The 56,717-nt window shown below is 74.2% G+C and carries 54 protein-coding genes and 1 riboswitch (1 of these 55 running past the window's edge); of the genes, 31 read left to right on the plus strand and 23 right to left on the minus strand.

Annotated features, from left to right (window positions below; genetic code table 11):
* Positions 1-260: 260 nt before the first annotated feature.
* Entirely contained in the window at positions 261-938 is a 678-nt protein-coding gene (locus LBW97_RS18550; protein ID WP_224500853.1) for an alpha-ketoglutarate-dependent dioxygenase AlkB, read from the minus strand.
* 54 nt (positions 939-992) lie between these two features.
* Entirely contained in the window at positions 993-3,215 is a 2,223-nt protein-coding gene (locus LBW97_RS18555; protein ID WP_224500854.1) for a RecQ family ATP-dependent DNA helicase, read from the minus strand.
* Between the two features lie 80 nt (positions 3,216-3,295).
* On the opposite strand from LBW97_RS18555, the gene LBW97_RS18560 reads away from it, so the two are divergent.
* Positions 3,296-4,141 (plus strand): PHP domain-containing protein, encoded by an 846-nt coding sequence (locus tag LBW97_RS18560; RefSeq protein ID WP_224500855.1) that lies wholly within the window; start codon positions 3,296-3,298, stop codon positions 4,139-4,141.
* Positions 4,142-4,144: 3 nt separating this feature from the next.
* Here LBW97_RS18560 and LBW97_RS18565 read toward each other — a convergent pair whose 3' ends face one another.
* Positions 4,145-5,308, minus strand: coding sequence for a benzoate/H(+) symporter BenE family transporter (locus LBW97_RS18565; RefSeq protein ID WP_224500856.1), 1,164 nt, complete (start codon positions 5,306-5,308; stop codon positions 4,145-4,147).
* Between the two features lie 47 nt (positions 5,309-5,355).
* On the opposite strand from LBW97_RS18565, the gene LBW97_RS18570 reads away from it, so the two are divergent.
* Positions 5,356-5,871: a GNAT family N-acetyltransferase gene (locus LBW97_RS18570; RefSeq protein WP_224500857.1), complete on the plus strand. Its 516-nt coding sequence runs from the start codon at positions 5,356-5,358 to the stop codon at positions 5,869-5,871.
* A gap of 2 nt (positions 5,872-5,873) precedes the next feature.
* Here the strand turns inward: LBW97_RS18570 and LBW97_RS18575 are convergent, their stop codons facing one another.
* Complete coding sequence (locus LBW97_RS18575) at positions 5,874-7,568, minus strand: signal peptidase I (RefSeq protein WP_224500858.1); 1,695 nt, start codon at positions 7,566-7,568, stop codon at positions 5,874-5,876.
* A 66-nt stretch (positions 7,569-7,634) separates the two neighbouring features.
* A complete protein-coding gene (locus tag LBW97_RS18580) occupies positions 7,635-8,033 on the minus strand; it encodes a hypothetical protein (protein ID WP_224500859.1) in 399 nt (132 codons plus the stop codon).
* A 316-nt stretch (positions 8,034-8,349) separates the two neighbouring features.
* Between LBW97_RS18580 and LBW97_RS18585 the strand changes: the two genes are divergently transcribed.
* Together LBW97_RS18585 and LBW97_RS18590 are read left to right on the plus strand one after the other, a co-directional pair.
* Complete coding sequence (locus LBW97_RS18585) at positions 8,350-9,594, plus strand: Cache 3/Cache 2 fusion domain-containing protein (RefSeq protein ID WP_224500860.1); 1,245 nt, start codon at positions 8,350-8,352, stop codon at positions 9,592-9,594.
* A gap of 49 nt (positions 9,595-9,643) precedes the next feature.
* Positions 9,644-10,759, plus strand: a complete 1,116-nt coding sequence (locus LBW97_RS18590) for a PP2C family protein-serine/threonine phosphatase (protein ID WP_224500861.1) — start codon at positions 9,644-9,646, stop codon at positions 10,757-10,759.
* A 28-nt stretch (positions 10,760-10,787) separates the two neighbouring features.
* Here LBW97_RS18590 and LBW97_RS18595 read toward each other — a convergent pair whose 3' ends face one another.
* Together LBW97_RS18595 and LBW97_RS18600 are read right to left on the minus strand one after the other, a co-directional pair.
* Positions 10,788-12,467 (minus strand): SpoIIE family protein phosphatase, encoded by a 1,680-nt coding sequence (locus LBW97_RS18595; RefSeq protein ID WP_224500862.1) that lies wholly within the window; start codon positions 12,465-12,467, stop codon positions 10,788-10,790.
* A gap of 216 nt (positions 12,468-12,683) precedes the next feature.
* Positions 12,684-13,106, minus strand: a complete 423-nt coding sequence (locus LBW97_RS18600) for an organic hydroperoxide resistance protein (protein WP_224500863.1) — start codon at positions 13,104-13,106, stop codon at positions 12,684-12,686.
* Positions 13,107-13,205: 99 nt separating this feature from the next.
* Between LBW97_RS18600 and LBW97_RS18605 the strand changes: the two genes are divergently transcribed.
* On the plus strand, positions 13,206-13,775 hold the full coding sequence (locus LBW97_RS18605) for a TetR/AcrR family transcriptional regulator (protein WP_224500864.1): 570 nt from the start codon (positions 13,206-13,208) through the stop codon (positions 13,773-13,775).
* A 79-nt stretch (positions 13,776-13,854) separates the two neighbouring features.
* Here LBW97_RS18605 and rpsD read toward each other — a convergent pair whose 3' ends face one another.
* Positions 13,855-14,457, minus strand: a complete 603-nt coding sequence (gene rpsD / locus LBW97_RS18610) for a 30S ribosomal protein S4 (protein ID WP_224500865.1) — start codon at positions 14,455-14,457, stop codon at positions 13,855-13,857.
* A 62-nt stretch (positions 14,458-14,519) separates the two neighbouring features.
* Between rpsD and LBW97_RS18615 the strand changes: the two genes are divergently transcribed.
* From LBW97_RS18615 to LBW97_RS18640, 6 genes are all read left to right on the plus strand, one after another.
* Entirely contained in the window at positions 14,520-15,275 is a 756-nt protein-coding gene (locus LBW97_RS18615) for a DUF2470 domain-containing protein (RefSeq protein WP_224500866.1), read from the plus strand.
* A gap of 47 nt (positions 15,276-15,322) precedes the next feature.
* On the plus strand, positions 15,323-15,724 hold the full coding sequence (locus LBW97_RS18620; RefSeq protein ID WP_224500867.1) for a DUF4345 domain-containing protein: 402 nt from the start codon (positions 15,323-15,325) through the stop codon (positions 15,722-15,724).
* An 80-nt stretch (positions 15,725-15,804) separates the two neighbouring features.
* Positions 15,805-17,301, plus strand: a complete 1,497-nt coding sequence (locus LBW97_RS18625) for a uracil-xanthine permease family protein (RefSeq protein WP_224500868.1) — start codon at positions 15,805-15,807, stop codon at positions 17,299-17,301.
* A 214-nt stretch (positions 17,302-17,515) separates the two neighbouring features.
* On the plus strand, positions 17,516-17,926 hold the full coding sequence (locus LBW97_RS18630; protein WP_224500869.1) for a hypothetical protein: 411 nt from the start codon (positions 17,516-17,518) through the stop codon (positions 17,924-17,926).
* 116 nt (positions 17,927-18,042) lie between these two features.
* The gene (locus tag LBW97_RS18635) at positions 18,043-19,227 is read left to right on the plus strand and encodes an EAL domain-containing protein (RefSeq protein WP_224500870.1); all 1,185 of its coding nucleotides are present in this window, start codon (positions 18,043-18,045) and stop codon (positions 19,225-19,227) included.
* Positions 19,228-19,286: 59 nt separating this feature from the next.
* On the plus strand, positions 19,287-20,216 hold the full coding sequence (locus LBW97_RS18640; RefSeq protein ID WP_224500871.1) for an oxidoreductase: 930 nt from the start codon (positions 19,287-19,289) through the stop codon (positions 20,214-20,216).
* Between the two features lie 70 nt (positions 20,217-20,286).
* On the opposite strand, the gene LBW97_RS18645 is transcribed toward LBW97_RS18640, so the two are convergent.
* From LBW97_RS18645 to LBW97_RS18655, 3 genes are all read right to left on the minus strand, one after another.
* Positions 20,287-20,838 (minus strand): hypothetical protein, encoded by a 552-nt coding sequence (locus tag LBW97_RS18645; RefSeq protein ID WP_224500872.1) that lies wholly within the window; start codon positions 20,836-20,838, stop codon positions 20,287-20,289.
* Positions 20,838-21,971: a serine hydrolase gene (locus LBW97_RS18650; protein WP_224500873.1), complete on the minus strand. Its 1,134-nt coding sequence runs from the start codon at positions 21,969-21,971 to the stop codon at positions 20,838-20,840. The genes LBW97_RS18645 and LBW97_RS18650 overlap by 1 nt, the downstream gene beginning before the upstream one ends.
* Positions 21,972-22,051: 80 nt before the next feature.
* On the minus strand, positions 22,052-22,390 hold the full coding sequence (locus LBW97_RS18655; protein WP_224500874.1) for an iron chaperone: 339 nt from the start codon (positions 22,388-22,390) through the stop codon (positions 22,052-22,054).
* A 74-nt stretch (positions 22,391-22,464) separates the two neighbouring features.
* Between LBW97_RS18655 and LBW97_RS18660 the strand changes: the two genes are divergently transcribed.
* From LBW97_RS18660 to LBW97_RS20520, 3 genes are all read left to right on the plus strand, one after another.
* Positions 22,465-23,106 (plus strand): NAD(P)-dependent oxidoreductase, encoded by a 642-nt coding sequence (locus LBW97_RS18660; protein WP_224500875.1) that lies wholly within the window; start codon positions 22,465-22,467, stop codon positions 23,104-23,106.
* Between the two features lie 16 nt (positions 23,107-23,122).
* Entirely contained in the window at positions 23,123-23,599 is a 477-nt protein-coding gene (locus LBW97_RS18665) for a hypothetical protein (protein ID WP_224500876.1), read from the plus strand.
* Positions 23,600-23,695: 96 nt separating this feature from the next.
* The gene (locus LBW97_RS20520; RefSeq protein WP_224500877.1) at positions 23,696-24,931 is read left to right on the plus strand and encodes an EAL domain-containing protein; all 1,236 of its coding nucleotides are present in this window, start codon (positions 23,696-23,698) and stop codon (positions 24,929-24,931) included.
* An 11-nt stretch (positions 24,932-24,942) separates the two neighbouring features.
* On the opposite strand, the gene LBW97_RS18675 is transcribed toward LBW97_RS20520, so the two are convergent.
* The 3 genes from LBW97_RS18675 to LBW97_RS18685 all read right to left on the minus strand — a co-directional run bounded on the left by LBW97_RS18675 (position 24,943) and on the right by LBW97_RS18685 (position 29,078).
* Positions 24,943-25,854 carry a sensor domain-containing diguanylate cyclase gene (locus LBW97_RS18675; RefSeq protein ID WP_224500878.1) on the minus strand — a complete coding sequence of 304 codons (912 nt, stop codon included), beginning with the start codon at positions 25,852-25,854 and terminating at the stop codon, positions 24,943-24,945.
* Positions 25,855-25,996: 142 nt separating this feature from the next.
* The gene (locus LBW97_RS18680) at positions 25,997-27,079 is read right to left on the minus strand and encodes an alkene reductase (protein WP_224501057.1); all 1,083 of its coding nucleotides are present in this window, start codon (positions 27,077-27,079) and stop codon (positions 25,997-25,999) included.
* Between the two features lie 124 nt (positions 27,080-27,203).
* On the minus strand, positions 27,204-29,078 hold the full coding sequence (locus LBW97_RS18685; protein WP_308010509.1) for an ABC transporter ATP-binding protein: 1,875 nt from the start codon (positions 29,076-29,078) through the stop codon (positions 27,204-27,206).
* A 68-nt stretch (positions 29,079-29,146) separates the two neighbouring features.
* Here LBW97_RS18685 and LBW97_RS18690 point away from each other — a divergent pair, with 68 nt between their 5' ends.
* The 3 genes from LBW97_RS18690 to LBW97_RS20135 are packed head-to-tail and all read left to right on the plus strand — an operon-like array spanning position 29,147 to position 30,119.
* A complete protein-coding gene (locus tag LBW97_RS18690) occupies positions 29,147-29,563 on the plus strand; it encodes a MarR family winged helix-turn-helix transcriptional regulator (RefSeq protein WP_224500879.1) in 417 nt (138 codons plus the stop codon).
* A gap of 27 nt (positions 29,564-29,590) precedes the next feature.
* Complete coding sequence (locus LBW97_RS18695) at positions 29,591-29,938, plus strand: hypothetical protein (RefSeq protein ID WP_224500880.1); 348 nt, start codon at positions 29,591-29,593, stop codon at positions 29,936-29,938.
* A gap of 49 nt (positions 29,939-29,987) precedes the next feature.
* Positions 29,988-30,119: a hypothetical protein gene (locus LBW97_RS20135; RefSeq protein ID WP_255601562.1), complete on the plus strand. Its 132-nt coding sequence runs from the start codon at positions 29,988-29,990 to the stop codon at positions 30,117-30,119.
* A gap of 6 nt (positions 30,120-30,125) precedes the next feature.
* Here the strand turns inward: LBW97_RS20135 and LBW97_RS18700 are convergent, their stop codons facing one another.
* A complete protein-coding gene (locus tag LBW97_RS18700) occupies positions 30,126-30,629 on the minus strand; it encodes a DUF1992 domain-containing protein (protein ID WP_224500881.1) in 504 nt (167 codons plus the stop codon).
* Positions 30,630-30,847: 218 nt separating this feature from the next.
* Between LBW97_RS18700 and LBW97_RS18705 the strand changes: the two genes are divergently transcribed.
* The 4 genes from LBW97_RS18705 (at position 30,848) to LBW97_RS20525 (ending at position 35,715) form a co-directional block, all read left to right on the plus strand.
* Positions 30,848-32,326 (plus strand): SulP family inorganic anion transporter, encoded by a 1,479-nt coding sequence (locus LBW97_RS18705; protein ID WP_224500882.1) that lies wholly within the window; start codon positions 30,848-30,850, stop codon positions 32,324-32,326.
* Positions 32,326-32,706: a MerR family transcriptional regulator gene (locus tag LBW97_RS18710; protein ID WP_224500883.1), complete on the plus strand. Its 381-nt coding sequence runs from the start codon at positions 32,326-32,328 to the stop codon at positions 32,704-32,706. Before LBW97_RS18705 ends, LBW97_RS18710 begins: the two co-directional genes overlap by 1 nt.
* 87 nt (positions 32,707-32,793) lie before the next feature.
* A complete protein-coding gene (locus LBW97_RS18715) occupies positions 32,794-33,807 on the plus strand; it encodes an ATP-dependent DNA ligase (protein WP_224500884.1) in 1,014 nt (337 codons plus the stop codon).
* Positions 33,808-33,873: 66 nt separating this feature from the next.
* A complete protein-coding gene (locus LBW97_RS20525; protein WP_224500885.1) occupies positions 33,874-35,715 on the plus strand; it encodes a sensor domain-containing diguanylate cyclase in 1,842 nt (613 codons plus the stop codon).
* A gap of 13 nt (positions 35,716-35,728) precedes the next feature.
* On the opposite strand, the gene LBW97_RS18725 is transcribed toward LBW97_RS20525, so the two are convergent.
* Positions 35,729-36,721, minus strand: a complete 993-nt coding sequence (locus LBW97_RS18725; protein ID WP_224500886.1) for a sensor histidine kinase — start codon at positions 36,719-36,721, stop codon at positions 35,729-35,731.
* Between the two features lie 151 nt (positions 36,722-36,872).
* Between LBW97_RS18725 and LBW97_RS18730 the strand changes: the two genes are divergently transcribed.
* Positions 36,873-37,358, plus strand: a complete 486-nt coding sequence (locus tag LBW97_RS18730; RefSeq protein WP_224500887.1) for a phosphoribosyltransferase — start codon at positions 36,873-36,875, stop codon at positions 37,356-37,358.
* 209 nt (positions 37,359-37,567) lie between these two features.
* On the opposite strand, the gene LBW97_RS18735 is transcribed toward LBW97_RS18730, so the two are convergent.
* Entirely contained in the window at positions 37,568-38,683 is a 1,116-nt protein-coding gene (locus LBW97_RS18735) for a class I SAM-dependent methyltransferase (RefSeq protein WP_224500888.1), read from the minus strand.
* Between the two features lie 84 nt (positions 38,684-38,767).
* A complete protein-coding gene (gene msrA, locus LBW97_RS18740) occupies positions 38,768-39,427 on the minus strand; it encodes a peptide-methionine (S)-S-oxide reductase MsrA (protein WP_224500889.1) in 660 nt (219 codons plus the stop codon).
* A gap of 69 nt (positions 39,428-39,496) precedes the next feature.
* On the opposite strand from msrA, the gene LBW97_RS18745 reads away from it, so the two are divergent.
* On the plus strand, positions 39,497-40,519 hold the full coding sequence (locus tag LBW97_RS18745) for an NADP-dependent oxidoreductase (RefSeq protein ID WP_224500890.1): 1,023 nt from the start codon (positions 39,497-39,499) through the stop codon (positions 40,517-40,519).
* A complete protein-coding gene (locus LBW97_RS18750) occupies positions 40,516-41,202 on the plus strand; it encodes an alpha/beta hydrolase (RefSeq protein ID WP_224500891.1) in 687 nt (228 codons plus the stop codon). Before LBW97_RS18745 ends, LBW97_RS18750 begins: the two co-directional genes overlap by 4 nt.
* Before the next feature lie 246 nt (positions 41,203-41,448).
* Here LBW97_RS18750 and LBW97_RS18755 read toward each other — a convergent pair whose 3' ends face one another.
* Positions 41,449-42,255 (minus strand): SDR family oxidoreductase, encoded by an 807-nt coding sequence (locus tag LBW97_RS18755; protein ID WP_224500892.1) that lies wholly within the window; start codon positions 42,253-42,255, stop codon positions 41,449-41,451.
* 177 nt (positions 42,256-42,432) lie between these two features.
* Here LBW97_RS18755 and LBW97_RS18760 point away from each other — a divergent pair, with 177 nt between their 5' ends.
* The 5 genes from LBW97_RS18760 (at position 42,433) to LBW97_RS18780 (ending at position 47,241) form a co-directional block, all read left to right on the plus strand.
* The gene (locus tag LBW97_RS18760) at positions 42,433-43,725 is read left to right on the plus strand and encodes an Nramp family divalent metal transporter (RefSeq protein WP_224500893.1); all 1,293 of its coding nucleotides are present in this window, start codon (positions 42,433-42,435) and stop codon (positions 43,723-43,725) included.
* Positions 43,726-43,760: 35 nt separating this feature from the next.
* Positions 43,761-43,864, plus strand: a riboswitch (TPP riboswitch).
* Complete coding sequence (locus tag LBW97_RS18765; protein ID WP_224500894.1) at positions 43,862-44,476, plus strand: ECF transporter S component; 615 nt, start codon at positions 43,862-43,864, stop codon at positions 44,474-44,476. (Overlaps the previous riboswitch by 3 nt.)
* A 44-nt stretch (positions 44,477-44,520) precedes the next feature.
* On the plus strand, positions 44,521-45,924 hold the full coding sequence (locus LBW97_RS18770; RefSeq protein WP_224500895.1) for an ABC transporter ATP-binding protein: 1,404 nt from the start codon (positions 44,521-44,523) through the stop codon (positions 45,922-45,924).
* Positions 45,921-46,685 (plus strand): energy-coupling factor transporter transmembrane protein EcfT, encoded by a 765-nt coding sequence (locus LBW97_RS18775; RefSeq protein WP_224500896.1) that lies wholly within the window; start codon positions 45,921-45,923, stop codon positions 46,683-46,685. Before LBW97_RS18770 ends, LBW97_RS18775 begins: the two co-directional genes overlap by 4 nt.
* A gap of 121 nt (positions 46,686-46,806) precedes the next feature.
* Positions 46,807-47,241 carry an ATP-binding protein gene (locus LBW97_RS18780; RefSeq protein ID WP_224500897.1) on the plus strand — a complete coding sequence of 145 codons (435 nt, stop codon included), beginning with the start codon at positions 46,807-46,809 and terminating at the stop codon, positions 47,239-47,241.
* Between the two features lie 25 nt (positions 47,242-47,266).
* Here LBW97_RS18780 and LBW97_RS18785 read toward each other — a convergent pair whose 3' ends face one another.
* Positions 47,267-49,765 carry a SpoIIE family protein phosphatase gene (locus tag LBW97_RS18785; protein ID WP_224500898.1) on the minus strand — a complete coding sequence of 833 codons (2,499 nt, stop codon included), beginning with the start codon at positions 49,763-49,765 and terminating at the stop codon, positions 47,267-47,269.
* Positions 49,766-51,820: 2,055 nt separating this feature from the next.
* Here LBW97_RS18785 and LBW97_RS18790 point away from each other — a divergent pair.
* Complete coding sequence (locus LBW97_RS18790; RefSeq protein ID WP_224500899.1) at positions 51,821-53,158, plus strand: APC family permease; 1,338 nt, start codon at positions 51,821-51,823, stop codon at positions 53,156-53,158.
* A gap of 69 nt (positions 53,159-53,227) precedes the next feature.
* Here LBW97_RS18790 and LBW97_RS18795 read toward each other — a convergent pair whose 3' ends face one another.
* A complete protein-coding gene (locus tag LBW97_RS18795) occupies positions 53,228-53,917 on the minus strand; it encodes a GAF and ANTAR domain-containing protein (RefSeq protein ID WP_374490286.1) in 690 nt (229 codons plus the stop codon).
* Positions 53,918-54,045: 128 nt separating this feature from the next.
* On the opposite strand from LBW97_RS18795, the gene LBW97_RS18800 reads away from it, so the two are divergent.
* Positions 54,046-54,546 carry an ATP-binding protein gene (locus LBW97_RS18800; RefSeq protein WP_224500901.1) on the plus strand — a complete coding sequence of 167 codons (501 nt, stop codon included), beginning with the start codon at positions 54,046-54,048 and terminating at the stop codon, positions 54,544-54,546.
* 15 nt (positions 54,547-54,561) lie between these two features.
* Here the strand turns inward: LBW97_RS18800 and LBW97_RS18805 are convergent, their stop codons facing one another.
* Together LBW97_RS18805 and LBW97_RS18810 are read right to left on the minus strand one after the other, a co-directional pair.
* Positions 54,562-56,145 carry a GTPase gene (locus tag LBW97_RS18805; protein ID WP_224500902.1) on the minus strand — a complete coding sequence of 528 codons (1,584 nt, stop codon included), beginning with the start codon at positions 56,143-56,145 and terminating at the stop codon, positions 54,562-54,564.
* On the minus strand, positions 56,142-56,717 hold the 3' end of the coding sequence (locus tag LBW97_RS18810; RefSeq protein WP_224500903.1) for a GTPase domain-containing protein. It continues 1,122 nt past the right edge of the window; only the last 576 of its 1,698 coding nucleotides appear in the window; its start codon lies beyond the right edge, outside the window — the gene reads right to left on this strand; the stop codon is at positions 56,142-56,144. The genes LBW97_RS18805 and LBW97_RS18810 overlap by 4 nt, the downstream gene beginning before the upstream one ends.

Below are 56,717 nucleotides of genomic sequence, written 5' to 3' on the forward strand. Positions count from 1 at the left end.
GGTATTACTTGGCACTGACTTTCGGCACGCTGTTGAGTTCTCAAGGAGCGGACGCGCAGAAACTCGACCCTCACGGGCTCCGTCACTGGCTGGATGTCCAACTCTACGCCGCTTCCAGAGCTTCCCCCGTGGGGGGCTCCTCAGTTTCCCTTGCGGGCTTCCGTGGGGCGCAGGGAGAACAGTACACCCCGAAAAGGGGTCTCTGCAGGGGGGGTCCCCCGGGGGTGCCGGCGGGCCGTTGCCCGTGGCAAAAGCGCAGGTCAGGCGACTCCACGCGGTCGGAACTGGACGCTCACCCGAGGTCCGACCGCCTTCGTCGTCTTCGGGATGCAGTGCTCCCAGGTGCGCTGACAGGAGCCGCCCATGACGACCAGGTCGCCGTGGCCCAGGGGGAAGCGCAGGGATTCACCGCCACCGACCGGCCTGAGCAGCAGCGGGCGCGGCGACCCGAAGGACACGATGGCGACCATCGTGTCCGTGGACCGGCCGCGGCCGATGCGGTCGCCGTGCCAGGCGACGCTGTCGCGCCCGTCGCGGTAGAGGCACATGCCGGCGGAGACGAACGGTTCGCCAAGCTCCGGTCCGTAGTGCCGGTTCAGGTCGTCGCGCGCCTCGGTCAGCAGCGCGTGCGGGAGCTGTTCGCTCCCGCCGTACCAGCGCAGCAGCCTGGGGACGGCGACCTCGCGCTCGTACATCTGCCGGCGGTCCTCGCGCCAGCCGATGTCGCCGAGCAGGACCGCGAGCACCTCGTCGGAACCAGTGACCCAGCCGGGCAGGTGGTCCACCCAGGCGCCACGGCCCAGCTGGTGGCGCACGACGGAGCGCAGCGGGCCGAGCGTGGCCTCTTCTGCGAGGTCCCACATGGAGGGCTGACTCGGCCCCGCCCAGAGGCTCGCCGCGAGCGGGCGAGTGGCGAGGGGGGTGGGGTCCTTTCCCATGCGGAGCACGCTACCCGGAGTTTTCGCACATGTGTGCGAAAAGCTGTGGACAAGTCAGGCAGTGAGCGCCAGGGCGAACGGGAGGACGGCCGAGGCGCCCGCCCGGCGCAGCTCCCGGCCGGCGACCGTCATGGTCCAGCGGGAGTCGGCCAGGTCGTCGACGAGCAGCACCGGCCCGGAGATCTCCGCCAGCCGCTCGCGCAGCTCGGGCCCGACGACGATCCGGTCCCACACCGCGGCCAACCGGAAGGCGCTGTTGCCACCGGGCTGCCCGGTCGGCCCGCCGTGCGCGAGGCTCAGCTCCCCGAGATAGGGCAGCCGCCCCATCCGGGCCAGCCCCTGGGCCACACCGCTCACCAGCTGGGGACGGCGCCGCGAGGGGATCGCCACCACCGCACCGGGCCGCTCCGCCCAGTCCCAGGCGGCGAGCACCCGCCCACAGGCACGCAGCAGCTCCTCGTCCGGGGGCACGTCGGAGACCGAGCGGCGGACCGGCACCTCGAAGGCGGCGTCCGGGTCCTCCTCGATGCCGGGAGCCTCGAGGTCGAGCTCCACCACGCCACCGACGCCGTCGTCGCCCAGGAGGGAGCGCAGCCGCTGGCCCCAGCCGAGGTCGGTGAGCCGGGCGACGGCGCGCCCGGTGGCCATCTGCTCGGACTGGTTGATCTTGCCCTTGACGTCCACGCCCAGCCGGTCGGCGCCGGTGGGCCACATCGCCCGGGGGGCGAGCTCCACCCCCGGGCGGTCCAGCGCGGCGGATGCCTTCTCCGCCGCGGCCTCGGGGACGTCGGTGGGGTACCAGGGGCCGGCGCAGACGTCGCACCGGCCGCAGGGCGCGGCGGTGTGGTCGTCGAGCGCGGACTGCAGGAAGGACATGCGGCACTCGGCCTCGTCGACCGGCTTGGCGTAGGTGAGCATCGCCCGCTGCTCGGCCTCGCGGGTGCGGGTGACGCGTGCGTAGCGGTCGGCGTCGTAGACCCAGGGCTGACCGGTGGAGCGCCAGCCGCCCTGCACCCGCTCGACGGCGCCGTCGACGGCGAGCACCTTGAGCAGCAGCTCCAGGCGGGAGCGGCGCACGTCGGCCACCGTCTCCAGGCGGGCCACCGACCACGCCTTGCCGTCTGCCATCGCCGTCAGCACGGCGGCTGCGTGGTCCTCGCGCGGCATCGAGGAGGTGGCGAACCACTGCCAGATGGCGATGTCCTCCGGGCCGGGGAGGAGCAGCACGTCGGCGTGCTCGACGGCTCGGCCGGCACGCCCCACCTGCTGGTAGTAGCTGACCGGCGACGACGGCGCCCCGAGGTGGACCACGAAGCCGAGGTCGGGCTTGTCGAACCCCATGCCGAGCGCCGAGGTGGCGACCAGCGCCTTCACCCGGTTCTCCCGCAGCGCCTCCTCGGCGTCCTTGCGGTCGGCGTCGTCCAGGCGGCCGGTGTACGAGCGGACCTCGTGGCCGGCGTCGCGCAGCAGGTTCGCCGTCTCCTCGGCCGCGGCGACGGTGAGCGTGTAGACGATGCCGCTGCCCGGCAGGTCGCCGATGTGCGAGGCCAACCAGGCCAGCCGGGCCCGGTCCGAGGGCAGCCGGAGCACGCCGAGCCGCAGGGAGTCGCGGGAGAGCGGCCCGCGGACCGTCGTCACCTCGACGCCGCCGGCGCCCAGCTGCTCGGCGACGTCGTCGACCACGCGCTCGTTCGCCGTCGCCGTCGTCGCCAGGACCGGCGTGCCCTGGGGCAGGGTGCCCAGCAGGTCGCGGATGCGGCGGTAGTCGGGGCGGAAGTCGTGGCCCCAGTCGGAGACGCAGTGCGCCTCGTCGACCACGACCAGGCCGCAGCGCTCGACGAGCCCGGGCAGCTGCTCCTCGCGGAAGCGCGGGTTGGTGAGGCGCTCCGGGGAGACGAGGAGGACGTCGACGTCGTCAGCCGCGAGGCGGGCGGCGATGTCGTCCCACTCGGTCATGTTGGCGCTGGAGATCTCCACGGCGCGGATGCCGGCGCGGGAGGCGGCTGCCACCTGGTCGCGCATCAGGGCGAGCAGCGGGCTCACGAGCAGGGTCGGACCCTTGCCCCGGCGCCGGAGGAGCGCCGTCGAGACGAAGTAGACCGCCGACTTGCCCCAGCCGGTGCGCTGCACCACCAGCGCCCGCTGGGATCGCTCGACCAGCGCGGCGACCGCCGCGTCCTGCCCCTCGCGGAAGACGGCGTCGGGCCGGCCGGTGAGCTCCCGCAGGATCTCCAGGGCCTCGTCAGCGATCTCCGACGGCGGAGCAGCGGTGGTCATGGCGACGACAGTAGGCATGCCGACCGACAGGGCGGGTGGCCGCGCGCGACCTGGGGACGGCGGTGGAGAATCCACAGGCGATGGCACAGGAACGGGCACACCAGGGTCAGCTGCCGGCCGACAACCACGTGCACACCCACTGGTCGTGGGACACGCCGGACTCGTCGACCATGCGGAAGGCCTGCGAGCGGGCGATCGCGCAGGGCCTGCCTGCCATCGCCTTCACCGAGCACCTGGACTTCACCGTCTGGCACGCCGAGGACCGGGCCACCGAGCAGGGGCTGGTCGACCGCCATCCGGCCCACCAGCTGCCCATCGACGTCGAGGGCTACTTCGCCGAGATCGCCGAGGTGCGCGACCGCTTCCCCGAGCTGCGCATCTGGTCGGGGATCGAGACCGGCGAGCCGCACCTGTTCGCAGCCAGCATCGCCAAGCACCTCGAGGACTCCCCGGTCGACCGGATCCTGGGCTCGCTGCACTCGCTCTCCGACGACGGCCGGCTGATCGGGGTGGGGCGGCTGCTGCACGTGGACGCCGACGCCACGATGCGCCGCTACCTCGGCGAGATGGTCGGGATGATCGAGAGCAGCGACGTCTTCCAGGTGCTGGCGCACGTGGACTTCCCGCGGCGGTACTGGCCCGGCGGCAGCCACCGGTACGTGGAGAAGGACTACGAGGAGGAGTACCGCGCGGTGTTCCGCGCCCTGGCCGGCAGCGGTCGCGCGCTGGAGATCAACACCAGCAGCCCGCTGGCCTCCGCCGACCAGGTGCGCTGGTTCCGCGAGGAGGGTGGCGAGGCGGTCAGCTTCGGCAGCGACGCCCACGCGCCGGCCGCCGTCGGCCAGAAGTTCGACCTGGCCGTCGCGGTCGCCGAGGCGGCCGGCTTCCGGCCGGGGCGCGACCGCTTCGACTTCTGGCGCCGCTGAGCCTCACTCCGCAGCGGGGGACGGGCGGAGCCACGCCCACAGCGCCAGCCCCACGACCAGGGACCAGAAGGCCGAGCCGACGCCGCCGATCGTGATGCCGCTGACGGCGACCAGCAGGGTGGCGACGACAGGGATGCGGTCCTCGACCCGGGCCAGCGCGGCACCCAGGGACGCGGCCAGCACCGGCCACAACGCCAGACCCGCCGCCGCGGCGACGAGCCCGGCCGGCGCGACCGCGACGAGCGCCGCCGCGGCGGTCGACGCGACCGCGAGCCCGAGGTTCGCCAGCCCCGCGGTCCGCGCGGCGAGGTAGCGGCGCGCCGGATCGGCGTCCGCCTCCGGGCCGGCGGCCAGGGCGGCGCTGATCGCGGCCAGGTTGATCGCGTGACCGCCGAAGGGCGCGCCGAGCGCCGTCCCGACGCCGGTCACCGCCATGGCCGGCCGCCAGGGCGCGCGGAAGCCGTAGGACGCGAGCACCGCCATGCCGGGCACGTTCTGCGAGGCCATCGTGACGATGAACAGCGGCAGCGCGAGCCCGACGACGGCGATCGAGCCGAAGTCCGGCGTCGTCCACTCCAGCCCGGGAACCAGGGCCGCCGCGGCAACCCCGCCGTCGCGCACGGCCAGCCACCCGGTGAGCCCCAGGGTGACGACGAAGGCCGCCGGCACGGCCCAGCGCGGTGACACCCGCAGCAGGACTCCCCAGACCAGCAGCACCGGCACCACCAGCCAGGGGATCTCCAGCGCGGCGCGGACCGGCTGCAGGCAGAGCGGGACCAGGACGCCGGCCAGCATCGCCTGCGCGAGGACCGGCGGGATCGCGGCGATCGCCCGCCCGAGCCCGGGCCAGGCAGCGGTCAGCAGCACCAGCCCGCCGACGACGACGAACGCGGCGACGGCCACCGGCCAGGACGGGGCCGCGGCGCTCGCGAGCAGCGCCGCACCCGGGGTGGACCAGGCGACGGTGATCGGCATGCGCGTCCGCGAGGCCAGCAGGATCGTGCTCAGCCCCGTCGCCACCAGGAGGACCAGCAGACCCGAGGCGGCCTGCGACGGCGAGGCGCCCACGGCCCGCAGGCCGGTGAGGACCACGGCGAACGAGCTGAGGAACCCGACGAGCGCAGTCACCAGCCCCGCGACGGTCGTCGACGACGGGGCGGGAGGCACGGCGCCGGACGCTAGCCGAGCGGCGAGCACGCATACGGTGGGCGCCCGTGACCTCCTCCGTCCGGGCCGCGACCGAGGCCGATGCGGCGGCCTGCGCGGCGATCTACGCGCCGTACGTGACCGACACCGCGATCACCTTCGAGCTCGAGCCGCCGTCCACGGCGCAGATGGCCGAACGGATCGCCGCCGCGCACGCCTGGCTGGTGCTCGAGGACGACGGCGTCGTCGTCGGGTACGCCTACGCCGGGCCCTACAAGGAGCGCGCCGCCTACCGGTGGTCCTGCGAGGTCAGCGTCTACCTGGACGGTGGACGACGACGGCGCGGCGGCGGGCGCGCGCTCTACGAGGCGCTGTTCGCGCGGCTGGCCGAGCGCGGCTTCCGCACCGCCGTCGCCGGCATGACGCTGCCCAACGAGCCGAGCGTCGGGCTGCACACGGCGATGGGGTTCGAGCCGATCGGCACCTATCGGCGGATCGGCTTCAAGCACGGGCGGTGGCGCGACGTCCTGTGGGCGCAGCGGGCACTCGGGTCCTACGACGAGGAGCCGGTGGAGCCGGCCTGAGGTCAGGCCACGCGGCTGCGGAGGCGACCCGGCCGCGGGAGCGGCGTCGTGTAGTCGTCGACGTACGCGGCGCTCGCGCGGGGTGCGGGAACCGGCGGCTTCCCGCGGCGGGCGGGTGACCCGGGGACGACGAACCGGTAGGTCGCGTCCACGTCGCGGACGGCGAAGGTGTCCTCGTCCTCGCCGGCGTGGTGCAGGACGACGGTGTCGAAGCGTTCGGCGACCCGGTGCAGGGACTCGGCGTCGGAGACGTCGATGACGGTGCCGGCCGTGGCGAAGGCGGCGACCGGAACGATCCGGTCGGCGTGGCGGAGCACGAACTCGTCGGCGGCGTCGCCGCGGCGGGACCGGCTGAGCCAGGCGCCGCCGGCCGCGACAGCGACGGCGAGGGCCAGGACGAGGACGGCGAGGCCGCGGGCCAGCCCGATAGGCACGGTGGCGCCGGCGACCGCGAAGGAGCGGGCGACGACCTCACCGGTCGCCACTTCGGTCTCGGTGGTGGTGTTCAGCACGACGTCGGCCTCACCGGCCAACCGGAGGGCGGTCGAGTCGAGGGCGAAAGCCAGCGTCTCCGGCCCCTTCGCCTCGAACCGGTTCCCCTGCACGGTTCCCGAGATCGCCGCGGTGGGCGTGATCCGCAGGATCGCGCCACCCCCGGAGCCGCCCACCTCCGCGTAGTGCTCGTCCAGCACCGACGTGGCGGCGGTCGCGTCGACGGCGACGCTGGCGGTCGCCGCGCCGTCCTGCAACGGGACCACCGGGCCGCTGTTCAGGTAGGCGCTCCAGCCGTCCGGCGCCTCGATGGAGACGTCCAGGCGGACGACGCCCTGGAGGTCCGCGACGCCCGGGCCGCTGACGTCGCTGGCGTAGGAGACGGTCAGGCTGTCGGCGAGCTTCGTCCACACTGTGTCACCGGTCTCGACGACGCCGGACGGATAGGTCGTGCCGCGTGCCGCGGTGCCGGAGTAGGAGAAGGTCCCCCGCTCGGTGACCGCGACGGAGTCGGTGCTCGACTCCGTCGAGGGGACGACGAAGAGCGCCGCGGCCGCGAGAGCGGCCACGAGCGCGACGGACCCGGCGGCCACGGCGACCTGGCGGCCTCTCGCTCGCACGAGCACGGGGATGTCGCCGGAGGTCAGGCGCGGGACCGGCAGCGCCGGAACCGAGAGGGACGGAGCGGAGAAGGAGGGCATCGTGAACGCCGGAGCGCGGCGGCGTCGCGACCGGCGACCCCTGCGCTCCTTGCCGGCCTTGGCCGAACCCACCACCAGAAGGGTGGCGAGGCCCACGACTCCGAGGGTCCACGGCGAGGTGAGCGTGTCGAGGACGTGGCCGCCGTTGGGAATGCGGAGGAACAGCGTGCCGAGGATGTCCTCGTCGGTCGGCCGGTCCTGGTCGAGCCAGGCGTTGTTGTCGCCCTGGGTGACGAAGCCCTCGGCGTCCGCGGACACGATCCGGTGCATGACGATCGTGTTCAGGGACTCGCTCCGGTAGGCGACGACGTCGCCGACCGAGTACGCGGCGGCCTCGCTCAGGACGGCGATGTCCCCGGAGGAGAAGCCCGGCTCCATGCTGGTGCCGTAGGTGGTGACGTACGTCGTGCCGCCCCCCAGCGACTGGGGCCAGAAGAGCCACAGGGTCGCGAGCACCAGCGCGGCTGCGGCGCTGGTGCTCGCGACTCGTGATGCGGCTGTCATGGAGGGGCACCGATCGTGGTTCGGGCGAGGCGGCTCCGAGGAGCCGCCTCGCCCAGACGGAACTGCTTAGTTCGAGGTGACGGTCAGCGAGGTCTTGTCGAACGACGTGATCAGCGGCGGCGTTGTCAGCGTGCAGGTGACGAGGTTGTTGGCCGCCACGTAGCTGCAGGTGGAGGCGCCGTTGGAGATCGGGGTCGGGCTGCCACCCAGGCCGTACAGGGTCATCCGCGACGACATCCCCGTGAGGTCCTCGGTCACGGTGAAGGCCACGCTCTGCAGCCGCGCGCCGTCGGCGGCGGTCGGGGCGTAGGCGATGTTGGTGACCGTCACACCGGAGGTGGTCAGCTCGCCGTAACCGGCGACGTTGTTGTCCACCGTGATGGTGTTGCTGGCGGTGAAGGCGGAGGTCGTGAGGCCGGCAGCGGCAACCGCGACTCCGGCGAGCAGAACGCGCGACTTGCGCATTGCCTGTGTCCTTTTCTCTCAGCGGCCTGGCCCGCCCGGGTGCTGGTCACTCGGGTCATCGGCACTGGCCAGTCGTTCGACAACCAAGTCTTCGGCAACGCCCGCCGCATTCTTAACTCTTGTCCCAAAAGAAACTCGAGTCTCCGAGTCGACATCGAAAAGGCGACGACCTCCACCATTCCCGGAATGGTCTCGGCCGCCTATCGCACGGCGCGCCCGCCCCTGATCTCGGGCCGGGCGACCTACGGTGTTCCGGAACCTCCCCGCCTGCCGGCGGCGCGCGGTGCCCGAGGTCGGACGTAGGAGGAATCAGGTCGTGCGCTCGTCGACGTCGCAGGCACCGGTCGCGCCTGCACTCCCCGCTGCCCCTCCGCGGGCGACCGCGCCCCGGCGGGTCACCGAGCGGGACACGAGCATGGAGGCCGCCGCCCAGCAGGCCGGCGTCCTCGCCCAGGCCTCCCGCGAGGTCTCCGACACCTCCCGCGAGGCAGCCGCGTCGCTCTCCGAGCTGCGGTCGGCCATCGGCGACATCTCGGCGAGCACCAGCCGCGCCTCCGCGGTCGCGATCGAGGCCGTGCGGGACGCGCAGGCGGTCGACGAGCGGATCGCCGCGCTGCAGACGGCGAGTGAGTCGATCACCCAGTTCGTCCGCATGATCACCGCGATCAGCCAGCAGAGCCGCTTCCTGGCGCTGAACGCCTCCGTCGAGGCCACCCGCGCCGGCGAGCTGGGCCGCGGCTTCGCGGTCGTCGCCGACGAGGTGAAGGAGCTCGCCACCCGCACCGCGCAGGCCGCGCAGGACATCGACGCGCAGATCAAGGCCGTGCAGAAGGAGACCGCGCAGGCGGTCGCGGTGATCTCGCGGATCACCGGCACGCTCGGATCGATCGCCGACGCACAGGACTCCATCGCCGCCGCCGTCGAGCAGCAGCGGGCCGCCACCGAGCGGGTGGTGGAGAACGTCGACCGGGCCGCCAGCGGCTCGGCGCGCATCACCGACGCCGTCGCCCAGCTCGCCGAGAGCCAGCGGGTGGTCTACGTCCGGCGGGCACTCGGCATCGCCGAGCAGCAGCTCGCCGAACTGGGCGGCGCCCGGCTCGGCGGGGTCCGCTCGCCGGTGAGCGTGAAGGACCAGGCCACCGGGGCGACGCACACCGCCGAGCTGGCCGACGTCCTCATCGGCGAGGCTCCCCTCGAGCGCAACGACGATCCCCGCCGGCCGACACCGCTGGTCGACGAGGTCGTGCGCCAGGTGGGCGGCAGCTGCACGGTGTTCCAGCGCCTGGACGACCAGGGCAGCATGGTCCGGGCCGCCACGACGGTGCTCAACCCCGCCGGCCGGCGGAACATCGGCACCTACATCGCCCGGACCAACGCCGACGGGACGCCGAACCCGGTGCTCGCCGCGGTCCTCGGCGGAAGGGTCTTCACCGGCGAGGCGACAGTCGCCGGCCGGCAGTACTTCACCGCCTACGCCGGCCTGCACGACGACGCAGGCGCACTGATCGGCATGCTCTACGTCGGCCTGCCCCTGGACTCGATGCCGGGCTCCGCGGGCTGAAGGCCGACTCGCGGCGTCGTCTAGGTTGGGGCCCGGATCGACAGCAGCCATGGGTGCCGGACCGGACGAGGGGAACGTGGTGAACCGGTCGGGGCGGATCGACGCGGCGCTGCCCGCCGTCATCCTGGCGCTGGTCGTGCTGGGCGAGATCGTCAGCGGCCGCGGGCAGACGGTGCTCGGGCTCGTCGTCATGGCGCCGTTGGTGGCGTCCACCGCCCTGAGCCGGCGGGCCACCGTCGCGTATGCGTCGGCGGCGTTCGTCGTCGCCACCGCGCTCGGTCTCTACGAGCAGCAGTACACCTCCGACACCGCGGTCGCCCAGACCGTCCGGATGATCGCCGTGATCCTCTCCGGCGCCATCGCCGTCGGCGCCTGCCAGCTGCGGCTGCGCCACGAGGCGCAGGTCGCCCGGCTCAGCGCGGAGGCCGCGGCCACCCGCGCCGCGGTGCGCACCGGGGAGATGCTGCAGCGGGCGCTGCTCGGGTCACCGCCGCGGGTTCCCGGCATGGAGACCGCCGCCCGCTACCTGCCCGGAGAGCAGGGAGCGCAGGTCGGGGGTGACTGGTACGACGCCTTTCCGCTCGCCGACGGCCGGATCATGCTGGTCATCGGCGACGTCGCCGGCCACGACGCCCCGGCCGCCGCGACGATGGCGCAGACCCGGGGCATGGTCCGGGCGCTGGCCCGCTCCGGGCACAGCTCCCCCGCGGCGCTGCTCGCGGCTCTGGACGACGTCCTCACCGGGCTGGGCCTGGACACGCTGGTGACGGCGACGGTCGCCACCGTGGACGTCCGCGGGAACGGCGCCACGGCCCCGCTGTGCTGGTCCAACGCCGGCCACCTGCCGCCCGTCCTCGTCCGCGCCGACGGCACCGCGGGCCTGATCGAGCGCACGCCCGAGCGGCTCCTGGGAGCGGGGGAGGCCGGAACCCGGCGCACCGAGCACGAGACCGAGCTGCACCGGGGCGACGCCGTGCTCTTCTACACCGACGGCCTGGTGGAGCGCCGGGGCATGACCCTCGACGACGGGATCGCCTGGCTGGTGCGGGCGCTGACCCGGGTCGGGCAGGAGCCGCTGGACCGCGTGTGCGACGGGCTGCTCGGCGCGCTGGGGTCGCGGGGCGACGACGACATCGCCCTGCTGGCGGTGCGACTCCCCCGCTGAGGCCCTCCCGTGGTCCGCCGGACCGGGTTCAGCAGCGGAAGAGGACGAAGGCGACGTCGTCGTCGGGAGCGTCGGCGAGCAGCCGCTCGGTGAGCAGCGCGCCCAGCTGCGCCGGACCCAGGTCCCGCCCCTCGGCGAGCGCCTCCGCGGCGCGGGTGATGCCCTCGTCCAGGGCCTCGTCCCGCCGCTCGATCAGACCGTCGGTGTAGAGCAGCAGCGTGGAGCCGGGCGGCATGTGCAGCTCGCCCTCGGGGCGCTTGCCGCCCTCCACGACGGCCAGGGGGACGGCGCTGCCGCCCTCCAGCTGGCGGACGGTGCCGTCGGCGTGCACGAGCAGGGCCGGTGGGTGGCCCGCGCTGCTGTACCGGATGCTGCCCGTGCGAGGGTCGATGACGGCGCAGAACACGGTGCTCACGGCGGCGCCGGGGACGAGCGCTGCGAACCGGTCCAGGGCCGAGAGGACGTGCGCCGGCGAGCGGCTCTCCAGCAGCAGCGCCCGGCCGGCGCTGCGCAGCTGGCCCATCACCGCCGCGGCGGGCAGGCCACGGCCGACGACGTCGCCCACCACCACGCCGTAGCCGCCGTCGGGCAGGTCGACGACGTCGTACCAGTCGCCGCCGACCTCGAGGGTGCCGGTGGCCGGCTCGTAGTGGACGGCGAAGCCCGCGGGCAGGACGGTCGGGCCGAGCACCGCCCGCTGGAGGGTGACGGCGACGTCGGTGAAGAACTGGGCCCGCGCCCGCTCCGACTCCGCGCGCTCCTCCGCCCGCCGCCGTTCGGTCGCGACCGCCTGCGCGTCGGTGACCGTGGCCGCCACCTGGCCCGCGGCCAGCGACAGGAAGATGCGGTAGTCGTCGTCCAGGGGCAGGTGCGGGCTGACGCCCAGCACCAGCGCGCCCACCGGCTGCAGCGCGCCCGCGGCGGTGAGCGGCAGGACGACGGCGGTGTCGACGTCGGCCTGCCCCACCGGGCTGGCGCCGACGGAGGCCAGGCCGGGGAACCGATCCGCGAGACCCGTCACCGTCTGGATCTCGCCGGTCGCCATCGCCCGGAGCACCGGGTCGGGAACGGACTCGCCAGCCAGGTAGCCCTGCACGCCCACACCCTGCGCCGCGGCCAGCCGGGGTTCGCCGGCGTCACCGGTCAGGTAGACGATCCCGAACGGGCAGTCGCTGCGGGCCTCGGCCAGGATCCCCAGGGCGGTGGACACCGCCTCCGTGGTGTCCCCGTGCGCGGCACGGGGCAGGCTGCCCAGCCGCTGCAGGAGGCCGAGCCGGCGGGCGGCGAGCACGCGGTGCGTCGTCTCGACGACCGTGTCGAGCAGGCCGACCACCCGGCCGCCGGGCTCGACCACCGGGCTGAAGGAGAAGGAGAAGTAGGTCTCCTCCTCCCAGCCGTTGCGGGTCATGACCAGGGGCAGGTCCTCGGAGTACGTGGCCCGGCCGGCCATGACCTCCTCGACCATGGGGTCCAGCGCGGCCCAGATGTCGGACCAGACCTCGCGGGCCGAGTGCCCCAGCGCGGCGGGGTGGCGGGCGCCGAGCATGGGGGCGTAGGCGTCGTTGTAGACCATCACGAGCTCCGGCCCCCACATGAGGAGGAACGGGAAGCGCGAGTTGAGGGCGCTGCTGACGGCGGTCCGGAGCGTCGGGGACCAGTCGGCCTGCGGGCCGAGGGCGGTGGCTCCCCAGTCGTGCTCCAGGATCATCCGCTGCAGCTCGGTCCGGGGCTCGCCCGGGATGAGCTCCTCCAGATGCCTGTTCAGCGCCGTCTCCCCCTGCCGCCCGGGGCACGGCCGCAGCCGACATCTCCGGCGACCACGCGATCGTGCTCCAGGGGATTGTTCCACCCCGGCGTCGCAAGAGTGGATTGGGCACGACCGTTTCTGCTGCGCAGACCCGTGTGGGTGCCCGGCCGGCCGTCGTCAGGCGACGGTGGTCTCCAGCGTCACGGGGACGTTGCCGCGGGTGGCGTTGGAGTACGGGCAGACCTGGTGCGCGGCCTCGACGAGGTGCTCGGCGGCGGCCTGCTCGATCCCGCCCAGCTCGACCGACAGCGTGATCTCCAGACCGAAGCCACCGGCGTCGTTCGGGCCGATGCCGACGTCGGCGGTGACCGAGGAGTCGGTGAACTCGACCTTCTGCGAGCGGGCGACCATCTTCAGCGCGGAGTGGAAGCAGGCCGCGTAGCCCGCGGCGAAGAGCTGCTCGGGATTGCTCGCGCCGCCGGGGCCGCCCATCTCCTTCGGGATCGCCAGGTCGAGGTCGATCAGACCGTCGGAGGAGCGGGTGTGGCCGTTGCGGCCCTCGCCGGTCGCGGTGGCGGTGGCGGTGTAGATCGTGGGCACAGGGACTCCAGAAGAGAGGGAGAACGGTCGTTCTTCCCACTTGACCACAGCAGTCTCGCCGCGGCAAGACAGAACGGTCGTTCTTGCTAGCCTCGGCCCGTGACCACCGCCCTTCGGCCCTCGGCCGCCCGAGAGCGGCTGCTCCGCACGGCGTCGGAGACCTTCTACGCCGAGGGCATTCGCGGGGTCGGGGTGGACCGGGTCATCAGCGGCGCAGGGGTCACCCGCGCCACCTTCTACCGCCACTTCCCGGGCAAGGACGACCTCGTCGTCGCCTACCTGACGGCCGTCCACTCGGCGGTGCGGGAACGGGTGGGCGCCGTTCCGGCCACGGCCGAGCGGGCCGCGGGATGGCTCCGGGCATTCGCCGAGGGCATCGGGGACGAGCTGTGCGGCCGGGCGTTCCGCGGCTGCCCCTTCATCAACGCCGCAGCGGAGTTCCCCGATCCCGAACACCCGGTGCACCGCGCCGTCCTCGCGCACCGGCGCTGGTTGGACGAGACGGTGCGGCGCGCCTTCGCCGTCGCCGGGCACCCGGCACCCTCGGACGCCGCCCGCCGTTTCCTGATGCTGCGCGACGGCGCGATGGTGGCCGGCTACCTGGCCGACCCGCGCACCGCCCGGGCCACACTGATCGCCGCGGTCGAGGACCTGCTGGCCGCCGCCTGACCGGTCCCGCGGCCCGCCGAGTCACACGAACTCGTGGCCATCGGCGCTTGATCGCCACGAGTTCGCATGGTTCGGGCGGTCAGCGGGAGTAGTACTCCACGACCAGCTGCTCCTCGCAGATCACGGGGACCTCCTCGCGGCTCGGCGTCCGCTCGTAGCGGGCGACCAGGTCGGCCAGCCGAACCTCGAGGTACTTCGGCGGCTCGGCGTGCGCACCGGAGGCAGCGACGACGAACGGCTCCTTGGTCTTCGACTTCTCGGCGACCTGGATGAAGTCGCCGGGCCGGAGTCGGTAGGAGGGGCGGTCGACGCGCTTGCCGTTGACCAGCACGTGCTGGTGGGTGACGAACTGCCGGGCCTGGTAGATCGTCCGGGCGAAGCCGGCGCGCAGGACGGTGGCGTCCAGCCGAGACTCGAGGTCCTGGATCAGCGCCTCGCCGGTCTTGCCGCCCGAGCGCTTGGCGCGGTCGAACGCCGCGCGCAGCTGGGTCTCGGAGATGTCGTACTGCGCGCGGAGCCGCTGCTTCTCCTTGAGCCGGGTGGAGTAGTCGCTGTCCTTGCGGCGCTTCCGGCCGTGCTCACCCGGCGGGTACGGACGGCGCTCGAAGTACTGCACGCACTTCGGGGTGAGCGGGATGCCCAGCGCGCGACTGAGCCGGACCTTGGGACGGGGCGTGTTCACAGGACCTCCGAGTTTGGTTAGGCTCACCTTACAACCCCTTCCCGAGGATTCCGAGGTGGTCCATGACGGCCGGCCCGACCCACCCGCCCACCGCCGTCGACCGGCAGCCGCCGGCGGCCGAGCGCGCACGCACTGTCGCCCTGCGCCCGACGTCCGCACTGCACGTCGCCGGCATCGGCACCTGTCCGGTGCTGGCCGCGACCGTGACGGCGGACGGCGAGGTGCTGCTCGTCGTCCCCTCGTCCGGTGGCGTGGTGGACGCTCTGCGCGGCTCGCCGCTGGGCGACGCCCCGGCCCGGCTGACCGTGACGGACCGTTCCCCCCTCCCGCTGGCCCACCCCGTGCGCGGCCTCGTGCAGCTGGCGGGATGGCTGACGCCCGTACCTGCTGCGGACGTCGCCCAGCTGGTGCTCGACTTCGCCGAGACCGCCCCGGTCGAGGCCCTGTTCGAGGTCGGGCTGACCGCGACCCTGGTGCGGATGGATCTGGCCGAGGTGGAGCTCGAGGAGTCGGGGACGTGCGTCGACGTCGACCCGGACGACTTCCGCGACGCGTCGCCGGATCCGGTCAGCCGGGCGGAGATCGACCTGATGGCGGCCACCGGCGGGCCGCTCGGCCGGCTCTGCGGGCGGGTGCAGCACTGGGCGGGACGCCGGGACGACGTCCGGCTGCTGGGGCTGGACCGCTTCGGTGTCCGCTTCCGGGTGCAGAGCCGGCGCGGCTGCTACGACCTGCGGGTGCCCTTCGCGGCGCCGCTGTCCGGGTCCGAAGGCTTCGCCGGCGCCGTCGACGACCTGCTGACCTGCGGTCCCGCCTGACGGAGCTGCGCTGGTCGGGACGCCGACGCTGTGCGACGGTCCTGCCCATGACCTCCTCCGACGGCGGCCGTCGCGGCCTGCAGATCACCCTGGGCGCCCTCTCCGCCATCCCCTTGGCCTCCGGCCTCGGCGGAGCGCTCCTCGGGCCCGCCTCCCTGCCCGGGAACACCGGTCCCCTGCCGCCGGACGTGGAGAACGAGTACCGCTACACGCACGCCGTCTACGCCGCGGTCGCCCCACTGATCTGGTCGGCGATCCCCCGCGTCGAGCGGTCGGGCGGACTGGTGCGCGGCGTCTCGGGCGCGCTCTTCGTGGGCGGCCTGGTCCGCCTGCTGGCCTGGCAGAAGGCGGGCAAGCCGCAGCACGCACTGGTCGCGGGCGCGGCTCTGGAGCTGCTCGGGACACCGGTGCTGGTGGCCTGGCAGCGACGGGTCGCCCGCCGGGCCTGACTCCCGCCTGACGGGTTCACCGGATCGACATCGGCCTCTGGAACGATGCGCGCGACAAACGCGGAGTCGAGGAGGCACCGATGGCGTTCGGCTGGAAGCTGTACGGGGACGGCAGGACCCCGCCGCTGGGTGAGGCGGTGGCCCCGGACGAACGGCTCTCCTGGCCGCGCACGGTAGGCATCGGCGCACAGCACGTCGTCGCCATGTTCGGGGCGACGTTCGTCTTCCCGCTGCTCATGGGCCTGGACGCGAACCTCGCGATCATGATGAGCGGGTTCGCGACGATCCTGTTCCTGCTGGTCGTGCAGGGGAAGGTGCCGAGCTACCTGGGCAGCTCGGCGTCGTTCGTCGGCGGCGTCGTCGCCGTGCGGGCCGCGGGTGGGTCGGACGCCGAGGTGCTGGGCGCGCTGCTGGTGTCCGGCGTCGTCCTGGCGCTGGCCGGCGTGCTGATCCACGTCGCCGGCGTGCGCCTGGTGAACCGCGTGCTGCCGCCGGCGGTGACCGGCGCGGTGGTCATGCTGATCGGCTTCAACCTCGCTCCGGTGGCGACGGCGACGTACTGGCCGCAGGACCAGTGGGTGGCGCTGGCCACGATGGCGTTCGTCATCGTCGCGTCGCTGCTGCTGCGCGGCTTCCTCGCCCGGATCTCGATCCTGCTGGGCCTTGTGTTCGGCTACCTGCTGTCGATCGTGCTCGACCTGACGGCCGGCCCGATCACCTCCGCGCTGCCGGGCGCGAACCTGCGGGACGCCGACGGCAACCCCTGCGAGGGCGGCGCGTACTGCCTGCCGACGCCGTTCGCGCACGACCGCGTCGACTTCAGCGCCGTCGGCGACGCGCCCTGGTTCGGGCTGCCGACCTTCAACGGGCCGAGCTTCTCGTTCAACTTCGCGCTGCTGGTGCTGCCCGCGGTGATCGCGCTGGTGGCGGAGAACGCCGGGCACGTGAAGGCCGTGGCCGAGATGACCCGCCGCGACCTGGACCCGATGATCGGCCGGACGGTCTTCGCCGACGGCGTCGCGACGGTGGTGGCGACGTCGGTCGGCGGCTCCCCCACCACCACGTACGCGGAGAACATCGGCGTGATGGCGGCGACCCGGGTGTACTCGACGGCGGCGTACTACGTGGCCGCGCTGGTGGCGATCCTGCTGGGCCTGGTGCCGAAGTTCGGCGCGCTGATCAACGCGCTGCCGGGCGGCGTCCTCGGCGGGATCACCGTGGTGCTCTACGGGATGATCGGCCTGCTCGGCGCGAAGATCTGGAAGGAGAACCGGGTCGACTTCTCCAACCCGATCAACCTGGTTCCGCTGGCCGCCGGGATCGTCATCGCGGTCGGGAACGCCGGGAACGACGCCCCGTTGCTGCAGATCACCGACGACTTCTCGCTCGGTGGCATCGCGCTGGGAACGATCGTCGCGGTCGCCGGTTGGCACATCGCCCGGGCGCTGGCGCCGGCGGAGATGAAGGCGTCGCTGCTGCGCGAGGGCCCGCACCCGGCCGCCGGCTCGACCTTCGGCTCCGTGCACGGCGAGGAAGTTCTGACGACGCCAGGGGACCGGGACCGCCCGATGCCCTGATCTCTGAACGCACCCGAGGGCCCTCTCGATCATCCGAGGGGGCCCTCGGTGCATCCCGGCCGACGGCTGGGAAACCTGTAGCTTCCGCCCGTGGAGACCGGGCAGGTGCCGTCGAAGTTCGTCGAGCAGATGTACCTCGCCGTCGTCGAGGAGTCCTTGGGTCTGACCGCCGCCCGGGCTGCCGTACGGCCCATCCGCCCGTAGCGTCCGCCTCGTGGACCTCGATCGCGCGCAACCGGTTGCGCCCTCGGAGTTCGTCGAGCAGATGTATCTCGCCGTCGTCGAGGAGCACTGGCTCTGGGAGGTGCCGCTCGGCGTCTCCAACGGGCACGGTGGCTACGAGCACGGCCCCTGGCCCCCGGCCGACTGCTCCCGCCAGCTGCTCGCCTGGTTCGACGCCGGACTCGTCCAGCTCTACGCGGACCCGCCGGACGACGCCCCGCGCCCGCAGAACCTCCGCGAGTGGCGCGTCTGGAACGACGGCCGCTACCGCCTGGTGCCCCACCCCGACATCGCCCGCGCCGTCCTCGCCGACCCCGTGCGCTGGACCGGGACCTCCGACATCGGCTTCCTGCGCCTCTGCCCGAGCGACGCCGGCCTGGGTCCCGACGCGGCCTGGATCTGACGGTCCACCCCCGTGCACCCCTCAGGGGGCAGAATCGGAACGGATCCGGCCGCGCGGCTCCAGGCGGCCCGCCGCGGTGCCGGTGCACCGGCACGACGACCCCCCGGGGAGGGTGGATGAGCGAGTTCGACTCCGAGGCGGAGCGGCAGATCGCTCAGCTGCTGCGCGCCGCCCGCCACAAGCTGGACCTGAGCGTCGCCTTCCTCAGCCGGATCGACGAGCAGTGCCGCACGATGCAGGTCGTGGACTCCGCCCTGCCGGACATCCAGGCCGGGTACACCGGCCCACGGGACAGCGGGTTCTGCCTGGCCGTGGTCGAGGGCCGCCTCCCGCCGGTGATGACCGACGCCCGCGACCACGCCGAGGCCGTGCGCCTGCACCCGGCCGACCTGCCGCAGATCGGCTCGCACGTCAGCGTTCCGGTGGTGCTCAGCGACGGCGAGGTCTACGGCACCTTCTGCGCCTTCGGCCTGACCACCGATCCGGAGGTCAGCGCCCGCGACGTGCTGCTCATGGAGATCCTGGCGGAGGCCGCGGCCCTCGTCGTCGAGCCGCAGTTCCGCCTGGCCCAGCAGCACGACGCGATCAGCGACCGGCTGGCGCCGGTGCTCGCGGCCGGCGGCCCGACCGTCGTCCTGCAGCCGATCGTCAACCTGTGCAGCGGCGGCCGCATCGGCGCCGAGGCCCTCAGCCGCTTCCCCGCCGAGTGGGACCGCACCCCCGACGTCGTCTTCGACGAGGCGCACCGGATCGGCCAGGGCGACCGACTCGAGCTGCTGGCGCTGTCCCGCGCCGCCGCCCTGCTGGACCAGGTCTCGGGCTACGTCTCCATGAACGTCTCACCGCAGACCCTCGTGACGCCGGAGTGCACCCACCTCCTGGCCGGCCTGCCCCTGGACCGGGTGCTGCTGGAGCTCTCCGAGCACGACCCCGTGAACGACTACCCCGCCCTCACCCGCGTGCTCGCCCCGCTGCGGGAGCGGGGCATGCGGCTGGCCATCGACGACGTCGGCGCCGGCTTCTCCTCGCTGCGACACATCGTCATGGCCGCCCCGGACGTCATCAAGCTGGACCGCAGCATCGTCAGCGGGGTCGACCGAGACCCGATCCTCGCCAAGCTGGCCCAGTCGATGGTCGAGTTCACGCACAGCTTCGGGGCGTGCGTCATCGCGGAAGGCGTCGAGACGGCCGAGGAGCACGCGCTGCTGCGCTCCCTCGGCGTCGACGGTGGCCAGGGCTGGTTCTTCGGCCCGCCGGCGCCTGCCAACGCCCTGGCCGACCTGGGTGCCGTGCTCGCCTGACCTCAGCGGCGCCGGGACCCGCGCTGCCGGACGACGGCGGGCGCACCAGACTGGCCGCCATGGCCTGGACCCCGGACGACATCCCTGACCTCGACGGCCGGATCGCGGTGGTCACCGGCGGGAACGGGGGCCTCGGCCTCGTCTGCGTGCACGAGCTGGCCAAGGCCGGTGCGCACGTGGTCATGGCCGCCCGCGACCAGGAGAAGGCCCGCGTCGCCGAGGAGCAGGTCCGCGCCCGCAACCCGCAGGCCTCCACGGAGGTCGTGGCGCTCGACCTCGGCTCGCTCGCCTCGGTGGCCGCTGCCGGGCAGACCATCGCGCAGGCGCACCCGCGCGTCGACCTGCTGATCAACAACGCCGGGCTGATGGCGATGCCGAAGCGGACGACGGACGACGGCTTCGAGATGCAGTTCGGCGTCGATCACCTGGGCCACTTCGCGCTCACCGCGCACCTGCTGCCCGCGCTGCTGCGGGCGGAGCGCGCCCGCGTCGTCACCGTGACCAGCACCGCCCGCTTCGGCGGCGGCCCGGTGAACCCCGCCGATCCGCACTTCTCCCGCGGCTACGGGGCGTGGCGCGCCTACGCCCGCGCCAAGTGGGCCAACTACCACTTCGGGCTGGGCCTGCAGCGCCGGTTCGAGCAGGCGGGGGTGCCGGCCATCAGCAACATCGCCCACCCCGGGCTGTCCAACACCGACCTGCAGTCGCGCACCGTCCGCGAGGGCGGCGGCGGCTGGCTGGGTGCGGCTTCGGAGGTACTGGCCAAGCGCAGCGGCATGCCTGCGGCCCTAGGCGCCCGCCCGCAGCTGCGCGCCGCCACGGACCCGTCGTCCCGCGGCGGCGAGCTCTATGCGCCCCGGTACGCCTCCAACGGCCCCGCCGTCCGGCGGCCGATCCTGCGCCGCTGGGACCTGGACCGGCGGATCGCGGAGCTGTGGGCGATCTCGGAGCGGGAGACCAGCGTCGTCCTGGACGTCCCTCGCGCCTGAGCTCGCCCTGCAATTGCGCGAGCATCCACCCGCGACCGCCTTTCGAGGGTGGATCAGCGCGCAAGGGCGGTCAGAGGCGGCCGGTGGCCTTGAGCTCGACCGCGGTCAGGACCTCCCAGCGGATCGCGGTGCTGCCGGGCCGGATCAGCCGCCAGTAGCGGTCGAAGCGGGCCCGCGTCTGCGCGTCGGTCGACATCGCCCGGGTCTCCGAGCTGAGCTCGGTCCCGCCGCGCGCAGGGGTCAGCCGGAAGTCCATCGCGGCCTTCACCCAGCCCCGCTGCGTGAACCGGCGGAAGGCCTCGGCGTCCAGCTCCGGTCCGCTGTCCCCGCCGGAGAGCTTCCATGCCTCCAGCGCGCCGCCGAAGACCACCGCCGTCGGCTCCTCCGATCCGAGCAGCGGCACCGGCAGCGCGTCGAGGAACGGCCGGTCGTGCAGCTCCCCGGCACCGCCGCCCGAGAGCACCACCGGCAGGAAGCGCGCCGCCGACAGCGTCAGCGTCACCGGCAGCTCGGAGAGCCGGACGGCGTGCAGCGCCGCCCACACCGCGGACGGCGGAGCGGCGATCCAGCGCGCCTGCCGGGTCACGTGCTCCGGCCGCGGGAGGACGTCGTCGAGGTCCATCAGCCGAGCGCGTCGTACACGGCCCGCACGTAGGCCTCGCTGCGCGCCGAACCGATGAGCCCGTCGCCCATCTTGTTCATCATGTAGGTGATCGTCAGGCGCCGGTCGAGGTCCATGACCGCCAGTGAGCCACCCCAGCCGCCCCAGAAGAAGGTCCGGCCGGAAGGCACGTACGGCACGGTCGGCGAGCCGAGGCAGAAGCCCATCCCCCACCGGAACGGCGCGCCCAGCACCAGGTCCACGCCGTCGGCCTGCTGGTCGAAGATCAGCTCGATCGTCTCCGGCGAGAGCAGCCGCACGCCGTTCACCTCGCCGCCCAGCGAGAGCACCCGCAGCACCGACATGACCCCGCGCGCGTTCGAGTGCCCGTTGAGCGCGCCCAGCTCGGCGGCCCGCCACTCGGGCGAGTTCGCCGCCTTCGCCGAGGCGGTCGGCCCGGTGAAGGTCTTCACGCTCACCGACTCGGGGTCCAGCGTCCGCGGGTCGACGTCGGGGCGCGGCGGGGGCACGACCGGCGCGATCCGGGTGATCTCGGACTCGCGGGCGCCGAGCTGGAAGTCCGCGCCCAGCGGCTCGGCGATCTCGGTGGCGATGAATCGCCGCAGGGTCTGGTTGCGGATCCGGCGGATGATCTCGCCGACCAGGTGTCCCTGGTTGTTCGCGTGGTAGCCGGCAGCCGTGCCCGGCTCCCACCACGGGCGCTGCTGCGCCAGCCGCTCGGTGGCCGACTCCCAGTCGTACATGTCGCGGATGGAGAAGGGCTGCTCCCAGCCGGAGACGCCGGAGGTGTGCGAGAGCAGGTGCCGGACCTCGATCTGCTTCTTGCCCTTGGCGCAGAACTCCGGCCAGTAGTCGCCGACCGGCGCGTAGAGGTCCAGCTCACCGCGCTCGACCAGGACCAGCGCGGCCAGCGCCAGCACGCACTTCGTCGTCGACCAGACGTTGACGATCGTGTGCTCCGACCACGGCTGGGTCTTCGCCTCGTCCCGGTAGCCGCCCCACAGGTCGACGACAGTCTCGCCGTCCAGGTCGACGGCGACCGACGCGCCCAGCTCGTCGCCGTCCAGCTGCTGCGCGAGCGCCTCGCGCACCGCGGCGAACCGCTCGTCGCACCGACCGTGGACCTCCGCCATCGACCCCTCCTCGCCGTCGGGCCACCTCGTCGTCGCCCCGTGGCATGAGACCACGGACACACCACCGGCGGCATCCGGTGTCAGGGCCGGCGGGCGACCAGAACCTGCACGACGGCGGCCACCAGGTCCAGGGGCAACGGCCGGTCGTGCGGCAGCCGGAGGGCGTCCTTCGCCGCCCGCCACGGCGCCACCTGCTCGGCCAGTCCGGGCGGCAGCTCCGGCAGCGGGTACAGCGCGATGTGCCGCTTCCACGCCGCCAGGTGCACCAGCGGCTGGCCGTCCAGGAGGAAGGTCGGCATCGCGTAGGAGATCCGCTCCCCCACCTCCGGCACGACGCGATGCACCAGGGCGCGCAGCTCCGCCATCCGCTCGCGCACATCGTCGTCCAGCGTCGCGAGGTAGTCGTCCACCGGGGTCATGGAGGGGAGACTGCCCGGCCGCGGCGATCTCATCGGTGCCGGAATGGCCGTCGTGCCCTGCTGGTTCCCCGGGCATGACACGGATCAGCGTCTTCGGCGGTACGGGATACACGGGCAGCCACCTGGCCACCGAGGCGGCGCGGCGGGGCCACGAGGTCACCGCGTTCAGCCGCTCGGAGCCCGAGCAGCCGGTCGACGGCGTCCGGTACGCCCAGGGCTCGCTGCTCGACGAGGCCACCCGGCGCGCGGCGCTCGAGGCCGCCGACGTCGTCGTGGTCGCGGTCGCCCCGCGCGGTGACATGGCCGGATCCGTGCGCGAGGGCATCCGCGCGCTCGCCACGGAGGCCGAGCAGGCCGGCGTCCGCCTCGGCGTCGTCGGCGGCGCGGGCTCGCTGCACGTGGCCGAGGGCGGCCCCCGGCTCTTCGACACCCCCGACTTCCCGGCCGACTACAAGCCGGAGAGCCTCGAGATGGCCGAGGCGCTCGACGACCTCCGCGCGACGGCGACGCTCGACTGGTTCTACCTCTGCCCGCCCGCTGCGTACGGCGGCTTCGCGCCCGGAGAGCCGCGAGGCACCTACCGGGTGGGCGAGGACCTGCTGCTCACCGACGCCGAGGGCAACTCGTTCATCGGCGGCGCCGACTTCGCCCTGGCCCTGGTCGACGAGATCGAGACGCCGGCGCACCGCCGGGCCCGCTTCACCGTCGCCTACTGAGCCTGCGGCGGACGACGTGTTCGGCTGGCTGAAGCGCCGGAAGGACGACGGGCCCGAGATCCCGGGCATGGTGAACTCCGGACGGCGACAGCGACGCCCGGAGCCCGCGGAGCCCGACCCGGCGGTGCGCACGACGATGCACCACGCGGTGCTCAACGACGCGTGGCTGTTCGACATCACCGACGGCGGATTCGTCGACGGCAGCGACGGCTGGAACCCCCTCGACCCGCGGGAGTGCTCGGGCCAGCTGCTGCGCTGGTTCGACGCCGGGCTCGTCGAGCTGCACCAGGACGCCGATCCCTCCGGCGCCCCGCTCACCGATCCGGCCGCCGACCTCGACTACGAGGCCGCCGACCTGCCCCTCATCCCGCCCGACCGGGCCCGCACCCTGCTCGCCGACCCCGGGCGCTGGACCGACGAGACGGCGGACGGCTTCGCCGTGCCCGTCCCGACCGCACGCGGCAGGGAGCTCCCGCTCGACCGTTGGCCCTGAACCGCTGATGACGGGCGACCCGGCCGGGGGACATGCCCTCCAGGGCCGGCGCCGTCCTGCCGATGGGGAACCGACGTCTCGGCGGAGGGAACCCACGTGAGCAGAGATCGCTCGGCGGCCGAGCAGCAGATCGCCGATCTGCTGCACACCGCGCGCAAGTCGCTGCGGCTCAGCGTCGCCTTCCTGAGCCGGCTGGACGGGACCACGCAGACCCTCGAGGTGGTCGACACCTCGGTGCCGTTCCTCTTCCAGGAGGGCTACCAGCAGCGCCAGGAGGTCACCCTCTGCCAGGCGGTCCTGGACAAGAAGCTCCCGCAGGTGATCCCGAACCTGAAGGACTTCCCCGAGGCGATGAAGCTCCCGGCCGCCCGCATGCCGCGGCTGCGCAGCTACGTCTCGGTGCCGGTGACCCTGAGCGACGGCTCCCTGTACGGCACCTTCTGCGCCGCCGGGCTGACCACCGACAAGGACCTGACCCAGCGCGACAAGGCGCTCATGGACGTGCTGGCCTCCGCCGCCGCGGTGATCATCGAGCCCGAGGTCCGGTCGCAGGAGCGGCGCGACGAGATCTCCGCCCGCCTCGACCCGCTGATGGCCGCCGGCGGTCCCGTCGTCGTGCTGCAGCCGATCGTCTCCCTCGCCACCGGCCGGCGCGTGGGCACCGAGGCGCTCAGCCGGTTCCCCGGCGACTGGGGCATGGCCCCCGACGTCTGCTTCGCCGAGGCGCACAGCATCGGCGAGGGGCACCGGCTCGAGGTGCTCGCCCTCGAGCGCGCCGCCGCGCTGCTGGACCGGGTCGACGGATACGTGTCGATGAACGTCTCCCCCGCCACGCTGCTCACCCGGGAGTGCGGTGAGCTGCTCGCGCGGCTGCCGCTGGAGCGGATCCTGCTGGAGCTCTCCGAGCACGACCAGGTGGCCGACTACCCGGCGCTGCTGGCCGCGCTGGCGCCGCTCCGCGCCGCCGGGCTGCGCCTGGCCATCGACGACGTCGGGGCGGGCTTCTCCTCGCTCCGGCACATCGTCGTCACCGCCCCCGACGTCATCAAGGTCGACCGCAGCATCGTCGCGGGCCTGGACACCGACCCGGTGCTCGCCAAGCTGGTCGCCTCGCTCGTGGAGTTCGCGCACGGCTGCGACGTCCAGGTGGTGGCCGAGGGCGTCGAGACCGCCGCGGAGCACGCCGTGCTGCGGGGCCTGGGCGCGGACTACGGCCAGGGCTGGCACTACGGCCGCCCGGGACCGCCCGAGGCCCTGGAGGTCCTCGAGGCCACGACGGCGCCGACCCTCCCCGCGCCGCGCCGACCCGTCGACGCGACCGTCGAGGTCTGACCGCGCGCGCCTCAGGACGAGCGGGGCTTCCGGCGGCGCTGGTGGCTCTTCGCCCCGTACATCGCCCGGTCCGCCCGGGCGATCACGTCGTCACCGGACTCCCCGGCCTTGCCGATGGCGGCCCCCACGCTGACCCCGATGCGCAGCGCGCCGTCCGGCCCGGGGAACGGCGCGGCCAGCCGGACCCCGACGCGCGTCGACAGCGCCCGGAGCTCCTGCTCGTCACCGGCCGGGCACAGGATGACGAACTCGTCGCCACCGAAGCGCGTCACCAGGTGCCCCGGACCCGCGACCTCGACCAACCGCGCCGCCGCCTCGACCAGCAACCGGTCGCCGGTCGCGTGCCCGTGGACGTCGTTCACGGTCTTGAAGTCGTCGAGGTCGCAGAACAGCAGTCCGCACCCCGGCGCCGCGGATCCTTCCAGCCGGGCGTGCAGCGCCTCGAACAGCGCCGCCCGGTTCGCGACCCCGGTGAGCGCGTCGGTGCGGGTCTGGTGGTGCAGCCGGGCCTCGCGGGCCCGGTCGTCGGTGACGTCGATCCCGACGGACGCGACGGCGTAGGCGCGGCCGTCGTCGTCGTACAGCACGGTGTTGCGCATGGCCACCCGCCGGCGCTCACCACCGGCGGCGATCCAGTCGCCCTCCTGCGGGTGGGCGACGCCCGAGTCGACCGCCGTCCGGACCGCGTGCGCGGCCAGGACGGCCTCCTCGGGCACCACCCACACGTCCCAGAACCGCTGCCCCAGCAGATCGGCGGCGGTCAGCCCGGTGAACCGCTGCAGGGCGGGATTGGTGAAGAGGATCCGCCCGTCGGGACCGACGATGCACAGCAGGGCCTCGACCGCCTCGACGAAGGCGTGGGCCAGGCGTGCGTCCTCCGGAACCGTCGCAGCCGCGGGCCGCACACCGTCCCGGTCGGCCACCGGCCTCACCTCGGTCCTGGCGTCGGTCCGGTTCCTGCGTCCGGACCTCGGGCAGTCATTCTTCGCCAGATCCGCCCGAACCGCGCAGTTTCCTCACGGAGACGGCGATCCGACCTCCAGAAGGTCGGGTCGCCGTCGGCGGTCAGCGGCCGGCGGCGGCCAGGAACGGGTAGTCGGTGTACCCCTCCGGGCCCGAGGCGTAGAAGGTGCTCGCGTCGGGCTGGTTCTCCGGGTGCTCGCCCTGCCAGCGCTCGACCAGGTCGGGGTTGGCGATGAGCGCGCGCCCGACGGCGACGGCCTCGGCGTGCGCGTCGTCGATCAGCCGCACGGCCTCCTCGCGGGTGGTGACCGACCCGAAGCCGCTGTTGGCGATCAGCGGGCCGCCGAAGCGCCGGCGCAGCTCCTGCACCAGCTCGCCGCCAGGTTCCACGTGCAACACGCTCAGGTAGGCCAGGCCCAGCGGGCGGAGCTGGTCGACCAGGGCGCCGTAGGTGGCGAGCACGTCCTCGCGGTCGGTCTCCAGCGCCCCCTGGATGTTGTGCTCGGGGGAGATCCGCAGGCCCACCTTGCCGGCGCCGATCCGCTGGGCCACCGCCGTCACCACCTCGACGACGAAGCGGGCGCGGTTCTCAGGGGTCCCGCCGTAGACGTCGTCGCGCTGGTTGGACGCCGGCGAGAGGAACTCGTGCAGCAGGTAGCCGTTGGCGGAGTGCAGCTCCACGCCGTCGAGGCCCGCGGCGACCGCGCGCTCGGAGGCGGAGACGAAGTCCTCGAGGGTGCTGCGCGCCTCGTCGAGGGTCAGCGCGTGCGGGACCGGGAAGGCCTTCTTCACCCCGCCGCCCACGTGCACCTCGCCGTCGATGGCGATTGCGCTGGGCGCGACGACGCGGGCGCCGGTCAGCTCCGGGTGGGAGACCCGCCCGCCGTGCATGACCTGCATGACGATCCGGCCCCCGCGCTCGTGCACGGCGTCGGCCACCCGCTTCCAGCCCGCGGCCTGCTCCTCGGTCACGATGCCGGGCTGCCCGGCGAAGGCGCGCGACTCCTCGTTCGGGAACGTGCCCTCGGTGATGATCAGCCCGGTACCGGCGCGCTGCTCGTAGTGCTCGACCACGATGTCGCGCGGAATTCCGGCCCGGCCGGAACGCATGCGGGTGAGGGGCGCCATCACGACGCGGTTGGCCAGCTCGAGGTCGCCGAGTCGCACGGGGGAGAACAAGTCCATACGGGGCGCAACCGGCCCGCGCGCCGATTCGATTCCGGGTGCGAGCCTCGTCACGCCCTCGCCGGGATCTGCACAATCGCCCCCATCAGCGGCCTGTGCGGGCGAGTGTGCAGATCTCGCCGGATCAGCCGACGAGCTCGGCGGCCCGTTCCGCGGCGCCGACCAGCCGGGCGTAGCGCCCGCCCAGGGCCAGCAGCTCCTCGTGCGTGCCCTGCTCCACGACCCGCCCGGCGGAGAGGACGGCGATCCGGTCGGCGTCGCGCACCGTGGAGAGCCGGTGGGCGATGGTGATCGTCGTCCGGCCGCGGGCCGCCTCGTCCAGCGCGGCCTGCACCGCACGCTCGGTCTCGTTGTCCAGCGCGCTCGTCGCCTCGTCGAGCACCAGGATCCGCGGGTCGCGCAGCAGCGTGCGAGCGATGGCCAGCCGCTGCTTCTCGCCGCCGGAGAACCGGTGCCCCCGCGCACCGACGACCGTGTCGTAGCCCAGCGGCAGCGCGGTGATCAGCTCGTGGACCTGCGCGCGGCGGGCGGCGTCGGTCATCTCGGCGTCCGTGGCCTCGGGCTTCGCGTGCCGCAGGTTCTCCCGGATCGTGCCGTGCAGCAGGTAGGTCTCCTGGGAGACGACGCCGACGACGCGCGCCAGGTCGGCCAGCGTCATGTCCTTCACGTCGACGCCGTCGATGCTCACCCGGCCCTCGGTCGGGTCGTTCAGCCGGGCCACCAGCGAGGCGAGCGTGCTCTTGCCCGAGCCGGTCTCGCCGACCAGCGCCAACGTCGTCCCGGCGGGGACCGCGAGGTCGATGCCGGCCAGCGCCGGCCGGTTCCCGTCGGGGTAGGTGAAGCCGATGCCCTCGAACCGCACCTCGCCACGGACGTCCGCGGGGTCCACGCGGACCGGGTCGGCGGGGTCGTCGATCTCCACCGGCAGGTCGAGGTACTCGAAGACCCGGCTGAACAGCGCCATGGAGGCGGTGAGCGAGACGCCGATGTCCAGCAGCTGCATCAGCGGGCGGAACAGCGCGCCCTGCAGCGTGGTGAAGGCGACCAGCGTGCCGATCGTCATGCCACCGGACGTCGCGGGCAGGCCCGCGGCGAGGTAGATCAGCGCCGGGATGCCGGCGAAGACGATGCTCATCGTGGCCATGCGCCAGCGGCCGGCGAGCTGGGAGCGGACCTCGAGGGCGACCAGGTCGTCGGAGGTGCCGGCGAACCGCTGCGACTGGGCCGGCCCGGCGCCGAGGGTCTTGCCGAGCAGGACGCCACTCACGCTGAGCCCCTCCTCGACCTGGGAGTGCAGATCGGCCAGGGAGCGCTGCCGCTGGGCGGTGATGGTGCGGCGCATGCGGGCGACCCGGCGGGTGAGCACGATCGCCGGCGGCAGCACGATCAGCGAGAGCAGCGAGAGCCGCCAGCTCAGCACCGCCATGGCGACGACGGTGCCGATGACCGTGGTGGCGTTGGAGGCGAACGACGTCGCGGTCGTGGTGACCACCGACTGCATGCCGCCGATGTCGTTGGTCAGGCGCGACTGCACCTCGCCGCCCCGGGTGCGGGTGAAGAAGCCGAGCGACTGGCGCTGCAGGTGGGTGAAGACCGCCGTGCGCAGGCCGTGCATGACCCGCTGGCCGACCGTGGTGGACAGCCAGGTCTGGGCGACGCCGAAGATCGCCGTCACCACGGTGACGGTGAGCATGCCGCCGACCGCCCACAGCAGCAGCGGCACGTCCTGCTCGGGGATCGCGTCGTCGATGACGAGGCGGATCAGGAACGGAGTGGCCAGCGCGACCGCGGACGACGCCACGATCAGCGCGACGACCACCGCGAGCTGCGCCTTGTAGGGGCGGAACAGTGCGGCCACCCGGCTCCACCGCACGGGGGACCGCTCGAGCTGGGCCTTGTCGGCCGGGTCCGGCTTGCGGCCGATCCTGTCGGCACCACCGCCGCCACCACCGCCACGGCCTCCGCCGCCGCCCATCGGCATCGGGTCGATGTCGACCACCCCCTCGTCGTTATTGCTGAGGTTACCTCACGGTGTGGTAACCGCAGCGAAACCGGTATCCTTCCCCGGTGCGCGACGACGGGACGACGGATCTGGGCGACCTCGTCATGCGCGTCGCCCGGGTGCAGCGGCGACGCTTCCGCGACCTGCTCGAGCCGTGGGACCTCTCCCCCCACCACGCCCGCGCGCTCATGGTCATCTGCGCGGGCGACGGCGTCCGGCTCTCCGACCTCGCCGAGCGGCTGCGCATCGCGCCCCGGTCGGCCACGGAGGTGGCCGACGCCCTGCAGGAGCGCGGGCTGATCGAACGCACCCCCGACCCGGGCGACCGGCGGGCGGTCCTGCTGCGGGCCACCGACGAGGGACGGCGCATCCGCGAGGAGATCTCCGCCGCCCGGACTGCGGACTCCGCCGAGCTCTACGGCCGGCTGCCCGCCGAGGACCAGGAGACCCTGGCCCGGATCCTGCGCGCGCTCGCCGACTGAGCCGCCCTGACCTGTGAGAGTGCGCCCATGACGACACAGCCCGCCGCGCGGTCGCCCCGGGCGCCGCTGGCGATCTCGCTGGCCGTGGTGCTCTTCCTGGCGACGTTCGGCAGCTTCGGCGCGGGGTTCGGGATCATGACCGACTGCACGAACACGTTCAGCTGCACGGAGACCGCCTGCTCGCCGTGCGCCACCGCCGACACCTGGCTGACGGGCGGCTGGATCGCCCAGGGCGTGCTGCTGGCGGCCGGTGCGGTCCTGGCGCTGCTCGCCACCCGGCGGCCGCGGCCCGTGCGGCAGGCGGCGCTGCTCCTGGGGCCGCTCGCTGCGGCGCTGTTCGCCGTCACCACGACCATGGCGACGTCGAGCTTCTGACGCCGGCCCCGTGCTGCGGACCGCGCGACGGGGCGGCAGGCTCGTGCCTGTGACCGGCCCCGCGCAGGACGACGACCAGCCCAACCTCCACCCCGGACAGCACGACGAGGGCGGTGAGGGCGGCATGGCCACCCGCGAGGTCGCCGCGCACGAGCAGGAGGACGAGTCCCGGGAGGACTGACGCCGCTCAGCGCGCGCGACGGCGAAAACGGGCGACGAGCCCGGCGAAGCGACGGCGGGCGCGCACTTCCACGACCTCCGGCGCCGGCGAGGGCAGCAGTGGCGGGTGCGCCCGGCGCCAGTCCGAGACGAGCGCCTCGACGTCGGCCAGCCCGGGCACCGGCGCCCACCGGCTCTCCGCGGGCCGGCGCCAGAAGGCCTCGACGCGCGCGTTGTAGTCCTCGGCCGCCGCCCGCGCCTCCGCCTCCGACGCGAGCCGGACGATCCGCTCGGGCAGCTCGTCCCGCTCCCGGCGCAGCGCCAGGCCCCGGGGCAGCATCGCCGCGGTGTCCACGCCCTCCCGCCGGGCCTTGGCGAGCGCCCAGTCGTAGGCGTCCCCCGACAGCGCCTCACGCGACAACGGCCGGCCCGCTCCCGGCAGGTCCTCGAAGTCACCGCGAGCCTGCCCGCGGGCGATCTGGTGCTCCACCCAGGTCTCGTACGAGATCCCCGGCGGCTTTCGCTCGGTCACGCATTCTCCCCGCTGGCGCTCGTCGTCCGCGTGACCGCAGGTGCTCTGCTCATGCGCGACCTCGCGAGCTCGGTCACGGCCTCCACGGTACGAGTGATCGACGACTCGGCACTCTCCTCTCACGTGAGGGTCAGGTGTGGGGGAGGATGGTCGTCGATCCGCGCCCCGGGCCCACCGTCCGGGAAGACGCCGCCATCCCCTCGACCGGAAACGGGAGCATGTCCGTCCTGCCTGCGCTCCGCACCACCCGCCCGACCTGGCTCAAGCCCAGCGTCGCCCGCACGGAGGTGCTCGCCGGCCTCGTCGTCGCCCTGGCACTGATCCCCGAGGCGATCAGCTTCTCCATCCTCGCCGGGGTGGACCCACGGGTCGGGCTCTTCTCCTCCTTCGTGATGGCCGTCGTCATCGCCTTCACCGGCGGCCGGCCGGCCATGATCACCGCGGCGACCGGCGCCATCGCCCTCGTCGTCGCCCCGCTGGCGCTGGAGCACGGCGTCCAGTTCCTGTTCGCCGCGGTGATCCTCGGGGGCGTCTTCCAGATCCTGCTGGCCGCCGCCGGCGTCGCGCGGCTCATGCGGTTCATCCCGCGCAGCGTCATGGTCGGCTTCGTCAACGCGCTGGCGATCCTGATCTTCACCGCGCAGTTCCCGCAGTTGGTCGACGTCCCCTGGCTGGTCTACCCGATGGTGGCCGCCGGCCTGGCCATCATCTTCCTGCTCCCCCGGCTGACGACCGTCGTGCCTCCGCCCCTCGTGGCGATCATCGTGCTGACCACGCTCGCAGTGGCCGCCGGCTGGCAGCTGCCCGACGTCGGCGGCGAGGGCGAGCTTCCTGACAGCCTGCCGTTCTTCCTGCTGCCCGACGTCCCCTTCACCGCCGAGACGCTCGGCGTCATCGCCCCCTACGCCCTCGGCATCGCCTTCGTGGGTCTGATGGAGTCGCTGATGACGGCGAAGCTGGTCGACGACATCACCGACACCCACTCGGACAAGACCCGCGAGTCCTGGGGCCAGGGCGTGGCCAACATGGCGTCCGGCTTCTTCGGGGGCATGGGCGGCTGCGCGATGATCGGCCAGACGATGATCAACGTGAAGGTCTCGGGAGCCCGCACCCGGCTCTCGACCTTCCTCGCCGGCGTCCTCCTGCTCGTCCTCGTCGTGGTTCTCGGCGACGTCGTCAGCATCATCCCGATGGCCGCGCTGGTCGCCGTCATGATCTTCGTGTCGATCGCGACCTTCGACTGGCACAGCCTGCGGACCATCCACCGGATGCCCAAGAGCGAGACCACGGTGATGCTCTCGACGGTCGCGGTCACGCTGTTCACCCACAACCTCGCGATCGGCGTGGGGGTCGGCGTGCTGGTCGCCTGCGTGCTGTTCGCCCAGCGCATCGCCCACCTGGTCGACGTCGAGCGGGTCGTCGGGGCCGACGGCTCCGTGCGCTACACCGTGGCCGGCGCGCTGTTCTTCGCCTCGAGCAACGACCTCTACACACAGTTCGAGTACGCTGCGGACCCGCAGGACGTCGTCATCGACCTGACGAACGCCCAGGTGTGGGACGCCTCCACCGTGGCCGCGCTCGACGCCATCACGCACAAGTACGCGACCCGCGGGAAGACGGTGACGATCGTCGGGTTCGACGAGCACTCTTTCGACCGGTTCCAGCGGCACACCGGCCAGCTGGGCGCGGCGCACTGATGGCCGCCCGCACCGGCCTGCTGCAGATCGGCCAGGTCGCCGAGCGGACCGGCCTGAGCCTCCGGACCATCCGCTTCTACGAGGAGAACGGGCTGGTCCCTCCGACGTCCCGCAGCGAGGGCGGGTTCCGGCTGTACAGCGACGACGACGTCGCCCGGCTCGAGGTCATCAAGCGGATGAAGCCGCTCGGCTTCACGCTCGAGGAGATGCAGGAGCTGCTCACCCTGCTCTCGGACCTGGCCGACCGGCCCGGGGACGCCGCGCTGAGCGACCGGCTCCGGATGTTCCACGAGGCGGCGACCGCCCGTGTGCACGCCCTGCGCGAGCAGCTCACCATCGCGGAAGGGTTCGCCGCCGACCTGGCCGGCCGGCTCGGCTGAACCCGGCCGTCCCGGCCGGCGCCCCGAACGGGTGTGACCTGCCGCGGCCGGCGTGCGCCCGGGCCGCGGGGTCGGCAGGCTGTCCGGGTGCCCCTGTCCGCCCCCGGTCTGCCCGCGCTGCCGCCCGAGCTGGCCGGCCCGGTCGCGGTGCAGCTGGCCAAGCCGGTGCGCGAGATCCCGCGACCGGCGGCGCTGGCCGGCGGCTGCCGGTACGAGCCCAAGTGGGACGGCTACCGGCTGGTGATCGTGCGCGGCCGCAGCTCCACCCGGCTGTGGTCCAAGCAGGGGCGCGACCTGACCGACCGGTTCCCCGACGTCGCCGCCGCGGCCCTGGCCCAGGTCCCGGCCGGCGCGGTGGTCGACGGCGAGGTCGTCATCTGGAACGGCGAGCGCCTGGACTTCGGCCTGCTGCAGCGCCGCATGGTCACCGCGGCCGGCCGCATCGCCGCCCAGGTGAGCGCCGCCCCGGCCTCCTACGTCGCCTTCGACCTGCTCGCCGCCGGCGGGGAGGACCTCCGCGGCCGCGCCTTCACCCGCCGCCGGGCCGCGCTGGAGGAACTGGCCGGCCGTTGGGCGCCGCCGATGCAGCTCTCCCCCGTCACCGCCGACCCCGCCGAGGCCGAGCAGTGGTTCACCGACTTCCGGCCCGCCGGCGTCGAAGGGCTGGTCGTCAAGGGCGCCAGCACCCGTTACGCCCCGGGCCGCCGCGACTGGCTGAAGGTGAAGAGCTGGGAGAGCACCGAGGTGCTCGCCGGCGGGGTCATCGGTCCGATCGAGCGGCCCAGCCAGCTCGTGGCGGGGCGCTACCGGGACGGCGAGCTCGTCGTCGTCGGCCGGACCAGCCCGCTGTCGCCGGCGCAGTCCGCGGAGCTCGCCGGCGTCCTGCGCCCCGCGGACGACGACCATCCCTGGCCCGACCGCATCGGCACGGGGCGCTTCGGAGGCGGCCGGCTCTCGGTCCCGCTCACCCGGGTCGACCCGACCGCCGTCGTCGAGGTGAGCGCCGACGCGGCTCTCCAGGCGGGGGTCTTCCGGCATCCGCTGCGCTTCGTGCGCGTCCGCCCGGACCTGCTGCCGGAGGATCTCCTCCCCGTCCCGTGACACGTTTCCCCAGTTCGGGGCGGTTATTGGGTAAAGCTCCCACCCGCACCTGTCGATGAGGGGTGCGTGACCGGCTCCGATGCCCCGACCGCCCGCGCCGCCTGGCTGCACGCGGCGCTCGCGGTGCTGCTCGTCGCCGTCATCACGACGCTCGTCCCCGAAGGCCCGTGGCGGCCGGCCGCCGAGATCCCCCTCTTCCTCCTCGGCGCCACGGCCACGTCCTACGCCGTCCGCCGGCAGCGGACGCGTCTCGTCACCGCCTGGCGAGGCCTCGGACTCGCACTGCTCCTCTTCGCGCTGAGCTGCGTCGCCGACGTCGCCGCCCTGGCCGGGTTCCACACTGCCGTCACCGGGGAGCTGGAGTCCGGGCTGGACCTCGCCGCGTACGCCAGCCTCGCGGTGGGCGCTCTCGGTGTGGTGGGCGGCGGGCGCCGCTGGAACCGCGCCGCCTGGGCCGACACCGCCACCCTGATCCTGGCCACCGGGCTGGCAGTGCTGGCCGTGCGCGGCGACCGGCACACCGCCTCCGCCGACATGATCGAGGCCGGGGTCGCCACCCCGCTGCTCACCATCGTGCTGTTGATCGTCTGCGTTCCGCTCGCCGCACCCCGCGACGGCCGCTCGGCCACCACGATGGCGCTCCTGGCTGCCGGAGCCCTCGCCGTGGTCGGCTACGGCGGCGCCGTCGTCTTCGGCGTGACGCTGCGGGAGTCCGCGCTGCTGGACCCCCTCCCGCTGCTGAGCGTCGCCGCCCTGTGCCTGGCCGGCCGGCACCCCTCCGTGGCGCTGATGGGCCGCGCCCGGCCGACCGGACGAGAGGCCACGTCGAGCCGGACGATGGGCGTGAGCGCGGCTCTGCTCGTCAGCCCCGTGCTGCTCATCCTCTGGACGGCGGGGCACGGCGGCATCGGTTACGTCCTCGGGGCCGGCAGCGCGCTGGTCACCGGCATGGCCCTCTGGCGCCTGCACACGCTGCACCGCGAGCGCGACCGCACCCGCGACGCCCTGGCCGCCAGCGAGGCGCGCCTGCAGATCCTGCTGGAGAACGCCGCCGACGTCATCGCGATCGTCGACGTCGCGGGCTCGGTCGCCTACATGAGCCCGGCCGTGCAGTCGCTGCTCGGTCGCGCACCCAGCCACTACGTCGGCCGCGACGCCATCTCCCTGGCCGACCCCCGCGACCAGGCCCGGCTCCGCGCCGCCGTCGCCTCGGCCGGCCGGTCCGGTGACCCCGACGCCGGCGTCGTCGACACCGACATCCGCGTGCAGCACAGCTCCGGCGGCACCCGCTGGGTGGAGATGCGGATCAGCGGCCGCGTCGACGCCGTCGGCATCGAGGGCTGGGTCGTGAACTTCCGCGAGGTCACCGACCGCAAGCTGTTCGAGGACGAGCTGCGCCGGCAGGCGCGCACGGACCCGCTGACCGGTTTGCTCAACCGCACCGCCTTCAACGAACGGCTCGCCGCGGCCACCACCGAGGTGGACGCCGCCGCTCCGCCCGCGGTGCTCTTCGTCGACGTCGACGACTTCAAGACGGTCAACGACACGCTCGGCCATGCCGCCGGCGACGAGCTCCTGCTCGCGGTCGCGCGCCGGCTGTCGGCCCAGGTCCGCGGGGACGACGTCGTCGCCCGGCTGGGCGGGGACGAGTTCGCGCTCCTGCTGAGCGGGGCCGACGGCGACCGGCTGCGCGACGTCGCCGACCGGCTGCTGGCCGCGATGCGCGCACCGGTGCAGCTCGGCGACGGCACGGTCACGGTGACCGCGAGCATCGGCGGCGCGCTGGCCGAGCCGGGTTGCTCCGCCGAACGGCTCCTGCACCGTGCCGACACCGCGATGTACACGGCCAAGCGCACCGGCAAGGACAGCCGCGCCCTGCTCGACCCCACGGAGACCGTGCTCGCCTGACGGCGGCCGGGTCTCAGAGCAGGCGCGAGCTCAGCCGGACGGTGACGCCCTGCGGCTGGGGCAGGACGTCGACGTGGTCCCACAGCTTGCGGGCCAGCCACAGCCCCATGCCGCCGAGTGCGAGGTCGTCCCCGTGGGCCGGCCGGAAACCGGCGAACGGGTCGTCGAAGCCGCGTCCCCTGTCGGTGATCGCGCAGACCAGCCGGTCGGCGTCGACCCACACCTGGGCCGAGACCGGGCGGGCGCCGTGCCGGAAGGCGTTGGACGCCACCTCGCTGGCGGCGAAGTGCAGGTCCTCGGCCTGGTCGTGATCGGCCACCCGGGCGTGGATGACCGTGCGCAGCAGGCCCCGCAGGTGGGCGAGCGACGGCGCATCGACGGCGGTGAACTCCGGGGCGCCGTCCTCCAGCGGCTCGCGGGGCACGGGGAGTGCACGCGCGTACTCGCGCTGGTCGCCGAACTCGCTGCTGGACACCAGCCGGCCGCCCTCGAGCATCTCGGGGTGGGTGGCGGCGGCGCCGGCCAGGACCTCGGGGGGCAGGATCCGGCCGTCGAACACGCACAGCGCCGACACGGGGTCCGGAGCGAGCAGCCGGTTGACCGCGGCCTCGTAGCGGAGCCCTTCCCGCCAGTCGCGGGGCGCCGTGCCGAACTGCACCTGGCCGACGATCCGCGGGCGGCCCGACCCGCGGGCGGCCGCGCGGTGCAGCCACTCCCTGGTCGCGGCCATCGCATCGGCCACCCGGGTGCCGAGCAGGCAGATGCGGGGGTCGCTTCCCACGGCGGCCACGCTCTCGCCCAGGGCGGCGGAGATCAGCGTCGCGGTCTCCGGCGGGCAGCTGAGGAGCACCGTGTCGCCCGCGGCGAGGCCCTCCTCGACGTAGGGAAGGACCCCGGCCAGGAGCGCGTCGTCGGAGGCGACCACGAAGCCCACGTGCGCGTGCCCCGGCGCCTCCGGTCCACAGCGGTGGACGAGCGCCGAGCCCGCATCCACCGCTTCGTTCATGCCGCCCTCTGTTCACGCGGGCCGGAGCGTTCCCGGCCGACTGGTTGAACATTGTGGGACATGTTCCCGAACACCTTGCCACCGCCCCCGGCCGCCGGTGCGATCGACCCTCCGCCTCCCGCCCCCGATGTTTCACGTGCACCATGCCCCTGTGGACCACGACCGCGAGGTGCTGACGTACGAGGCGTTCGGAACTGCCGCCCGGCAGCTGGCCGAGCAGGTGGCGGATGACGGGTTCGAACCCGATCTGGTGCTGAGCATCGCCCGGGGCGGCCTGTTCCTCGGCGGGGCGCTGGGCTACGCCCTGGACGTGAAGAACATCTTCGTGATGAACGTGGAGTTCTACACCGGGGTCGACCAGCGGCTGGACCTGCCGGTGATGCTGCCGCCCACGTTGGACATCGTGGACCTGACCGGGTCCCGGGTCCTGGTGGCCGACGACGTCGCCGACACCGGCAAGACCCTGGAGCTGGTCCGGAACTTCTGTGCCGGCTACGTGGCCGACGTCCGCACGGCGGTCATCTACGAGAAGCCGCAGTCCTTGGTGCGCTGCGACTACGTGTGGCGCCGCACCGACCTCTGGATCGACTTCCCGTGGTCGGCCGAGCCGCCCGTGCACCGGCGCTCCGGTCGCTGAGGACCCGGAACAACACGACGGCGACGGGATCGCTCCCGCCGCCGTCGTCCCCCCAGGTCGCCCCGGCGCCGCGTCTTGCGCCGGGCCCCGCGACCAAGTTCCCGGTACCGGGCGTTCCCGGTGCCGTTGACCCCTTCATCGACAAGTCGGTGGAGGAACTACAGCGGAATCACCCGAACGATGATCTTTCTTCGTTCCGTATCTCCTGTTCAGCGTCGCGTGGACGCCGTGACCGTGAACTTCGGCGTCTGCTCGGCCAGCCGGGTGGGCCCGACGACGCGCGAGAGCACCGGCTTGTAGCGGAGCGCACTGTTGTAGACGGTCCACAGCTCACCCCCGGGCCGGAGCACGCGGGCCGCGGCGGCGAAGAGCCGGTCGGCGACCGTCGTCACCACCGAGGCGCCGACATGGAACGGCGGGTTGAGCACCACGAGGTCCACGCTCGCGTCGGGCAGCGAGGCGGCGCCGTCGTCCCGGACCACCCGGATGCGGCCGGCCAGGCCGTTCGCGTCGGCGGTGGCCAGCGCCGAGGCGACCGCTGCGGCGGACTGATCGGCGGCGATCACCTCGAGCTCCGGCCGGCTCCGGGCCAGCGCGGCCGCCATGAGGCCGGTGCCGCAGCCCAGGTCCAGGGCGGTGCCCGCCGCGGGCATGCGGTCGAGGCAGCCGAGCAGGGCGCGGGTGCCGATGTCGACCTTGGTCCCGGCGAAGGCGGCGCCGTGGGCGCAGATCGTCAGCCCGAGGTCCGCGTGCTCCTGCCGCCGGGGGAAGGACGACGCCCCGGGCTTCGGGCCGCGGGCGACGAGCACCCGCGACTTCTGCCGGGCCAGGGTGGCCGTGACGTCGCCGAACGAGGCGCGCAGGACGTCGTTCATCGCGTGCGTCATGTGCTTGACCCGGCCGCCGACCAGCACCGTGACGTCGGGGGCGGCCACCGCCGCGACGGCCTCGGCGATCTCGCGAAGCGCGTCCAGTCCCTTGGGCGCCTGCACCAGCACGACCCGCGCGCCGGCGGCCACCTCGGCGAGCGGGTGGGAGCGGTACGTGCCGGAGAGGCCGGTGCGCTCGGCGTTGGCGGCCAGCGCCAGCTCGCCGATCAGCAGGTCCTGGAACACGCGGACGTCGCTCGCCCCGTGCAGCGCAGCCGCGCCCAGGGTCAGCGCCCCGTAGGAGTCGTCGACGACCGCGACCTCGCCGGGGCCGGCCAGCGCCAGGGCGGCGGCCGCCTCGTCGAGGAGCAGGCGGTCGGTCGCGTCGACGGCGACCAGGTCAGGCGCCTCGACGTCGGGCTCGCGGCGGAGCTGGTCGAACAGTTCGGAAGGCACCCTCCCACTGTCCTGCATCGCCCCGACGCGCCTCAGGCCGGTATCCGCGCGGGCGGACACCGGCCTGAGGCGGATCTCGAGGCTTCAGTCGCTGTCGACGCCGAGCCCGATCGGGCAGGAGACGCCGGTGGAGTGCACCGGGCAGTAGCCGTTCGGCACCTTGTAGAGGTACTGCTGGTGGTAGTCCTCGGCGTAGAAGAACTCGCCCAGCGGCTCGATCTCGGTGGTGATCTCGCCGTAGCCGGCGGCCTTCAGGCGCTCCTGGTAGGCGTCGCGGGTGGCCAGCGCGGCCTTCTCCTGCTCGGGCGAGGCGTAGTAGATCGCCGAGCGGTACTGGGTGCCGATGTCGTTGCCCTGGCGCATGCCCTGCGTCGGGTCGTGGTCCTCCCAGAACACCTTGAGCAGCTGCTCGTAGGAGATGACGGCGGGGTCGAAGACCACCAGCACGACCTCGGTGTGCCCGGTGCGCGCCGAGCAGACCTCGTCGTAGGTCGGGTTCGGCGTGAACCCGCCCGCGTAGCCCGCCGCGGTCGAGTAGATGCCCGGGGTCTCCCAGAAGACCTTCTCCACGCCCCAGAAGCAGCCGGCACCGAAGACGGCGGTCTGCATCCCGTCGGGGAACGGCGGCTGGATGCGGTTGCCGTTGATCGCGTGCACCTCGGGCACGTGCGGCAGCGGGTCGGGACGGCCGGGCAGAGCGCCCTCGGGCGCGACCAGCTGGGTCTTGGACCGGGAGAACAACATGCTCCGAGCGTAAGCCTGTCCGGCAACCCGGTGACGCGCGATGCACCTGGTCGGGCGCATGATCGCGATGTGACCGTGCACACGCGTGAATGGCAGCTGGCCGCCCGTCCCGTCGGCGAGCCGACCCCCGACGACTTCCGCCTGGTCGAGCGCGACCGTCCCGACCCCGCCGACGGTCAGGTCGTCGTCCGCATGCTGGTCATGTCGGTCGACCCCTACATGCGCGGACGGATGAACGCCGGGAAGTCCTACGCCGCCGCCTGGGAGGTCGGCGAGACGATGAAGGGCGGCGCCGTGGGCCGGGTGATCGACTCCCGCTCCCCCGACGTCCCCGAGGGCGCCCTGGTCATGGCCGACGCCGCCTGGCGGGACGTCGCCGTCCTCGATGCGAAGCACGTCCGGGTGCTGCCCGAGCTGCCCGGCATCCCGCCGAGCTACCACCTGGGCGTCCTGGGGATGCCCGGGCTGACCGCCTACGCCGGCCTCTTCCGGCTGGCAGCGTTCGCCGACGGCGACGCCGTCTTCGTCTCCGGCGCCGCCGGAGCCGTGGGCAGCCTGGTCGGGCAGTTCGCCAGGCTCAGCGGCGCCTCGGCCGTCATCGGCAGCGCCGGCACCCCGGAGAAGGTGCGCTGGCTGACCGAGGAGCTCGGCTTCACCGCCGCCTTCGACTACCACGACGGACCGGTGGCGGAGCAGCTGCGGACGGCGGCGCCGAACGGCATCGACGTCTTCTTCGACAACGTCGGAGGCGAGCACCTCGAGGCCGCGATCGGCGCGTTCAACGAGTTCGGCCGGGCCGCGCTGTGCGGGGCGATCTCCGGTTACAACGCCACGGAGCCGACCCCGGGTCCGCGCAACATGTTCCAGATGGTCAGCAAGAAGCTGAGCCTGCGCGGCTTCATCGTCAGCGACCACAGCGACCTGCAGCCGGCGTTCGCCGAGGCCGTCTCCGGCTGGCTGCGGGAGGAGAAGCTGGTCGTCCGGGAGACCGTGCGCGAGGGGCTGGACAACGCCGTCGACACCTTCCTCGACCTCCTGCGTGGCGGGAACACCGGGAAGATGATCGTCCGGCTCGCCGACGACCCGGCATGACCGAACCCGTCCTGGACTCCCGGCCGGCCACGGCGGCGCCGCGCGCCGTCGCCCTGTTCTGCCACGGCGGAACGGTGGCCAGCGTGGAGCCGCCCAAGGAGCGGGCGCTCTCCCTGGTGCGGATGCGCGCCATCGAGCAGTTCGTCTCCGCGGCCGGAGCCGGGCTCGGCCTCACCACGCACCTGCTCCGCTACCGCGTGGCCGGGTGGAACGGGCCCGCCGCCGACGCCCACGCCGACGTCCGCTGGGCCCTGGACGAGATCCGCGCCGCGCACCCGGGGCTGCCGATCGTGCTGGTCGGGCACTCCATGGGCGGCCGGGCGGTGCTGCGCGCCGGCGGGGACGACGGCGTGAGCGCGGTCTGCGCGCTGGCGCCCTGGACACCCTCGGGCGAACCCGTCGACCACCTGCGCGGACGGACCGTGACGATCGTGCACGGCCGCGGCGACCGCTGGGTGCCGGCGCGGCTGTCCGAGGAGTTCGCCGCCAGGGCGGGAGAGGCCGGCGCGCGCGTCGCCCGGTTCACCGTCGTCGGCGGGCACAGCATGCTGCGCCACGCGCACCGCTGGCACACCTTCGTCCGCGACGTCGTCCTGGCCGGCGCAGGGCTCGGTCCGGTTCCGGTCGACGTCGCCCGCGCGCTGGAGCGCCCGGCCCCCGAGCGGGTCGACGTCCCGCTCTGAGGCAGGGGTTCCCGCGGTCGTCGGCAGTCCAGGCGCTGTCGGCCGCGGGCCGTCGTCCCTGGCATCGCCGTCATGATCGACCGGAGCACCTCCCCCGCCGACGCCGCGGCGCACTTCGCGCACCGGCTGGCGGTCGAGACCGACGTGAGCGACGTCCACGCCGCGCTCGAGACGGGCCGCCCCGGGTTCGTCCTGCTGGACAGCCGGAGCGACCCCGCAGTCCCGGTGGTGGCTGGCAGCGACCGGTCAGCTCTCGGCAGATCCCGGGGCGGTCATCGGCTTGTGGCTCTTGCCGGCGATCGCGTCGGGGAGCACGGCCGAGAGCTTGCCCATGAGCTTGCTGGTCACCGAGCCGGCGAACACCGAGGCCTCGCCCTTCATCAGGCCCTCGAAGCCCTGCCGCGCGACCTGGGCGGGGTCGTCCTTGCTGTCGGAGGCGCCGAGCTTGGTGTCGGTGGCGTCGGCGCGGTCGAAGAACTCGGTGTCCGTCGGGCCGGGCAGCAGCGCGGTGACGGTGACGCCGGTGTCGCTGAGCTCCTCCCGGATGCCCAGGGCCAGGAACTGCACGAACGCCTTCGACGCCGCGTAGACGGCCTGGAAGGGCTCCGGCGCCTGCGAGGCGACCGAGGAGGTGAAGAGGATCCGCCCCTCGTTCCGGGCCACCATGTCCTGCACGACCCGCTTCGCGAGGTGCACGGTGGAGGCGCAGTTCAGCTCCACGATGCCGAGCTCGGCGTCCAGATCGGTCTCGGAGAAGCGGCCGGCCACGCCCACGCCCGCGTTGAGCGCCGCGGCGGCCAGCGGGCGGCCGGCTCCGCGCACCGCCGCGACCACCTTCTCCACCTCGGCCCGCTTGGTCAGGTCCGCCCGGACGTCGGAGACGGCGGCGCCCCGCTGCTGCAGCTGGAGCTTCGCCGCGTCGAGCTCGGAGTCCTCCGCGACGACGATCAGGTCGAAGCCGTTGTCGGCGAACTGCTTGGCCAGCTCCAGCCCGATGCCGCTGGAGGCACCGGTGACGAGGGCGAGGGGACGGGGCGTTGCTGCTTCGGTCACGGGACCTCCATGGTCGGGGTGGGCGGCCCCCTCCTGCCCGATTCCTCCGCGGTCACGCCTGGCGCGCTGAGGTCAGGCTGACCTTGGCCCCGGGGGGCCACGGGTCGGCCCGGGCGTGACACCCCCGGCGGGCAGGACAGGAGCGACCCCCTCCCGCTCCACCCCTGCGAGGCCCCCGTGTACCTGTCGAAGACCGAGGCCGCCGTCCTGCCGACCACGCTCGTCGCCGCCCAGCGGCCCACCGCTCCCCCGGCGGTCGAGCGGCGGATCTGGCCGATGCTCGGCCCGGCCTTCGTCGCGGCGGTCGCCTACGTCGACCCGGGCAACTTCGCCACGAACTTCTCCGGCGGTGCCGCCTTCGGCTACACCCTCCTGTGGGTCATCGTCGCGGCGAACCTGATGGCGATGCTGATCCAGACGCTGACGGCGAAGCTCGGGCTCGCCACCGGCCGGGACCTGGCCACCCTCTGCCGGGAACGCCTTCCCCGGCGGTTGACCTGGTTCCTGTGGCTCCAGGCGGAGGCGGTCGCCATCGCCACCGACGTCGCGGAGATCATCGGCGGGGCGGTGGCCCTCTACCTGCTCTTCGGCGTGCCGCTGCCGATCGGCGGGCTGATCACCGCGGTGGTCGCGTTCGTGCTCCTGGCCGCGCAGTCCCGGGGTCACCGGCCGTTCGAGCGGGTGATCACCGGCCTGCTGCTCGTGGTCGGGCTGGGCTTCGGCTACACGCTGGTGGGCGCCGGTGTCGATCTGGGCGGCGTGGCCGGTGGCATGGTGCCGACCTTCGAGGGCTCGGAGAGCGTGCTGCTGGCCACCGGGATCCTCGGTGCGACGGTCATGCCGCACGTCATCTACGTGCACTCCGCCCTGACCCCCGGCCGCTACGGCGACGCCGTGACCGCCGGCCGCACCGAGGGGGGACGGCGCCGGCTGCTGCGGGCCCAGCGACTCGACGTCGTCCTCGCGATGGGCCTGGCCGGACTGGTCAACGCCGCGATGCTGATCATCGCCGCCCAGCTGTTCACCGGCGGCAGCCAGGCCGACACCCTGGAGGGCGTGCACGCCGGCCTGGGCGATCAGCTGGGCACGGGCGCGGCGATCGCCTTCGCCCTGGCGCTGCTGGCCTCCGGCTTCGCGTCGTCGTCGGTGGGCACGCACGCCGGGCAGGTCGTGATGGCCGGGTTCCTGCGCCGGCACATCCCGGTGCTCGCCCGGCGGCTGCTCACCCTGGCCCCGGCACTGGGGATCCTGGTGCTCGGCGGGGACCCGACCAGTGCCCTGGTGTGGTCGCAGGTGGTGCTGTCCTTCGGCATCCCGTTCGCGCTGGTGCCACTGCTGTGGCTCACCAGCCGCCGCGACCTCATGGGCGGCTGGGTGAACCGGCGGATCACCACGCTGGCGGGCTGCCTGGTCGCCGCGCTGATCATCGGGCTGAACGCCCACCTGATCCTGGGCCTCGCCCTCGGCTGACCCTGGTCTACGCTCGGCCGCACAACTGAACATCACATTCACAGCAGGGGAGCGCTTCGGCGCTGAGAGTGCGGGACACCGCAGACCCTCGAACCTGATCCGGGTCATGCCGGCGCAGGGAGTCTGGAGGAAAGACATGGCCCAGAAGGCCGTCCACCCGTCGTCCACCGATGCCACCGTCCGGAGCACCCGGTGGCGCACCGTCGACATCGTCGTCACCGCCGTCCTCGGCGTCGCCTTCGGTGTCGTGTTCTGGGCGTGGGGCCTGCTCTGGGCGGCGCTCGACGCGCCGTTCAGCGCGTTCCCGCCCGCCCAGGCCGTCATGTACGGCGTCTGGCTGCTGCCCGCCGTGCTCGCGCCGCTGATCGTGCGCAAGGCCGGTGCCGGTCTGTTCGCCGAGCTCGTCGCCAGCATCGTCTCCGCGCTCCTCGGCTCGGCCTGGGGAACCCTGACGATCGTCTACGGCCTGCTGCAGGGGGCCGCGGGCGAGCTCGGGTACGCCGCGTTCGCCTACCGGCGGTACGGCTGGCCGCAGGCGCTGCTGTCCGCCCTGTGCGCCGGGGCCATGGCCGCGGCCCTGGACCTGCTGAACTACTACCCGGACTGGGCCGCGGGCTGGAAGACCAGCTACCTGCTCCTCGTCGCGGGCAGCACCATGGTGATCGCGGGGATCGGCGGCATGGCCCTCACCCGTGCGCTGGCCGCCAGCGGCGCCCTCTCGGGCTTCGCGTCCGGCCGCACCCGGGTCTGACGACGTCCGGCGATCCCGCCGCCCCCGGCCGCTCGCCGGTCGGGGTGCGGCTGGCCGGCTGGGGCTTCCGGTACGCCAGCCGGCTCGCCTGGGCGGCGCGCGACGTCGACCTCCACCTCGAGCCCGGTGAGCGGGTGCTGCTCACCGGGCCGTCCGGCGCGGGGAAGTCCACCCTGCTGCACGTGCTCGCCGGGCTGCTCGGGCCGGACGAGGGCGAGCAGACCGGCGTCGTCACCGTCGACGGCGTCGCGCCCCGGCAGGCCCGGTTCCGCAGCGGCATCGTCTTCCAGGACCCCGACGCCCAGCTGGTCATGACCCGCGCCGGGGACGACGTCGCCTTCGGGCTGGAGAACGCCGGCGTCCCGCGCGAGCTGATCTGGCCGGCCGTCGACGCCGCGCTGGCCCAGGTCGGCTTCCCCTACGGCCCGGACCGGCCCACCGGGGCGCTCTCGGGCGGGCAGAAACAGCGGCTGGTGCTGGCCGGGGCGCTGGCTCCCCGGCCGGGGCTGCTGCTGCTCGACGAGCCCACCGCGCAGCTCGATCCGGCCGGGAGCGCGCTGGTCCGCGAGGCCGTCGCCCGCGCGGTGGCCGGCCGGGACACCACGCTCGTCGTCGTCGACCACGACGCGGGCTCCTGGCTCCCGCTGGTGGACCGGGTGGTCGAGCTGCGGGCCGACGGCGGCACGGTGGAGCACGGCGCCGGGTGGGCCCCGGCCCCGCTGCGGATGCCGGTACGCAGCCCGCGCGCGGCCGGCGAGCTGCTGCTGACGGCGGAGGACGCCGGGTTCACCCACCGGGGAACCGACCTGCCCGCGCTGCTCCCCTCCGACGTCGCCGTCCCGGCCGGCCGCACGCTCGCCGTCACCGGGCCCAACGGCGCGGGAAAGTCCACCCTGGCCCTGCTGCTGGCCGGGCTCCGCGGGCCGACGACCGGGCAGATCACGGCCGGTCGTCGCCTCACCGCCGGGCTGCGACGGGCGGAGCGGCCACCGCACCGCTGGCCGGCGGACGAACTGGTCCGCCGCATCGGCACGGTGTTCCAGCACCCGGAGCACCAGTTCCTCACCGGGCGGGTCCGCGACGAGCTGGCCCTCGGCCCGCTGCGCTCCGGCTCGGGCGACGACGACGCCCGGCGGCGGGCCGAGGAGCTCATGGAGCGGCTGGGCCTGGCCGCCCTGGCCGACGCCAACCCGTTCACCCTCTCCGGCGGGCAGCAGCGCCGGCTCTCCGTGGCGACCGCGCTGGCCACCCGGCCCGCCGTCCTCGTCCTGGACGAGCCCACGTTCGGGCAGGACCGCCACACCTGGGCGGAGCTGGTGGCGCTGCTGGCCGAGCAGCAGGACGCCGACCGCGCGCTGGTCCTGGTCACCCACGACGCCGCCGTCGTCGCCGCTCTCGCCGACGACACCCTCGCCCTGCGGCCCGCCTCCGAACCGGTCCCCGCGTGACCGCGCCACTGTCGCTGGGCCCGGTCCGCCCGGTGCCGCTGTCGGCGATCAACCCGGTCGCCCAGCTGGCGGCGATCGGGCTGCTCCTGCCGGTGCTGCTGGTCAGCGGGGACCTGCTGACCCCGCTGGTCGTCCTGGCGGCCGAGCTCTGCCTGATCCCGGCCGCCGGGCTGACCCGGCCGCGGGTGCTGTTCGCGCGGACGTGGCCGCTGCTGCTCGGCGCCGCCGGGGTGGCCTGGGTCAACGTGCTGTTCGGCGACGCCGACGCCGGTGGCTGGCCCTCCGCGCTGGCCCTGGCGGTGCGCGTCCTGGCCCTCGCCCTGCCCGGCGTCCTGCTCGTCGCCTCCACCGATCCGGTGCGGCTGGCCGACGCGCTCACCCTGCACTGGCGGGTGTCCACCCGCTTCGCCTACGGCGCGCTGGCCGCGCTGCGTCTGGTCCCACTGCTGGCCGCCGAGTGGCAGACCATCCGGCTGGCCCGGCGGGCCCGGGGCCTGGAGCCGGGGCGGAACCCCGTCGCCCACGTCCGGCTCTTCGCCGGCACCGCCTTCGCCTTGCTGGTCGCCGCGATCCGGCGGGGCACCCGCCTGGCCTCGGCCATGGACGGCCGCGGCTTCGACTCCGGCATCCCGCGGTCCAACGCGCGCGGCTCCACGCTCCGCCGGCGGGATGCGGTCTTCGTCGCCGGGGCCGCAGCGGTCGCGGTGCTGGCCGTCGGATCGAGCGTGGCGATGGGCACCTGGTCCGCCGTCTTCAGCTGACCTCGGCACGCCGCAGGAAGTGATCTGGCAGACACAATGTTTGGCGGAGCGCGGATAGGCCGATACGTGACTGTTCGGTCAGCACAGCGTCCGCGGGCCGGGAACCGAGGAGAGCAGGCGCGTGACAGGGCAGGCGGCCGGAACGATCTGGCCGTCGGCGTACCCTCCGGCCGCTGATCCGGTGCTCAGCTGGGCGCTCACCGGCGTCGCCGAGCTCCCCGCCGTGCGGGCCGACGTGCGCCGCGAACTCACCGGCCCCGCCCTGGACTCGGTCACGCCGGACCTCATCGACCGGCTCGTCCTCGCCCTGGACGAGATGGCGTCCAACGCCCTGCGCCACGGCGGCGGGGACGTCGAGGCCTCGATCAGCCGGACCGGTGACGCCTACCTCATCGAGGTCACCGACCAGGCGCCGCAGACCCCGCCGTCTCCCGCCGTGGGGCGCGACCCGAGCTTCGGCGGCCTGGGGCTCTACCTGATCGCGGAGCTGGCCGCGCTGCACGGCTGGTACGCCACCGAGGGTCACAAGCACGTCTGGGCCCTGCTCCCCCGCTGAACCGCTGCCCTCTGAACCGCTCGGCTCAGCCGTCCTGCGAGCGAAGGCGCACCGCCACCAGCGCGACGTCGTCCTGCAGGCCCTCCGGGCGCAGCCGGTCCAGCAGCGCGTCGCAGAGCTCGGGAAGCGGCAGCTCCACCAGCTCGCCCAGAGCCGCGATCAGGCGCTCGGTGCCCTCGTCGAGCAGCAGATCCCGCCCCTCGACGAGCCCGTCGGTGTAGAGCAGCACGGTCGATCCGTGCTCCACGGTGGTCTCGGTCTCGGTGCGCCGCGCGGCCGCGTCCACGCCCAGCATCAGCTCGGCACGCTGCCCGGCCAGCTCCTCGATCCGCCCGTCGGGATGCACCACCAGCGGCGGCGGGTGTCCGGCGTTCGACCAGCACAGCCGGGTCAGGCCCGTGGCGAGCTCGTCGTCGTCCAGCTCGATCCGCACGATGGCGGCGGTGGCCAGCGTCCCCATCCCGAGCCCCTGGACCGCGGCGTCCAGGTCGCCCAGCACGCGCGCCGGGCCGATGCCGTCGCGGTAGGCGACACCCCGGAGCATCCCGCGCAGCTGCCCCATCGCCGCGGCGGCCTCGGTGTCGTGGCCCACGACGTCGCCGATCACCAGCATCGTCGCGCCCGAGGGCTGCACGAACGCGTCGTACCAGTCGCCGCCGACCTCGGCCGCCGCCATCGCCGGGTGGTAGCGCACCACGATCTCGGCGACGTCGGACTGCGGCGGAGCGGTGAGCAGGCTGCGCTGCAGCCCCTCGGCCAGCCTCCGCTGCTGGCGGTAGAGGCGGGCGTTGTCCAGGGCGAGGGCGATCCGGCCGGCCACGTCGTGCGCCGTCGCCACGTCGTCCTCGTCCGGGACCGGCACGTCGGCGGACCGGTAGATGCTCAGCGCGCCGAGGGTCCGGCCGCGGGCGGCCAGCGGCAGGGTCATCGCCGAGCGCGGTGCGAGCGCGGCGAACGCGTCGCTGACCTCGCCCGGCGGCAGCGTGCGCCCCACCGCCGCGGCCACGTCGCCGACCACGAACACTTGGCCCGAGGCCAGCGCCCGGAGCACCGGGGCGCCCGGCTGCAGGGCGGCCAGCCGCAGGGCTGCGTACCGGGCGACCGTCCGCCGGAGCGCGGCGTCCCGGTGCCAGCTGGCGACGTCGCGCATCCGGCCGTCCTCGTCGACCAGGCTGAGGATCACCCAGTCGCCCAGCCCGGGCACGAGCAGCTCCGCCACCCGCTGCAGCGCCCGCTCCTCGCCGGCCACGCTGCCGAGGGACGCCGACATCGCGCTGGTGGTCTGCGCGACGAGGGAGAGGCGGTCCGTGCTGCGCCGCGCCTGCTCCTCGGCGGCCCGTCGTTCGGTGACGTCGAGGAAGGACACCGACAGGCCGTCGGGCGTGGGCCACGCGCGCACCTCGAACCACGCGTCCAGCGGAGCCGGGTAGTACGCCTCGAACATCCGCTCCGAGCCCAGCTCCACGGCCGCCCGGTAGTGCCGCTCGAAGTCGCTGCCGACGGCTGCCGGGAAGAGCTCCCAGAGCACGCCACTGTGCAGCTCCTCGCGCGAGGCGCCCAGGACCCGCTCGGCCTCCGCGTTCACGTAGGTGAAGCGCCACTCCCGGTCCAGGGTGAAGAAGGCCGCCTTCATCGCCTCCAGGACGCGGGCCACGCGGGCGTCGCCGTCCCGCTGGGGAGTCGTGTCGTAGGCGGCACCGATCATGCGCAGGGGGCGGCCCTCGTCGTCCACGACCACGCGGCCCCGGCCCTGCACCCAGCGGGTCTCACCCGAGGGCAGCTGCACGCGGTACTCGACGTCGAGCACCCCGTTCTGCTCGACGACCGCCTGGGCCGCCTCGGCGGTGCGCTGGCGGTCCTCCGGGTGCAGCCGGCCGAGGAAGGCGTCGAACGACTCGTCGAAGGCGCCCCGCTCGAAGCCGAACAGCTCCACGAGCCGGTCGTCCCAGATCAGCCGGCCGCTGCGCAGGTCCCAGTCGAAGCTGCCGATGCCGGCGGCGTCGATGGCGAGCTCGAACCGCAGCCGGTTCCCCTCGAGCTCGGCGGCCACGGCGGTGAGCTGCAGCTCGGTGGCCACCGAGGAGGCGAGCTGCCGGAGGACGGCGACGTCCCGCTCGGTCCAGGAGCGCGCCTTGGGACCGTAGGCGCACAGCGCGCCGACGGCCCGGTTCTCCGGGAGGACGAGCGGGATCCCGAGGTAGCCACCGATCTCGCCGGACCGGACGGGCGCCAGGTCCTGGACCCGTGGATCGGTGGTGGCGTCCTCGACCACCAGGGGAGCGGCGCCGGAGACGGCGACGGCGCAGAGCGAGTCGCCCAGGGGGAGCTGAGTGCCGACGGCGCCGGGCGGCAGGCCGGTGGCGACCACCGCGGTCTGCACCTCGCCGAGCAGGGAGATCTGGGCGACGTCGCAGTCGAGCAGCCGGACCGCCAGGTCGGTCAGCCGCTGCAGGTTGCGAGCGCCGAGGGCGCCCCCGGTCAGCTGCCGGACCAGTTCGACGCGTGCATCGTCGGCGGCGGTCACGGGTGGTCCTCCCTCCGGCGTCCGCTGCGACCTACGACGCGGGACTTCTCCGCTACGGCCTCGGCACTGAGCGTTTCACACCGGTCGAGGACCGTGCGTGTCGCGGCCGAGGAATGCGTGGGGAGGGGAGCCGGGGGAAGGGGCCCGGGGCGGCCGAGGCGGGCGCCCTCCGCGGGGCCGGACCGTTGTCGGATCCGGCCCGCGCTCGGCGGGCGCCCGCCCATCGGCGGCTGTGGCGGACGGGGAGCCGTCCGCCGGGCGCGGTCCACGGAAGCCTCCGGGGCGCCGTCCTCCGGGCCGGAACGGCCGGACTCCGGAGGTCGGTCATCGGCCCCGCGACGTCCGCCTCGCACCTCCGGGCACCGCTGGCGGTCAGAGACCCGGGTCGCGAGGGGGGATTTCGCGCCGCCGGGCACCGGCAGGGCCCGTCGTCCCCCGGGCGGTTCCGGGCCGGCAGCCGCCGTCGTCCGCGATCCGGGCCTCCCGGGAGGGTCCGCGCGCTGCGCAGTGCAGTCGGCGGTAGGTCGAGGCCGGATCAGTGGAGCGAGGAGGTCTGCCGGCGTCCGGAGGAACACCGTCGGGGTGGACAGGGGTGTGGCCGAGGAACTCGGCCGGAGGCAGGACGTGGTCAGGGACCGAGACGACGCTCCACGGCCACCCGGGGAAGGGGGCAGCCGGTCACGGCGTGCTCGACGGTGCGGGAGGAACGGCGTCCACGGCCGGCTGCCGTGGTCGCGCTGTGAACATCAGCTCGGCGCGGAAGGCGCCGGGCGGGGGTGCGACGTAGGTGCCCGCGGAGGAAGCGGTCCCGGTGGGTAGCCGCTCGCGGGCCAGGTTCGTCGCGGAGGGAGGGGAGAACCCCGGGCCGTGCACGGGAGCGGGTCACCCCGCGCCCCGGCGCCACCGGCCCCGTGCGTGGAGCGCGGTGCGGGTACCCCCGGAACCCGACTCGACGAGCCGGAGCTGCGGACCGGTGAGGACGGCGGCGTGGACCGAGCCCCGTACCGACCCGGGGACGGCCAATCCCGCGCTGGATGCCGGGCCACACGAGGCCGGCTCCAGGTCGCGGGGTCCGTGGAACCCGGGGAGGAAGGGCGTGCGGTCGCGTCAGATGCGGCCGTACCGGTTCGCGACCCCGGCGACGAAGCCGGTTCCGCGGGAAGCAGCGCCGCAGCGGGGGAAGTCGCCGCGGGCTGGATCGAGGGGGTGCTGGGCAGTTCGCGCAGCACCACAGGAGGGTCGAGCTTCGGGCGGGCCGGAGCGGGGGCGCCCCACGCGAGGTGCTCCCCGCGCTCGCCGGCGCCCCAGAGCGCCACGCGGCGGGTGAGGGCCCGCAGCGCCGCCCGGCGTCGGCCCGGAGTGGCGGCGTGGTGCGCCGACGCCGGCCAGGCCAGGTACTCGTTCTCGTCGCCGGCGCCCCAGAGGGCCGCGCGGCGCACGATGCCGCGCACGCCGCCGATCGGCTGGCGGACCCGGTCGGGAACGATGATCACGCGTGGCGTCAGCGGGGCTGCGGCGCGCGCCGGCCGGGCGAGCGGAGCCGGCTGCACCGACCGCAGGGGGCCGGGCCGGGCGCTGCGGTGGACGGCGGGCCGGGGGCGCGCGCGGCCGGCGTCGGCACGGTCGAGCACGTCGATGAGACCGGCGAGGGATCGGGCCGGCTCGCGCCCGGGGAGGTCGGCCGACACGCGCGCCGGTGCCGCCCGGTGGGGCTGCTGGCTGCTGCTCATGTCGCCTCCTGAAGTCGTGTCCGCAGCCGTGGGGGAAGTGCTGCGGACAAGGAGAAAGGTAGGGATCCGGGACGCCGTGGACCCGGACATCGGGCACCCCTCCGGAACCGCGTGACCGAACCGTTGCGCCGGTGGTCCGGACCGGTCGGTCACCCCTCCTCCGGGCCGTTCCCTTGTCGACAAGCCCCCGGTTCCCGAGCGTGGAAAGGCCCGCGGCCGGCGTCGGTCATCTCCAGGACCGGGGAACGCGCGCGGCGTGTCGGACGCCTCGCCCGTTCGGGGCACGGCGCGTTTCCACCCCCGGACCGGCGGGGAGAGTCGGCGGGTGAGCGATCAGGGGAGCGACGTCCGGGACGCGACTGCCGAGGGCGAGGACACCCGGCTGCGCCGGTCGGTCAGCGGCCGGCTGCTGTTCCTGTTCATCCTCGGCGACGTGCTCGGCGCGGGGATCTACGCGCTGATCGGCGTCATCGCCGGGGAGGTCGGCGGTGCGGTGTGGATCCCGCTCCTGGTCGCCCTGGGCCTGGCCCTGCTCACGGCCGGCTCCTACGCCGAGCTGGTCACCAAGTACCCGCGGGCGGGTGGCTCCGCCGTCTTCGCCGAGCGGGCCTTCCGCAGCCCGTTGATCTCCTTCCTCGTCGGTTTCTGCATGCTCGCGGCCGGCGTCACCAGCGCGGCGGGACTCTCGCTGGCCTTCGCGGGCGACTACCTGAGCGTCTTCCTGGACGTGCCCGCGGTCCCGGCGGCACTCGTGTTCCTCCTCCTGGTCGCTCTGCTCAACGCCCGGGGGATCCAGGAGTCGGTCCGCGCGAACGTGGTGATGACGGTCGTGGAGGTCTCCGGTCTCGTCGTCGTGGTCGTCCTCGGCGCGGTGGTGCTGGGCCGGGGTGACGGCGACCCCGGCCGGGTGCTCGAGTTCCCGCCGGGGGTATCGATCGCCTCCGGCGTGCTGGCCGCGGCGCTGGTCGCCTACTACTCCTTCGTCGGCTTCGAGGTCTCCGCGAACGTGGCCGAGGAGGTCCGGGACGTGCGCCGCGTGTACCCGAGGGCGCTGTTCGGCGCGCTCCTGGTCGCCGGAGTCGTCTACCTGCTCGTCGGGCTGGCCGCCTCGGTGGTGCTCGCCCCGGACGACCTGGCCGCCTCCTCCGGGCCACTGCTGGCCGTCGTCCAGGCCGCCGACGTCGGCATCCCCGACGAGGCCTTCAGCCTGGTCGCCCTCGTGGCGGTGGCCAACGGCGCCCTGCTCACCATGATCATGGCCAGCCGCCTGGTGTTCGGGATGGCCGAGCAGCGACTGCTCCCCCGCCCGCTGGGCCGGGTGCTGCCCGGACGCCGCACGCCGTGGGTCGCGATCGTCCTCACCACGCTGGTCGCGATGGGGCTCACGCTGGTCGGCGATCTCGGCGACCTCGCCAACGCCGTCGTCCTGCTGCTGCTCCTGGTCTTCCTGAGCACCAACACCGCGGTGCTGGTGCTCCGGCGGGACGAGGTCGAGCAGGAGCACTTCCGGATCCCGGCCGTGGTGCCGGTGCTGGCGATCGGCTCCTGCCTGCTCCTGCTCTGGCAGCAGGAGGCGCAGACCTGGCTGCTCGCCGGCGCGGAGCTCGCCGTCGGCGTGCTGCTCTACCTGCTGGCCCGCGCCCCGTGGTGGGCCGACCGGTAAGCGTCTGGAACGGCCCCCTGCAGGGCCCCGTCGCGAGCCTGCGGCCGGTGGGGGGCAGGGGGTCCTTCCTCAGCGCTCGTTCTGCGTGGAGTCCACGATGCCGACGGCGATGTCGCGCAGCTTGCGGTTGTAGCGCTGCGAGGCCTGGCGCAGGATCTCGAACGCCTGCTCCGGGTCCACGTGCCGCTGGGCCATCAGCACGCCCTTGGCCTGCTCGATGACCGCGCGGGACTCCATGGCGATCCGCATGTTGCGCGCCTGGTCCGCCAGCTGGGCGTGCGCGTCGGCGTTGGCGACCGCCACGGCGATCGCCTCCGCGGCCCCCAGGCCCGCTGCCAGTGACTCCGGCGAGGAGAAGGCGTCCGGCCGGGACGAGTAGATGTTCAACGCGCCGATCCAGGAGCCCTGGTAGGGCAGCGGCACCGACAGTGAGCTGCGCACCGCCGTCTCCCGGATGCGGGCCATGTACCGGGGCCAGCGGCCCTCCTCGAAGGTGTCGTCGATCCGCAGCACCACCCCGCCACGGCCGGCGTCGATGCACGGGCCGGCGTCCTCCGCGTACTGCAGCTCGTCGGCGTGCAGGGACATCTCGCCGTGGTGCGCGGCGGTGAAGGGCTTGTCGTCGCGGATCAGGGTGGTGGAGACCGACTCCGCGCCCGGGATGGCCCGCGCGGCTATCGTGGTGATGTCCGCGAGGACGTCGGCCAGCTCCCGCCCGCCCAGGGTCACCCGGTTGAGCTCCAGCATCACGTCGTCCACGGGCGCCATTGTGCCTGTCCGGAGCGCCTCTGCTCGCCCCCCTCTGCGCGCGGAAGACGGATCGGTCAGGATGGGGTTCCGGCGACGGGGTCCCGGGGCCCCCTGCGGAGCAGACGCGAGAGGAAGCGATGGCCGACGAGCTCGCCCACGACCCATGGCCGTGCGCGCCCGTCCCCTCGGTCCCGGGCGACGTCTGGCACTGGCAGCTGGAGGCCATGCACGTGGTCTCGCGCGTGCGGTCGGACCTCCGGGCGCGGATCGCCCACCCGTCGGTCTCCGCCGCCTCCACGGAGGACGCCCGGGACGGACTGCTCCTGGTGTTCGAGGAGCTGGCGTCCAACGCCCTGCGGCACGGCGGCGGTGATGTGCGCGCCCTCGTCGTCTCCGGTCCCGCCGGCTGGCTGCTCGACCTGAGCGACGAGGCGCCCGACCGCCCGCCGGTGCCCGCCGTCGACCGCGATCCGGCCTTCGGCGGCATGGGGCTGCACCTGGTCGCCCAGCTCTCGAACGGCTTCGGCTGGGAGCAGCGGCCCGGCCGCAAGCACGTCTGGGCCCTGCTGCCGTCAGGCAGGGAGATCGCGCAGTCGCTGCGCGAGCGCCTGCCCGAGCAGCGCTCCCCCGGCGTCTGACCTCAGCGCCCGGCCTCAGCGCGCGGCGGTCGCCACCGCCGCGCAGAACCGTTCGGCGTCCCGCTCGACCTCCGCCATGGGCGCGAGCACCTCGGCCTCGGCGACCTCGCGCACCGCGGCGGTCAGCCGCCGCTCCGCCGTCCGCGCCCGCCGCCGGGCCCGCAGCGCCACCAGCGGGCGGCAGATCAGGGCCAGGAGCAGGCCGGCGAGCAGACCTCCGACGAGGAGGAGCGTGGGCAGCGGGATGCCCTCGACCCTCGGCAGCGGCACGACGTCGTCCAGCTGCAGGAACCCGAGCAGGACGAGGGCCAGCAGCCACAGCGCGCCGGCGAGGGCGACGACCAGCAGCAGCCACTGCAGGCTCCCGGCGGCCCGCTGCCACAGCGGCACCCGGTCGGGTCCGAGGTCGGCGCCGGCGACCGCCTGGTCGAGCGCGTCGGCAAGCCACTGCTCGCGGTCCTCGGCGGTGCGCCGCAGCTCGTCGCGCCAGGCAGCGGAGAGCCCGTCCCCCACGTCCTCGCGCACCTCGCGCACGGCGGTGGCGACCCGCGCCGCCTCGACGGCGCCCGTGGGCGGCAGGGAGGTCCGGGAGCGGTCGTCGCCCAGGTGCAGCCGCTCCAGCGGATCGGCCCGGAGCTTGCGGGTCCAGCGCAGCAGCGGCCAGCCGGTGCGGCCGGTCCCCTCCCGCCAGGTGGACCGTTCGACGGCGGCGGTCACCGTGGGCACGCCGGCCGCCCCGGCCAGGGCCTCGGTCAGCTCGTCGGCGACCGGCCGGTCGCGACGCCTCCCCCCGCTCGCATCGGGGCAGTGCGCCGACAGCGCCGCGCCGCCGGCGCGCACGTCGGCGAGCAGCCGTTCCGTGGCGGCCCGGCGCGCCGAGACCCGGCGGGCCAGCTGGCCGCGCAGCTCCGACAACCCGGCGCCGGTGCGCCCGGACACGGCCAGCAGTGGCGTCTCCGACAGCCCCTCCCGGTCGAGCAGGCCCCGCAGATCCGCCAGGCAGGCCCGTGCGGCCGGCTCGTCGAGGCGGTCGACCTGGTTGAGGACGACGAGCAGCACGCCGGCGTGCGTGGCCAGCGGGGCGAGGTAGCGCTCGTGCACCGCGGCGTCGGCGTACTTCTGCGGGTCGAGCACCCACACCAGGACGTCGACCAGCCCCACCAGCCGGTCCACCTCGAGCCGGTGCTCCAGCCGCACGCTGTCGTGATCGGGGAGGTCGAGCAGGACCAGCCCGTCCATCGCCGGTTCGGGGGCGTGCCGGTGGCGGCGGGGCACCTCCAGCCAGTCCAGCAGCCGGTCGGCGCCGTCGTCGGGCGGGCCCCAGACGGTGGCGTGCGCGACGCCGGTGGTCGGCCGCCGGACCCCGGGGGTGCTGACCTCGCTGCCGGACAGCGCGTTGAACAGCGTGGACTTGCCGCTGCCGGTCGCCCCCGCGAGCGCGACGACGGTGGCGTCCCCCAGCGCCTCGCGGGCCCCCGCCTTGGCGAGGACCGAGCGGGCCTGCGCCAGCTCGGGCACCTCCAGGCGCCCGTCGGCGACCTCGACCGCCTCGCGCAACGCCGCCAGCCGGTCGGCGAGCGACCGATCGGAGCGCTTCACGCTGCCCGCCGCGCGTCGGACAGCGCGGCGACGGCGGCGCGCAGCTCGGCTGCCGTCGCGTCGTCCGGGGCGCTGTCGCCGACCCGGACGTCGAAGCGGTCCTGCTCGTACCGGAGCAGCGCGTCGGCGCGCTCGCGCAGGTCGGCACGGGCGCGTTCGGCGAGGGCGCGCACGGCCGCGTCGCCGAAGACCGCCTCCAGGACCCGCTGCCCGACGGCGGTCGTGCCGCCGGCCACCGCCACCTCACCGCCGGTCAGACCGCCGGTCTGGGCGAAGACGGCGACCATCACCACCGCCCCGGCCCCGTTGACGCCCCACGACAGCAGACGCGCGCGGGAGCGCTTGTCCGCACCCTGGTCGCGCACCAGGTCCAGGACGGTCCCCTGCCAGTCGCGCACCTGTGCCGCGGCGGCCTCGGGGAAGTCCGGGGAGACGCGGGCCAGCTCGCGCTCCTGGCCGTCCAGCAGAGACGGACCACCCGGCAGCGCCCGCCAGGCGGTGACGGTGCGCTCCGCGGCGCGGTCGGCCTCGGCGCGGAGCAGCCCCTCGACGCTGCTCTCCAGGGCTCCGGC

This window comes from Blastococcus sp. LR1 (assembly GCF_020166105.1).
In the GTDB taxonomy this organism is placed as follows: Bacteria; Actinomycetota; Actinomycetes; order Mycobacteriales; family Geodermatophilaceae; genus Blastococcus.

Bases quoted from the DNA above. Each gene is read 5' to 3' on its own strand.
- LBW97_RS18550 (WP_224500853.1), bottom strand. From the start codon at position 938: ATGGGAAAGGACCCCACCCCCCTCGCCACTCGCCCGCTCGCGGCGAGC.
- LBW97_RS18555 (WP_224500854.1), bottom strand. From the start codon at position 3,215: ATGACCACCGCTGCTCCGCCGTCGGAGATCGCTGACGAGGCCCTGGAG.
- LBW97_RS18560 (WP_224500855.1), top strand. From the start codon at position 3,296: ATGGCACAGGAACGGGCACACCAGGGTCAGCTGCCGGCCGACAACCAC.
- LBW97_RS18575 (WP_224500858.1), bottom strand. From the start codon at position 7,568: ATGACAGCCGCATCACGAGTCGCGAGCACCAGCGCCGCAGCCGCGCTG.
- LBW97_RS18580 (WP_224500859.1), bottom strand. From the start codon at position 8,033: ATGCGCAAGTCGCGCGTTCTGCTCGCCGGAGTCGCGGTTGCCGCTGCC.
- LBW97_RS18590 (WP_224500861.1), top strand. From the start codon at position 9,644: ATGGGTGCCGGACCGGACGAGGGGAACGTGGTGAACCGGTCGGGGCGG.
- LBW97_RS18595 (WP_224500862.1), bottom strand. From the start codon at position 12,467: ATGATCCTGGAGCACGACTGGGGAGCCACCGCCCTCGGCCCGCAGGCC.
- LBW97_RS18615 (WP_224500866.1), top strand. From the start codon at position 14,520: ATGACGGCCGGCCCGACCCACCCGCCCACCGCCGTCGACCGGCAGCCG.
- LBW97_RS18620 (WP_224500867.1), top strand. From the start codon at position 15,323: ATGACCTCCTCCGACGGCGGCCGTCGCGGCCTGCAGATCACCCTGGGC.
- LBW97_RS18625 (WP_224500868.1), top strand. From the start codon at position 15,805: ATGGCGTTCGGCTGGAAGCTGTACGGGGACGGCAGGACCCCGCCGCTG.
- LBW97_RS18635 (WP_224500870.1), top strand. From the start codon at position 18,043: ATGAGCGAGTTCGACTCCGAGGCGGAGCGGCAGATCGCTCAGCTGCTG.
- LBW97_RS18640 (WP_224500871.1), top strand. From the start codon at position 19,287: ATGGCCTGGACCCCGGACGACATCCCTGACCTCGACGGCCGGATCGCG.
- LBW97_RS18645 (WP_224500872.1), bottom strand. From the start codon at position 20,838: ATGGACCTCGACGACGTCCTCCCGCGGCCGGAGCACGTGACCCGGCAG.
- LBW97_RS18650 (WP_224500873.1), bottom strand. From the start codon at position 21,971: ATGGCGGAGGTCCACGGTCGGTGCGACGAGCGGTTCGCCGCGGTGCGC.
- LBW97_RS18655 (WP_224500874.1), bottom strand. From the start codon at position 22,390: ATGACCCCGGTGGACGACTACCTCGCGACGCTGGACGACGATGTGCGC.
- LBW97_RS18660 (WP_224500875.1), top strand. From the start codon at position 22,465: ATGACACGGATCAGCGTCTTCGGCGGTACGGGATACACGGGCAGCCAC.
- LBW97_RS18680 (WP_224501057.1), bottom strand. From the start codon at position 27,079: ATGGACTTGTTCTCCCCCGTGCGACTCGGCGACCTCGAGCTGGCCAAC.
- LBW97_RS18695 (WP_224500880.1), top strand. From the start codon at position 29,591: ATGACGACACAGCCCGCCGCGCGGTCGCCCCGGGCGCCGCTGGCGATC.
- LBW97_RS18705 (WP_224500882.1), top strand. From the start codon at position 30,848: ATGTCCGTCCTGCCTGCGCTCCGCACCACCCGCCCGACCTGGCTCAAG.
- LBW97_RS18710 (WP_224500883.1), top strand. From the start codon at position 32,326: ATGGCCGCCCGCACCGGCCTGCTGCAGATCGGCCAGGTCGCCGAGCGG.
- LBW97_RS18725 (WP_224500886.1), bottom strand. From the start codon at position 36,721: ATGAACGAAGCGGTGGATGCGGGCTCGGCGCTCGTCCACCGCTGTGGA.
- msrA (WP_224500889.1), bottom strand. From the start codon at position 39,427: ATGTTGTTCTCCCGGTCCAAGACCCAGCTGGTCGCGCCCGAGGGCGCT.
- LBW97_RS18750 (WP_224500891.1), top strand. From the start codon at position 40,516: ATGACCGAACCCGTCCTGGACTCCCGGCCGGCCACGGCGGCGCCGCGC.
- LBW97_RS18765 (WP_224500894.1), top strand. From the start codon at position 43,862: ATGGCCCAGAAGGCCGTCCACCCGTCGTCCACCGATGCCACCGTCCGG.
- LBW97_RS18800 (WP_224500901.1), top strand. From the start codon at position 54,046: ATGGCCGACGAGCTCGCCCACGACCCATGGCCGTGCGCGCCCGTCCCC.